Genomic DNA, 57671 nt, shown 5'->3' on the forward strand with positions numbered 1-57671 from the left:
GTTTGATAGCCGAGGTTGGACGTTAAAAAGAAGACCACATTTTTACAGTCAATCACCCGGCCTTCCCCGTCGGCCAACTCACCTTTATCGAATGCCTGATAGAACAGGTTCAGGACATCAGGATGGGCTTTTTCCACTTCATCAAGCAGGACGACGGAATAAGGTTTCTGGCGAATAGCTTCGGTGAGTACCCCCCCTTCCCCATAGCCAACATAGCCGGGAGGGGAACCCATCAGGCGGGAAACCGTGTGTTTTTCCTGAAACTCCGACATGTTGATCGTGGTCAGATATTGACGTCCGCCAAACATCAATTCGGCAATCTGTAAAACGGTTTCGGTTTTACCGACGCCACTGGGTCCTACCAGCAAGAAGGCGCCCAATGGACGACCGGGACGGCGCAGGTCAGCTCTGGCGGTCAACAAATGCTGATGCAGGCATTGAATAGCCAGATCCTGCCCCTTGATGCTTTGTCCCAGGTGCGTGGGCAGTTCAGTCACCACGGAAAGTTCACTTTGTGACAGACGATTAAGGGGCACGCCAGTCCATTCAGCGATAACCGTTGCAATCTGGTTTTTATCCACGTGAGGAGAAACGAGCGTTTGTGGTTGCTGTAATTGTTCCAACTGTTCATTGCGTTCAGCCAATTGTGCAATCAACTCGTCAGTTGTCATTTCGGCCGATGTTTCGCTCTGTTTTGTTTCGTTAGTTAATTCTGTTTCGTCGGTTAATAGCTGACGGCGTAGTTCAATAATTTGCTGAACTAATTGCTGTTGTTGCTGCCAACTGGCTTCCAGTGCAGCCAATTTCTCCGTGGTTTCCTGCTGTTGTTGCCGCAGTTCATCCAGTCGATCCGTGTGCGGGTTGAGTCCCATGCGCTGTTCCCTCGCCAGCACGTCTGATTCCATTTGTTGCTGATGCAGTTGGTTTTTCAGGGCAGAAATTTGGCGCGGCGGTGACGTCAAGTTGATGGCCACGCGGGCGCAGGCGGTATCCAGCACATCAATGGCTTTGTCTGGCAACTGGCGTCCAGAGAGGTAACGGTCGCTTAATACCGCAGAGGCTTTTAGCGCTTCATCATCGATTAATACGCCATGAGAGTGTTCATAGATTGCCCGCAGGCCACGCATAATAATGATGGCTTCTTCCGCGGTCGGTTCGGCCACTTTAACGAGTTGAAAACGGCGGGAGAGGGCCGCATCTTTTTCGAAATATTTTTTGTATTCTCCCCAAGTGGTCGCAGCAATTGTTTTCAATTCACCCCGTGCCAGAGCGGGTTTTAGCAGGTTGGAGATATCCAGTCCGCCTTGTTGATTACCGGCGCCAATCAGGGTATGAGCTTCATCGATGAACAGAATAATCGGTACGGATGACTGATTTATTTCATTCATCATGCCTTTGAAACGTTTTTCAAATTCACCTTTTACCGCCGCGCCTGCTTGTAGCGCTCCCAGATCCAGTGTCATCAATTCACTGTTACGCAGTTTTTCCGGTACTCGGTTGTCGATAATGCGCAGAGCCAACCCTTCAATGAGCGCACTTTTACCGACGCCCGCTTCACCCACCACAATCGGGTTGTTTTTACGGCGACGGCAGAGAATATCGATCATTAGGTCGATTTCTCTGTCACGGCATAGAACAGGATCGAGTTTTCCCTGACGAGCTTGTTCTGTCATATTTTGAGTAAAACGGGCGAGCAAGCTATCGCTGCTGGCGGTAGCTTTGTTTTGTCCGTTTTTATCGTTTTCCACAACCGGTTGTTCGGCAGAACCCGCGGTCCATTGGGTAAAATTCTGGCGTAACAATTCGCGGTTTATGCCCGATAAAAGACGTGCGGATTGGGGTGTCAGGTAACGTAGCGGGCTGAACAGCAAGGTCATCAGCATGATACCGCTGCGTAATTCCTGATGCTGCATCTCAGTCGATGCTAACAGCCAGCTATCTTGTAACCACTCCACCAGCATTGGAGAAAAGTTAGGATAAGCCTGAACCATTGCTTGATGGTGAGGGATTATCTGATCAAGTTGCTCTTTCAGCAGATCACTGTCTACTTCGGCGTGATTGAAGATCGCTCTGACATCATTAAGAGGCGTGTTGATCATTTGCAGCAGTAGCTGAGCAACCGTGATCTCAGGTTGCTGTTGGCTGACACACTGCGCTGCTGCCGCTTCCAGAGCGTGCCGAGTCATCGGATTTAAGCGATTAACTAATGTAGGTAGATCAATCTGAATCATCGGTTCTTTCCTAGCTCAGTAAGTTATTTAGCTGTTGTAAGATGTTCTGGGTTTGGTTGTGCAGACGGATAGCGTAGAAGCCATAAACGATAGCGAGCAGCGTAATACCGCTCCAGAACAGATGTTTAATAGTCAGACGCTTACTCAAGCGATAGCGATCATTACGCTCATTGGCGTTACTGTGGAGAATGATGGGTGGAGCTTCGCCCCGCAGCGCGTGCAGTTGTTGGTGTAATCGACGGAATAAGCGTTCAAAGTCATCACTTTTCTGCGAAGCAACTTTATAGCGACCACGGTAACCGAGGCAGAAGCAAAGATAGATAAACTCCAGCAGATGTTGATAGCGCTGAGGTTCTCCCATCAAACGATCTAGTAACTGAAAGACTTTTTCACCACCCCACGTTTCGTTATGGAATCGAACCAGTAGTGATTGTTGTAACCACTCATTCTTGCTGTTCCAACCATGACCCAATGCGGTTTCATCAATGAAGGTACAGAGCGTATAGCGAAAAGAGATAATTGCGCCCGGCTCATAGCCTTTGGTTTGTAGAAGTTGTTCGATTGCCTGAATATCAGTGACGACCTGTTGATAAAGCTGGTCCGGCAGCGGTTGTTCGCCCATGTCTTTTAGACGCATGACCATGCCGAGCAGCGGTGTAGCGGCATCGATCATCGGGTTTAGGCTTTCTCCGCGTAGCGGTAACTGATACTGAAGATGCACAGTATTATCAGTGACTCCCTGCGTCGGAATAGGATTATCATTTATGGTTTCAGTTTTCATTAATCAATCCCGTTACTGACTGCCCAGAGCTGCATATCCAATCCAGGGAATTCTCCTGAAACGTGGAAAGCGATGGAGTTGCCTTTCAAAATCTCTTGCCATGCCGGACCTTGTTGATCAAAACGGAAGTAGGTGTAACCGACGTGATAAGGTAATTGGCGTGGGGCGGCGGAAAGCGCCTCCATAGCGACTCCGGGTAATTGGACGCTGACCATTTCGCGGATTTTTTCCTGCGACGCAACTTTGATCTGCTGAACGAACTGTCGGCGTAACTGCTCTTGTGGAATCTGTGCGCGAACGGCCAAGATGAGAGCTGCTTTGTGCAATAGATCGGGATCATGGATGGTTGCTACCCGGAAACCATTCCCCTGAATCTGTAGAGGTAGGGCGACTGCTCGTGGCATCAGAACGACATTCATTTCGCGGCGCATGTGACGCATGAGGTTCAGGAATGTGTCAGTCAGATTGTTATGATCATAATTTAGTATATTGCCGACCAAACGGGATTTATCCGTAAATGTTTTCAATTCAGCCCAAGTTTGGAGAACTTGGGTGAAGAAGTCCTGAGGGTGAAGAAGAGCTTGCTTAGAATAATGGGTAAACCACGGATGGACTCGGTTAAGTAACTGGAGCATCATAAATTCAGACACATCAGCAACGCCTTGCTGACCAGGTGAACCAATCTGCTTCGCAAGAGTTTGAGCTCGTTCCGTTAGTGAGTTTTCTATTTCACCCATATAGCGTTGCAGTTTTTCGGATACTTTGACAGCAGTACAAGTTGGGATGAAATCCTCATCAAGAGCGAGGGCTGCACCTTTAGCTCCCTCTTTTATCCGGCATAGTGGCAGCAAGGAAAAAGCACTGAGGTCTTCTGATCCCTGTTTCAGAATCGGTGTCAGTTGTGCCAGAGTGACGGGGCTGACATCACCATCATCCGTATGCAAGTCACGGATATTATTTATATGTTCACGGTAACGTACAGCCCCAGCATGCCTGGATTCAGGATGGGATATTTCATTAAAGGTATCGTTAGTTATGGGGAGCGCCAGGTAGATATTTTTGCTGCCAGGCCCGTTAATATCGGTCACATTAAGCGGTTGGAGAATGGCATCCTGATGGGGAATCGAGAATATGGTGCCATCCGGCATAATACCGCTGGCTTCGGTAATACTGATACGCCCAAGAGCAAGAAGATCTTTGTCGATAGTCAGGGAACTGAAACCGTAATAGTGTTCGATAAAGGTTGTCAGGCGGCTATGAGCCAGATAGTCATTATGTTTTTGTTGTTGCTGAAAGTGTTGTGGCTTGATGAATAATCCTTCGCGCCAAATCACCCGATTTTTACCTGACATAGTTATTGCTCCTCTTTTCTAAGTTCAACTTCGTTCGCTCTGATATGCACCAGAATGTCGTATTGCTGTCCTGTGTCTTTCACACGGATGACCTTTTTCCATTCGGATTGATTAATATCGGCATAGCGAACGATAACGCCGATGTAACGGCTATTTTTTTCCAGCGGGATGACTGGCAGTGGTTTGTACTGCCCCGGCAATAAGGTGTAATCCTGATGGTCGATATAATTTTTCCCCAGTGCTTTATCCAGTTTGTCACTCGCCAGTTGGTCATAATCAGCGGCAAGTAGACGGGAATCTTCACTGAGATAGAGCAGATGCATTTCAACCGGAGTGGCTTCTCCATTTTTATTGGGGTTAATATCAGGTTCTGCCAGCAAAGTGATCGCGACGGTGGAAGGTAAATTCGCGGGTTGACCAACTGGAGTTGATGGGTCCCAGACTACCTGCCCGACTTTCTTCGTTGCTTGCCATGCACTGCTACAGCCGCTTAATATCAGCGCTGCCAGCAATACAAACCATACGGTATAACTACCGGACCATGAGGTATTACCGCCGGAGCGCTTCATTACTGGCTATCCTCTAAACCTTGACGCAGAGCGCGGTCATAAGCTTGCTCATAGACTTCACCAAACAGTTTTTCGAACCCTTGTTGGCGGCTGGAAGCCAGTTCGCGGTAGTAATTGGTGTACATTTCCCATGCCCAGGTTGCATCTTTTTCCTGTGTCTCATTACTGCGGCGGTACTGAGCAAAACGATTCAGTAGGTGTTCCGGTGAGAAAGCATCCAACATGGTGTTCAAGGCGGCAGCGATCGCAATCCGGTTAGCCTGATAATGCAATTGCAGGTTATGTAAGCTTTCAGCGACCGCAGAGGGGGCAGAGAGATGTACCGGGCTTTTTTGATCCGCAAACATCACCTGCATAGTGGTGTTGTAATCCATGTTCAGCCGTAATGGGTTATCTTCAATAGGGCGCAATTGTTTATCACGCAGTCCATGCTGTGTACGCTGTAGTACCAGTAAACCTTCAATGGCCGCTTTCATGGTTTTGCCCATTTCTTCCAGAAAGTCGTTAGCCTGTTGGCTGTTATGTAAAGGCAATTGTGTGTTCAGACCTCTCATCAGGGGGGTGATAGCAACATGCTGCTGTTCCATGTCCTGATACTGTTCACTTAAAGGTGAAGAGATATTCGGTAAATCAATAAAATCCCGATCCATAGCATTGCCTCTGTTATCTGAGAGGGGAGAGAAGAATAATGGAGCTTGGTAATGGCCCTGCTGTAGGCTTTGGGTGATGCCGTCACTCTCTAAGGTCTGGTCCAGTGTGGTTAGATTTTCACTATCGAGAACCTTAAGCGGATCATGGCTGAAATCGTGCTTAATCGTGGGTGCCAAAGAACCATGATCGGTGAACTCAGTATCCTGGACTGGTTTTTTTTCCATCATTGCGTCCAGTGGATTGCTATAGCTGGAGACCAGTGATTCCGGTGATACCGTCATGGGATCAATACGATCTGCGTCGGAAAAACTGATATAGCTTTTGATCACCAGTTTACCAATGGTAATTTCATCCGCTTGTTGCAGGCGGATGAAACCGGTGCCAGAAGTCAAGGGGGACTGATTCACAAACAGGGGACCAGCGATCATTTGCAGACAAAATGCGCCATCACGCCACTGGATAGTAAATTGTGAAGGATTGATATTGCCTTGCAGATCCTGAATGGACCAAAGATGGCTCTCACTGCTGCCGACAGTGCCACCTTGAGTGGAGAATAGGCAACTGGCAGGTTTACCGCTTTCCAATTGGTCACTATTGAGTACTCGTAATGAAAGGGTTGGCTGTTGTTTTTCCATCGTCTTTATCCACTCACTGAAATGGTGATAAAAGGTTTCTTTTCCGGCTCGCCGAGAAAGCTGGTCCACCCCAGGTTATTGTTTAATTTCGTGCCAAGCACCATGCCGCCTGCTTGGTTTTCAGCTAAGCCAAGACGCAGATCCCAGGCCAATTGGTCACGCAGGACAAAACAGATAAACATCACCAGTGGTAGGAAATTTTTGCCGTCGGGAAGAAATGACAGGAAACGTTCACGGGATAGATCGTTGATGCATAACATAAACTTACTATTGTAGTTTTTTATCCATGATCCGATGGTGAAGTTTTCACCTAATACGGACATTTCCGTATTTTTATCACCATCTATTGTCAGCTTTTCACCCAACCGGTTTTGTTGTGATGAGGGAATGGCGACTTTCCGTAATTGCCAGCCATGAACAGTAACATCTGGCAAATCAAAGCAGTGAGAAACCAAGCTGCATATCACTTCTGGTGATCGGCCCGGGTTGGCTAACAGGCCAGCATAGGCTAGCATTTTGCTATGGTTGATCTTCAAATGAGTACGGTTCACACGGCTGCCAAGCCCTACCAAAGAGAACATGCGCTGAGAAAAATCATCCTGTCCATCCTTGTCGAAACAGATGTAATAGCGATATTTCCGCCAGATCTGATGGAGCATAACGATTGAACGGTGATTGAAAACATTCAAAAAGTCTGTCAGTCGGTTTTCATCCTGGGCGTCTTCCCATGCTAGCGAATCAAGGTAGTAACCAGGCATGGGAGACTGGCTGCCATGTAGCCCAAGGAAAGAGACTTCTACATGAAAACGACCTTGTTTGGTACGTTTCACAGAAACAATATCTCTAGTTGGAAAAGCCAGGCTGGCACTGGATGTAAAACAGATTGCTTCACGGTCAGGACGATTAGTTTGCCCCGTTTTTTCCCACGCTACCGCCAATTGGTTGAGTAATTCGACCAATTGATAAAAATCGTATTTTGATACATCCAACGAGCGTTTTGCTGACGAGTTGTTATCTGTTACATCAACGGATGTTGACCTATTTGTACCGGCCATTGATAGCATTCCTGATTATCTAGATTGATCACCTTCAACATGTGGAAGGAGTTAATGCTGGCATATAACGCAAGGAAGCGTGACAGTATGGTGCCGAACATATAGAGCTCTCCTTCAGAACAGAAAGCCTGTTGCCGGATATACAATGTTGATTCCGAACCACGAACTGGGAGACCTTTAAATAGCCGGTCTATTTGCCTCGTTTCGATCCGTTCAATTGCATCTAGACGTTTTTGGGATGATCGTGAGGATTGTCGGTTATATCGGCTGGGGAGATCGTAAGTACTTAGTACCTCCTTTAATGCGTCTTTGTTCAATAGTGTCATATAGTTCAGCGACATATTGGAAATAAGCTCCCAGTGATACTTGCCGCTCAGCAGTGGATAGAGTGGAACGGATGGGCGGGTTATGTTGCGAAATGGTGCAAATGAAGGGTTTCCCTCTAAAGCGTAATTAATATCACCTACCCGGAGTTGCAGTGGTAATTCGCGATTGGTGCAAGTTAGTCGGATAGAGATACTTTCACTACGCTCCAATTCCAGCAGCAATGATGCATCGCCACGCACGAAAGAGATATAGTGTTCAAGCCCGTTACGAAAGGGTGATTCTTTAACCCTAATACGGAAATAGCGAGTGTTGAGTTCGCTTTCGTGTTCGATTTGGTGATGAAAGCTTTCAAATGGCACATAGATCCGTTCAGCCCCTCTGCTGCGGTCGAGTGTACCGTCATTATTGGTCAGATAGCTTTCCACTTTATCCACGGAGAAAATATCGTAGCGATTAGGATGGCTATAGCTCGCTCTCAATGGATATTCGTCCCGGCTACCATCCAATCGAATAACTTCACCATCCATCGGAAAGAGATTGATTGCCGGAACACAATGCAACCGAAAAGTATCCTGACGGATTTTGATTTCTGGCGGCAGAGCTTCTGAGAAATAGAGATTTAGCGTGAAATCTGTGGCTTGAAGATCTGCCGGTAATTTAGGGATGCCAGTGACATCGAAAAACAGAAAACCTTCGGAAAAACAGAAGTACTCTTGTAAGACGCGATAACCCATATAGGCATTTTTCGGGTAAGGCAATAGGGCGTCCTCCCGATTAAAACCCACTGGAACGAAGTCAAAATCCGGTAATGAAATCGTGGTATCGCCTACAACAAGTTTTGCATCTTCAAGGTAGTAACTAAGCCAGAAATAGAGTTGTGTACTGCTGTAATCATCGCCGCTTAGATAAAAACGCAGTTTATCAAGTTGCAGCTCCTGTAAGTTAAGTTCTGTTTTTGAGGTGAAATTCAGACCGATGACACCCTGCTCATTACTATTATTGACCGAGATGTCTCGGATAGACATCGGAAACAGCCAAACATCACGGCATAAAGTGAAAGTACAGCGATGATTGTCTTGGCCTGTTTTTTGAGTATTGGTATTGCTTAAGTAATTATCTTCATCCTCATCATTTTCGTTATCATCTGCCAGTGGGCGGCTTTTGATTTGAGTTCCGCGTTGGATTTTCGTAGCTTGTTTGATGGCACTATCATCAGGTGTATATTGGATAATGGTCATGCTAGGCGTTGGCCGCAGGTAATTTGGCCATAGCATGTGTAACAATCCATGAGTCAGCTCAGGGAATTGATCATCAATTTTTGCCCGCAAATTACCCGCAAGAAAGGCAAATCCTTCGAGTAAACGCTCAACATCCGGGTCAGAGCCTTGTTCAGACAAAAATGAGGCGAGGTGAGGATGTTCAATTGCGGCTTGTCGCCCCAATTGCCTAAGGTAATCCAATTCCTCTCTAAAATATTTTTCAAGTGACATTTTATTGAGTCCTCTCTAGGCAATAACGCCGGTTGTTATCCAGTTGAATGTTAAATTCAACAGCGTCATGAATATCATCCAGGGATACCTGGGCGCTGATGTGAAAACGTAACAACAGCGGATCACTATCATCGTGGATTGCATTGACAGTGACTGACGATATTCTTGGTTCATAATTTGTGATGCAATGCTCTATTGCTTGCTCAATACTCTGTTTAAAGTCAGTTGCCGTGGTTGTGGCGTCATTGAGATCAATGACGCCAAGATCAGCCGCACTCTGACAAGCACCCGGATGAGTATTAAGAACATGATTCAGGTGTCGTTTTATGGAGTTGAGCAGTTCACGCATTCTTGATTGGCGGGAAGAACCGGAGTTCTTCCCCTGAATACGCTCGAACAAGCTGGCAGAGCCTTCTCTATTCCAACTGTACAGCGCAGCCATGACTCATTACTCCTTATCCAGACGGCCTACTAGTGACAACTCAAAGCTGGCTCCCATATATTTAAAATGAGGGCGAACTTGCATTGCCACTTGATACCAACCTGGATCGCCTTCCACATCCAAAACCTGAATTTGGGCAGAACGCAGAGGGCGACGGCTACGGACATCCGTTGGTGGATTTTCCTGATCGGCGATGTACTGTTTCAGCCAGGTGTTCAGTTCACGCTCCAAATCTTGACGCTCTTTCCAGGAACCAATCTGCTCGCGCTGTAACACTTTGATGTAGTGTGCAAGGCGGTTGATGATGAACATATAGGGCAGTTGAGTACCCAGTTTGTAGTTGGTTTCAGCCATTTTCCCTTCGCGAGTATTTGGGAAAACTTTTGGCTTCTGGACTGAGTTGGCAGAGAAGAATGCAGCGTTGTCACTGCCTTTACGCATCGTCAGAGTGATAAAGCCCTCTTCCGCCAATTCGAATTCACGACGATCGGTAACCAAAACTTCTGTCGGGATCTTGGCCTGGATCTGTCCCATTGCTTCGAACAGGTGAACCGGTAGATCGCTAACAGTACCCCCGCTTTGTGGGCCGATAATGTTCGGACACCAGCGATATTTGGCGAAGCTGTCAGTTAAACAAGTTGCCAGCAGATAAGCGGTATTACCCCACAGGAAATGTTCGTGATCTTTGCTGACATCTTCCTGATAGTTAAAGTTTTTAATGGGGTTTTCGACGGTTGAATAAGGTAGACGTAACAAGAAGCGCGGTGTTGTCAGACCGAGATAACGTGAATCTTCCGATTCGCGCAGCGCACGCCATTTGGTGTGTGCCGGGCCTTCGAAGACAGATTTCAGATCTTTAATCGCCGGCAATTCGGTAAAGCTACTGATACCAAAGAAATCAGGCGCAACGGAAGAGAGGAATGGCGCGTGAGCCATTGCACCAACCGCGCTGACATATTGCATCAGTTTGATATCGGGTGAGCTATTGCTAAACGCATAGTTACCGATGACCGCCGCAACTGGTTCACCACCAAACTGGCCATAACCTGTTGAGTAAACATGTTTGTATAAACCTGATTGGATGATTTCTGGTGAAAATTCGAAATCTTCCAGCAACTCTTCTTTGGTTGCATGGATGATATTGATTTTGATGTTTTCACGGAAATCTGTGCGATCGACTAATAATTTCAGTGAACGCCATGATGATTCCAGCTCTTGGAACGCTTTGGCGTGCATAATTTCATCGACTTGAGTGCTGAGTGTCTTATCAAGCTCAACAATCATTCTATCAACGACAAGCTTGTTGATAGGTTCTTCGCTAGTACCGGTATCCAAAATGCTGCTGATAAAAGCGGCAACACCCTGTTTCGCGATATGGTAACCATCATTTTCCGGTGTCATTCTTGCCTGAGACATAATCTCGTCAAGCAAAGAAGTCGTGGACCCTGGGGTTAATGTTGTACTGCTCTCTTCATGCAAGGACATGTTAAAAACTCCTTTTTAGTCAATTACTTTTGATTGACGATTTCAAGCTCTTTTAGAAGTTGTTTGCGGACTTTCTCATCACCCAATAACTCCTGTAAGCGGGTGCGGAATGCCGGAATATTTCCTAATGGCCCTTTTAGTGCGACAAGTGCCTCACGCAGCTCTAAAAGTTTATTTAATTCAGGCACTTTCTTCGCTACGTTATCGGGTGAGAAATCATTGAGTGATTTTATTTCCAGGTTAATTGGCAGGTCATCTCCGCTATTATCTTTGAGGCGATTGGGGACACTAAAAGTGAGATTGATATTGGCTTCATTCATCACGGCATTAAAGTTATTTTTGTGCACAGAAACAGCTTGCCGTTCTTCAATTGGCGTATCTTCTTTTGTTCCTTTGAGGTCACCAACGATAAGTAGGTTAAGGGGTAATTCAATCTCGGCGACTTGATCACCGGTATTCGGAACGTATTTGATATTAATCCTTTCTTTTGGCGCTACGCTACCTGAACTATTTTTACTCATATTAAAATCCTTTGGGTAATACACAATTAGGCAATTAGGAATTATCTGATAACAATATTGATGAGAGAGTTGCCCTTGATACCTACCTATATGTGATGGAGAACATAAAATTTCCCCGGATTAAAAAACGGGAGATTCACTACATTAAATTGGATAGTAAGCTGACTTTTATGAGCATATAGATAAATACGACATTCAGAATGTTCTTATTCATCGAACAATAGCATCAATATAGAGCGATCTGCAAAGCAGAGTGTCGCATTTTGTTTTTTTATTGTAAAGATAAAATATATGTAGATATACCCCTCTATTTAGCCTTTTGATGATTTTATTTGATTTGGCAATAAGTTACAACTTGATGCTTTCTTAATCCACTTCTTGATTAAAGTACTCCATAAAAGGTATTTTAATGATTTTTTGTTTCATTTTGTAACAAAGTATTTCTAGATGTATTTTTGTTTACATATTAGAGTTAATTTCATATTGGAAATATTATTTCCGTTATTAACCAAGTGGAGGTGTTTAATTTTTTGATCCAGTTGTCAATTTTTAATTGACCAAAATATAATTTAGGTTGTAATTGTTAAAGTTGTTATATTTCATATGGATATGTCATACCATCGCTAAATTAAATGAGTGTTAATAGTTAATTATTCTGTAAATATGGTTAATTTCAAAGTTATATTTTTTAAATGTCATTAATTATAATATTTTTATTTATTGGTGATGGGTAAACAATTTTGCAATTTAGATTTTATTTTGAAACGAGCGGGTTGGTATTTATTATTCATTTTAGCGTTCAATGTATTCGCAAGTGATTTTTTCCAAGATGAAATAATCACTATTGAAATTAATATGAGCGTTACCTTAATGTTGACACAATCTCTATAAAGGATATTTTTATGCCAACTCCATGTTATATTTCCATCACCGGAAAAACACAGGGTAATATTACTGCGGGTTCATTCACTGCTGAATCAGTGGGTAATATTTACGTTCAGGGCCACGAAGATGAAATGCTAGTTCAAGCATTTGATCATGTCGTCACCGTACCCACTGATCCTCAATCAGGTCAGCCTTCAGGTCAGCGTGCTCATAAACCATTCCGTTTTACAGTTGCATTAAATAAATCTGTTCCATTGCTTTATAACGCGTTGGCTTCGGGTGAAATGCTGACGAGTGTAGTATTGAAATGGTATCGCACTTCTGTTGAAGGGAAACAAGAGCATTTCTTCACGACGCAGTTGGAAGATGCCACTATTATCGACATTGATTGCCAAATGCCTCATTGCCAGGACCCAACAAAATCTGAATTTACTCAGCTGGTTCGTGTTTCTCTGTCTTATCGTAAGATTAATTGGGAGCATACAACCGCAGGGACTTCCGGCGCAGATGATTGGCGCGCACCGATTGTTGCCTGATAGGTAATATAATCATTCAGCCAATGAAATATCTCTTCATTGGCTGAAAAGCTTAATTTTTCTTTATTTTAAGTTGAAGATTTTTAATAACTGTCTTCAACTTCTTACAGCTTTTTTGATTTTTTTTTCTTTTTCTCTCTTTAATTTTTTACACGTACTATTTAACGATATTACTTAATATTCTCGATAACATTCAGTCATTTTTTCTGGCTTTTCTTTTGATTATTTTTCCATATAGCGAGTGTTAACATTTTTCAATCTCTGTTCCTGATTGGTGATTTCGTGAGCATCAACATAAGATCTTGTATATTTAATTGTTCGTTTAATGTCTTGTTTTTTTAATTGCATAATTCTTGTTGTTTGTAATTACGTAAATACTACTTATGATTTTCAGTGAAAATGCAGATAACATTACTCATTAAATATTACATTAGGTCCGGGCAGAATTTTTCACTTATCCTAAATTTTAATTAATATGACTAAAGGGATCGCTATACCCTATGGATTTCAAGATGGATCGCGACGGCAAGGGAGTGAATCCCCGGGAGCATAGGTAACTATGTGACCGGGGTGAGCGAGTGCAGCCAACAAAGAGGCAACTTGAAGGATAACGGGTATAGGAGTAAAGGTGAGGAGTCTGACATTTTTGTCGCTAATAGGGCTATAATAGGGCCTGACTATCTGTCCCATCTACTGGGATGGGTTTTTAGTTGTCAGGTACTCCATCTGGCAATCAACCTATTCTCTGCTCTGGGGTCTGAAATTAATGCTAAGTTATCGTCACAGTTTTCATGCTGGTAATCATGCTGATGTACTGAAACACACTGTACAAAGCTTGATCATTGAATCTCTTAAAGAAAAAGAGAAACCTTTTCTCTATCTGGATACGCATGCTGGTGCGGGCCGTTATCAACTCAGTAGTGAACATGCTGAACGTACCGGTGAATATCTGGAAGGGATTGCCCGCGTCTGGCAGCGTGAAGATTTACCTCCGGAGTTGAACGCTTATATGAGTGCAGTAGCTGCACTGAATCAGAGTGGCAACTTACGTTACTATCCAGGATCGCCTTTAATCGCCCGCCATTTGTTACGACAGGATGATAAGTTCAATCTGACAGAACTGCATCCGAGTGACTTTCCTTTATTACGTAATGAATTCTCCCGCGATAACCGCGCCAGAGTTTTGCGTGAAGATGGTTATCAGCAATTAAAATCACAATTGCCACCATTGAGTCGCCGTGGGTTCATTCTGATTGATCCTCCTTATGAACTGAAATCGGATTATCAGGCAGTTGTACAGGCTATTCAGGAAGGCTATAAACGTTTTGCAACCGGTGTTTATGCATTGTGGTATCCAGTGGTGTTACGCCAGCAAATCAAACGACTGGTTAAAGAATTGGAAGCAACGGGCATTCGCCGTATTCTACAAATTGAGTTGGCTGTCCGCCCTGATAGCGATCAACGAGGCATGACCGCCTCTGGCATGATCGTGATTAACCCACCTTGGAAACTGGAGCAGCAGATGAAATCGGTGTTGCCGTGGTTACATCAGGTTCTGGTGCCGGAAGGAACGGGTCACACCTTGGTTAAATGGGTGGTGCCAGAATAGCTTTTAACAATGGCAGCGAGAGCCAAAGCCATCGCGACTGCTTGATATTTTTTGCCATAATAGGCTTTGGGTATTAACTCTCTAGAATTGATTAGATGGAAACAATCCTGATGAGCAAACATTACGACTATATAGCGATTGGTGGTGGCAGTGGTGGCATAGCATCAATTAACCGTGCGGCTATGTATGGGCAGAAATGTGCCCTAATTGAAGCTAAGGCATTGGGTGGAACGTGTGTCAATGTGGGCTGTGTTCCGAAGAAAGTGATGTGGCATGCGGCGCAAATTGCTGAATCTATCCATCAATATGGGCCAGATTATGGTTTTGATACGACAATCAACCGCTTTAACTGGAAGACACTCATTGCCAGTCGCACTGCTTATATCGATCGTATCCACCAGTCTTATGAACGTGGCTTGGGTAACAATAAAGTTGATGTGATCCAGGGGGTTGCCCGTTTTGTTGATGCACATACTGTTGAAGTGAATGGTGAAAAAATCACCGCAGATCATATTTTGATTGCGACAGGTGGCCGTCCTGTGCGGCCTGATATACCAGGATCAGAATATGGTATTGATTCTGATGGTTTTTTTGCATTGGAAGCGATGCCAAAGCGGGTTGCGGTTGTTGGCGCAGGCTATATTGCCGTAGAAATTGCGGGTGTATTGCATGCTCTTGGTAGTGAAACCCATCTATTTGTGCGTCAACATGCACCGTTGCGTTCTTTTGATCCGATGATTGTTGAAACACTCTTGGAAGTTATCAATACCGAAGGACCTACTTTGCATACAGAAGCGGTGCCAAAATCAGTAAGTAAAAATGCGGATGGTAGCCTGACCTTGCAACTGCAAAATGGTAAAGAACAAACCGTTGATACCCTAATCTGGGCTATTGGCCGAGAGCCTGCAACGGATAATCTAAACCTGTCTGTAACCGGTGTTGAGTTGAATGAAAAAGGCTACATCAGAGTTGATGAATACCAGAACACGAATGTGAAAGGGATTTATGCAGTAGGTGATAACACCGGTGCAGTAGAATTAACTCCCGTTGCGGTTGCCGCAGGTCGTCGTCTGTCTGAGCGCTTGTTTAACAATAAACCAGAAGAACATCTGGATTACACCAATATTCCAACCGTTGTATTCAGTCATCCGCCTATTGGTACTGTGGGGCTGACTGAACCTCAGGCAAAAGCGCAATTTGGTGAAGAGCAGGTGAAAATTTATCAATCTTCTTTTACTGCGATGTATACCGCTGTCACTCAACATCGCCAGCCGTGCCGGATGAAATTGGTATGTGTCGGGCCGGAAGAGAAGATTGTTGGCATTCATGGTATCGGCTTCGGGATGGATGAAATGCTGCAAGGTTTCGCTGTTGCATTGAAGATGGGGGCCACTAAGAAAGACTTTGATAACACGGTTGCGATTCATCCCACTGCGGCGGAAGAGTTTGTAACGATGCGGTGATATTGTTGAACCCTATCTATGATATTTTTTTAAAGGCCGATTTCATTCGGCCTTTTTCTTATCAATCTCTCTTATCAGAAAGTGACTTAACACTCCATATTCAGCCATTCGACAATAAAATCAGCTACCTGTTCAGGTTGATTGATATTCAATTGTGGCAAAATAGTCTCCAATTTTTCATCACTGGCAACAGCAATCACATGTTGATCAAGAAGATCGCTTAATCGGTGGTTAAGAGTGTTGCGGTATAGAACGATCTTGTTGATGGGCTCATCTTTAAAACCTTCCACTAGAATCAGATCCAGTGAATTTAGATCAAAACGACTGGCAAGATAGTTCAAATCTAATTCCTGCAAATCTGGCGTTTCTGTCATTAATGCCCAGCGTTGTTGGTTGGCAACCAAAGTTTGCTCTGCACCAGCTTTGCGCAGTTCATAACTGTCTTTGCCCGGTTTATCTACGTCCATATCATGATGGGTGTGTTTTATCAGACCAACCCGGATTTGCCGTTGACGTAATAGTGGGATCATTTGTTTGAGAAGTGTAGTTTTTCCTGTTCCGCTATAGGCTGTAATACCGAGTAGCGGAAGCGGTTTGGTACTCATTTTTTGATCTCCTGTATATGTTCCCAATGTTGGCAATCTTCCGGTGTGTTCAGATTAGTAAAGGCAGTAGGATTATCATCAAACTGAACGGCTATCGCTCTGATCTTATGCATAAACAGTATCAGCTTGCGATCACCGTTAGCCAGATAATTTTCTAATTGAGAAAAAAGACTGCGGTGTAGTAAAGCGATGGTAGGGTGAGCTCGGTTGCCATCATTTACATAGGCTGCCAATGCTTGCTGTTTTCCCTGCCATAAGCGAATGACTAAATCAGTAGGGAGATTTGGTACATCACAAGGAACAAATATAACCCAATCGTAACTAGCTGACTTTAGGGCTGTCAGCATGCCTGAAAGGGGGCCAGAGAAGTCTGGTGTTAAATCTGGAACAATGTGATAACCACTTTGTCGGTAAATATCCAGATTGCGGTTCGCGTTGATGATTAATTCATCCACTTGTGGAAATAGCTTATCCGCAATATGTTGGTACAGTGGTTTTTTATTTAAAAAAATTAACCCCTTATCATTGCCACCCATACGGGTGGCGCGACCTCCCGCAAGGATCACACCGCTTATTTTTGGTTGCATAATGTTCGAGTTATCAACTGAGGCAGTTATTAACGCTAATATAACTTCTTTTAGCTTGATTATTTGGGTTTAACTGAGCATTTTTAAAATAAGCTCACCAGATAACTTGCTGATAAAAGGGTCATCTTTACGCTTATTGACAGAGCAATCCTTTCTCTATGTGGTCATCCCTGTTAATTTGTATAGGCTTTATTTATCTGCGTTGACTAATAGCTGAAAAAGGATCACTAAGTGGATTTTCAAACTGCTATTGCATGCCGTGGTGTTATTACAGATTAATCAAGAGAATAGAATGTGCTAACAAACCAGTCTGCTTTTAATTTCCGGGAATTAACGCCGGATTTGATTATGGATGCATTGGTGCAGACCGGGCTGTGTATCGATTCCGGGCTGACAGAGTTAAATAGTTATGAGAACCGTGTTTATCAGTTTATAGATGAAGATCGTAAACGTTATGTTGTGAAATTTTACCGGCCACTACGTTGGGATCAGCAGCAGATTCAGGAAGAGCACGATTTTGCCTTGGCGTTACAACAGGTTGATTTACCTGTTGCGGCACCTTTGGTATTTAATAAGCAAACTTTACTGACTTTTAAAGATTTCTTTTTTGCCGTTTTTCCAAGCATCGGGGGGCGTCAGTATGAATCCGATAATCTCTTTCAATTAGAAGATGTAGGGCGTTTACTAGGGAGAATTCATCAGATTGGCCGCCAGCAGAAATTCACTTCTCGCCCAACTATCGGGTTAAATGAGTATCTGCATCAACCACGACAGGATTTGGCTGCATGTGAGTTGATTCCTGCGGGGCAGAGAAGGCAATTTTTGGCAGTATTGGATGATTTGATAAATGCCGTAGCATCAAATTGGCGCGATGATTGGCAAATATTGAGGCTTCATGGTGACTGTCATCCGGGTAATATCTTGTGGCGTGACGAAGCTTGGTTTGTTGACCTTGATGATGCGCGTAACGGTCCGGCAATTCAGGATTTATGGATGCTGCTTCATGGCTCTCGTCAGGAACAGCTATTGCAGTTAGATACACTGCTGGAAGCTTATAGTGAATTTGCAGATTTTGATCCGAAGGAGTTGTCATTGATAGAACCATTGCGTGCTATGCGGATGATCTATTATTTGGCATGGGTTGCCCGACGTTGGCAGGATCCTGCTTTTCCCAAGGCGTTTCCTTGGATGACAGATACCGATTTTTGGTTAAAACAGACGTCACTTTTTTCTGAACAGATTAAGCTGTTACAGGGATCACCTTTGCAGCTTAACTCGATGTATTAATGTTTATCATGGAGATAGTTATGAAGAAGTTGTGGTTAGCTTTAGTCGGAGTGGTGATGGCATTTAGCGCATCTGCTGCCAATTTTACCGAAGGAAAACAGTATACTGAATTGAAGTCGCCGGTGGCGGATCAACCACCGGTGCTAGAATTCTTCTCTTTCTATTGTCCCCACTGTTATCAGTTTGAAGAGATTTTTAAAGTTCCTCAGACGGTAAAACAGAATTTACCGGAAGGGACAAAACTTGTCCGTTATCATGTGGATTTTTTAGGGCCACTGGGTAAAGAATTGACTACTGCTTGGGCTGCGGCAATGGCAATGGGTGTTGAAGACAAAGTGACTCCGGTGCTGTTTGAGGGTATTCAGAAAACACTGGCTATTAAGACTCCGAATGATATTCGCAATGCCTTTATCAAAGCCGGGGTGACGGCTGAGGATTATGATGCTGCCATGAGCAGTTTTGTGGTGAAATCCTTAGTTGTTAAGCAGCAAAAAGCCGCTCAGGATTTGCACCTGCGAGGTGTACCGGCAATGTTTGTTAATGGCAAATATATGGTGAAAAATGACGGTATTGATGCCACTTCTGCTGATAACTATGCGAAATCCTATTCAGACGTTGTTAACTTCCTGTTAAATCAGAAGTAATACTTTGACATCCTCCCCCACCTTCGTACTTCGTGACTCAGGAGGGGGATTCTTCTTAGTAGGCGACAGTCTGATTGCTCAGGTACCGGATTTCTGCTTTTGCCGGTTTTTGTCACAAAATACAGGCGGAAAATATTCAGTGAAGTGATTTGGAGTCACTCATTGAGTAACATTCGGCTAATGATAGCTTTGAATGTATTCCCCTCCCTATTATCAATCAATTCAATATCTGGGTATGCTTTGATTGCACGTTTAATACCACTTCCCAAGCCTCTGTATGGCAATACCTTAGAAGCAAATGAAGCCAAGATTGGGTTACGAATATTTGAGTTCCCCATTTTGATGTTCTCAATGGTTAAATTATTGGGCAAGTGGCCGGGGCTAATAATTTCAATTCGATCTGCAAAAACCAGCACTTTAACGGGGGCTGACACAAAGTAATCGCGATGAATAAGCGCATTGGAAATCAGTTCTTCTAAAACAATCCTCGGGATTTCAGGCTCGCCAAGTGAGTTAAAGCTTTGCTTATTTTGAATATGTCGTATATTTGCCAATACAAACCCCAGCACCTTTTGGAACACATCCGACAGCTTGCCATTGATATCCTGACTATCAATATAGTGCTCATCTTCAATATCCACGCCGGGGAAGGCAACAGCCTTTACGATAAAAATAGGAAGGCGAATCTGAGGCCGCGATGCAAACAACAAAGTACCACAAATATTCAACTGACCATTTTTAGCCAAATTCATATTCTCTAAAAGCTGAGAGCGAGATACACCGTGCTCCTCAACCCTCTCTCCGTATTCTCCCTCAAAAAACGAATCAAAGAACTCCTGATCGATGTCGGCTACTGACGTACCACTTACTGGCGTCTCATCTGCATGAATCAGTGCCGCCTCCTGAAACATTCGTTGCAATTCTTCGCGAGCGGTCACCCTTCGCTTATCAGAACCATTTTTCACCCAAACATAGCCCTGAGTATCCATATAAGGCTTACTGATGCCTTGCTCTATATGTACAGCAATGACCAGGCCATCGGGGAGTTGAATGTTTTCAGTAACAGGATTTATTGGGGGGCGAACATTATTTGTAGCAGCATTCGCTATGACTTGATTAATTCGACTGATATCTTCTCTCGTCAATCCAGATCGAGACCCATCGCCATTGTTAACACCAATGAGAATCAAGCCTCCAGTACCATTGGAAAATGCTACCATTTCGGCACCCAACGAAGATGCATTGTTGACGTCTGCTTTAAATTGATAACGGCTATCTTCATCACGTGCAATTATTGCTAAGAGCTCTTGGGTTTCCATGCTTCATATACCTGTTTACGTTTCTCGAAGGCTTCTGCACCACCTTCCATAATACCGACTATACGCTGCTGAACATCCGCGCAGTCAATGCTGCCACTGACAATATTAATATGATCATCCTGATATTCACAGGCGATGACTTGCTCAGCATCGCCTAACACTGGAATGTTGGCGTTATGAGTGGCAAAGACGAACTGCGTTTTTGGCTTTAACTCACGAATGAGCTTGATAACATCGTCATAGATCGTCTGGTTATCCAAGTCGTCTTCTGGCTGATCGATGATCACAACATCATTTTCTTGTTGGCTTAGAACAAACAGTATTAATGCAGATGCGCGCTGTCCTAATGAATGATGAGCCAGAGCCTTACCGTGGTATTCAATGGTGAAAACATTCGGCACCTGCCAAGTCAGCAAAGCGTCTAGATTATCTTCAAAATACTGACAGAAGGTATCAAATGAACCACCAAGCAGCGTTTTCAACTTATCCTTTTCTCGCCATGCCGCACCAAAATCGCTGAACTCGTCCACCACTGTTTTCAATGTAACTTCTTGAATACGGCTGCCGCGGTATAAATCCTGAATATGCTTGAGCATGGCCGCTTTGTTATCTTTAAATTTCGGCACAATTTTTAACGGCGAATCCACTCGATTGATTTTATTCAGCACTTGCTCAATAGCGCAGTATTCTTCAAACCAAAGACTATTCAGTTGAACTAATTCCCGTTCAACTCCTTGATTCAAATCCGTATATTGCTGCTCACTCTTGGCTAATACAGCCAGCATTTGCTCAGCCTGATCGAGCTGACTTTTAAGCTGCTTAAACTCTTGCGGACTGATTGCTTGTGCACCCGCTTGTTGAAACTCACTGGCTAACTTGCGCTCGATTTCCGCAAATTCTTCTTTCAACGCTTGTTTTTGTTGTTGAAAGCCCGCTAACTTTTGTTGCAATTGCTGAACTGTCGCTTGGTCACTTCCAGCCACTTGCTTAATTTCATCAAAGCCAGTGAGCAACTGTTGATAGACCGCAAAAAAGCCATTGAAAAAAGGCTGATTTTGTGCTGACTTATACAGAATCTGGTTTTTCAGTTCATCTTCAAAGCTGGCAATAAAGCTATTTAGCTCGGTCAGATAATGCTGCGCCCCTTGGATCATCTGCTGCGCTTTGCGCTCATCCCGATCAAAATCAATCTGCTTTTGCAGTTTGGCTTCTACGCCGTGTTGCTGGTAAAACCTTAACTTAAACTCAACATCCTGCTTTTTTTGCAGCCACTCTTGTTTCTGCAAGGCATCACGGGTTAAACGTTTAATCTGATCAATAGCATCCACTACGCGCTGACGGCCTTGCTCTATCTTTTGGCGAACAGGAATTAAAGCTTCCCCAACCAGCTTTTCAATGAGGTCTTTTTCAAATCCAGCGCCAGTGCTCGACAAGTCTTTTTGACCAAAGTAAATGGGTTGATGTAGGACGGTTTCTCGAATCGACACCCCCGGCTGTAATTGCCCGTTAACATATACATCAGGGCGTTCACCTAATATACGACGTATTTGGTAAGGTTGGCCTCGTCGGTCAATCGCGTCGATAGTGATCTTCCCGCCACTGCATAGCAAATGCTTTACTAAACCTTCTTTATATTCAACGTCAGAGGACTTATCGCCAAACGGGATATTCAGGGCATAGCGAATGCCTTCCAATACGGAAGATTTGCCACTGCCACGAATACCAATCAGAGTATTCAGTTCCGGTGATAGATAGATTTCAGTGCCACCCAAGGTGCCCACACCTTCAAAACTGATTTTACGAATAAACGAATGGCGATAGATAGGTGGCTCAGCTTGTACACGGGATCTCTTATCCCGCAAGGCAAATTTTACAGCTTCAAAGCTGAACGCACCGAGTTTGAGATAACTGCTTTCCTTTCTGGCCGACATATCGGCAAAGTTCTTAGCGTCGCAACCTTCCATTTCAGCAGGATATAAGTCACCCAGTGCTTGCTGGATCTTAGTGCGCTCATTTCGGGAGCGAACCTTTTGGAATGCCAAAGCTCTGCATCGAACAGAAGCATTGTCGAAAAGTTCTTTTATCCGACCCGGCGATAAACCACCCCATAAACCGTTGGGTGCTTCCACATGAGCAAAAACTAAAAAGTAGTCTTTGTGATAACCATCCAAAATTTTAATGGTTTCGAGAATATCGTGATTCGAACGCGCATTTTCCTGCTCAAAATTAGCTTGCTTGGCAAAGGTCACATTGAGAAAGTCCTGGATATAATTTTTTTGCTCCTTGTTGCTTATCCACTCATCGGAAAACACTACTAGGGTATGCACACCCGCGTTCCCATCTTTTACCGAGAGCTCAATACCGGGCAGCAGACCAATGCCGGATTTTTGAGCCTTTTTGCGCAGATTCTGAAATTCGAGCATATTGAACTTGTTATGGTTGGTAATCACACCAAGGCCAATACCGGCATCTGTTAGCGAATGTACGTATTGATTCATGTAGTCGTTATCTGCACCCGTGTATTTGAACTCTTTATCCGCGCGGGTATGGAGGTGAAAATCCGTCTTGAACCACCGGCTGCCATATTCAAAAGTGTCGTCACTCATTAATACCCCCTTCCAAAAATATTTACCTACACCTTCACAAAACTCCCTCTCTGTAATGTGTTTTAATTCGTCGGCATGCTTGAGCATTTGCAAATGTAACTCAACCGTAAATTGGTTTCTTGGCGCTTTGTCAAGAGCAAGCTTTATGCGTCTGTAAATCTCGTTTTCACTCATATTTAACACTACTCACGTGCCTATATAAAGGACATAAAAAAGCAAGAATTGACATTGAAATCGAACAACTTCTGGTAAGGCAAAAGTAAGTTACATCACAAACGGCCTACCCACCAACTTGAGAATCTTTGGCACAATGCATGTCAGGAAGACTTTTTTGTAAGACAAACTCTGGTTATATCCACAACTCTGTGATCTATAAGACAATATGACAGTTTAATGACCAAGATTATAAGTCATTGATTTTTACCTGAGGTTGATAAATTTTTTTTATCAACGATCAATAGCTAAATAAAACTTGTAATATCTATACACAAAGTTATCCACAGAATTTATAGTAGGGTGTGAGTATCTGAATCGTGTTCCAGTAAAGAAAATTCACATAAAGTTCGTTTCCTACTTCTTGCTGTGGCATCCTATTTCCTTATCACACCCGTAATAAATACAGATAATGAAGAAGATTTATGGCTCAGATAGCAGACAATCCCCTGATTTTGGTTGATGGCTCCTCATACCTTTATCGTGCTTATCATGCTTTCCCTCCGCTGACGAATAGCGCAGGGGAACCGACCGGAGCCATGTATGGTGTATTGAATATGCTCCGCAGCTTGATAATGCAGTACAAACCAAGCCATGTAGCGGTGGTATTTGATGCTAAAGGCAAAACTTTTCGTGATGAATTGTTCGCTGAGTATAAATCTCATCGTCCTCCTATGCCGGATGATCTGCGTACTCAGATAGAACCGCTACATCAGATGGTTGAAGCGATGGGATTACCATTGCTGGTGGTGCCAGGAGTAGAAGCTGATGATGTGATCGGGACTTTGGCGTTACAGGCAGAAAAAGAGGGGCGTGCGGTACTTATCAGCACTGGCGATAAAGATATGGCGCAACTGGTCACGCCGAATATCACGCTTATCAATACCATGAATAACACCATTTTGGGGCCGGAAGACGTCGTTGAAAAGTATGGTGTGCCGCCAGAGCTGATTATCGATTTTCTGGCATTAATGGGAGACTCTTCTGACAATATTCCTGGCGTACCTGGCGTAGGAGAAAAAACCGCACTGGGATTACTGCAAGGGATTGGTGGTATGGATGATATCTTTGCCAATCTGGATAAAATTGCCGGGCTCAGTTTCCGTGGGGCGAAAACGCTGGCGGATAAGATGGTGCAGCATAAAGATGTCGCTTATCTCTCCTATCAACTGGCAACTATCAAAACCGATGTTGAGTTGGATAAAACTTGCGTTGCTTTGTCAGTCAAAGAGCTTGATACGGAGAAACTGCATCAGTTGTTTTCTCGTTATGAATTCAAACGCTGGTTAAGTGATGTGGCAAACGGCGATTGGCTGGCAGAGAAAGGCAAAAAACCGGTATCCACTGGCAATGATGAATCATCTCCGACGGAGGATAAATCTGCTGCGGCCACACTCTCTTCTGATAATTATCAGACTATTCTTGATCAGCAAAGCTTTGATGAGTGGATTGAGAAACTGAAAAAAGCGCCGGTTTTTGCTTTTGATACCGAAACTGACAGTCTTGATACTTTGACGGCTAATTTGGTTGGGGTGTCATTCGCAATTTCTGCCGGTGATGCGGCTTATCTACCTCTAGGCCATGACTATCTGGGGGCACCTGAACAACTTGACAGAGAAGTTGTGTTGGCTGCATTAAAACCGCTACTTGAAGATAGTAAACTGCTGAAAATTGGTCAGAATATTAAGTTTGATCGTGGCGTGTTGGCGCGTTACGGCATTGAACTGCAAGGCATTGCTTACGATACCATGCTGGAATCTTACGTACTTAATAGCGTTGCAGGTATGGGTCGGCATGATATGGATAGCTTGGCTGAACGTCATTTGAATCATAAGACCACGACGTTTGAAGAGATTGCTGGTAAAGGTAAAAATCAGCTCACTTTTAATCAGGTCGCGGTGGAACAGGCCGCAATGTACGCCGCAGAAGATGCAGATGTCACTTTATTGCTGCATCAGGCTATGTGGCCGCAATTGGAGAAAGCACCGACGCTAGAAAAGGTATTCCTGAATACAGAAATGCCACTGGTCATGGTGCTTTCCCGTATGGAACGTACAGGCGTACTCATTGATGCAAATATTTTGGTTGAGCATTCAAAAGAGATCACTGCTCGTCTGGATGAGTTGGAAAAAGAAGCGCACGAATTAGCAGGTGAAGTTTTCAATCTGGCTTCGCCAAAACAATTACAGACGATATTGTTTGAAAAATTGCAATTGCCGGTGGTAAAGAAAACGCCAAATGGTGCGCCATCCACGAATGAAGAAGTACTGGAAGAGTTGGCAGATACCCATGCATTGCCGAAAGTGATCTTAGAGCATCGTGGGTTGGCAAAATTGAAATCCACTTACACCGATAAATTACCGCAGATGGTCCATCCGCTGACCAAACGGGTGCATACTTCCTATCACCAAGCGGTAACGGCAACTGGGCGTCTCTCTTCACGTGATCCTAATTTGCAAAATATTCCTGTCCGTAATGACGAGGGCCGCCGCATTCGTCAGGCGTTTGTGGCACCTGAAAGTTACCGGATTATGGCTGCTGACTATTCTCAGGTTGAGTTGCGGATTATGGCCCATTTATCTCAAGATCAAGGGTTGTTAAAGGCTTTTGCTGAGGGACAAGACATTCACCGGGCAACGGCGGCGGAAGTCTTTGGTTTGCCACTGGAACAGGTAACCAGTGAGCAACGCCGTAGTGCCAAAGCGATTAACTTTGGTTTGATCTATGGTATGAGCGCATTTGGTCTTTCCCGTCAGTTAGGTATTCCTCGTGGTGAAGCTCAACGCTATATGGATCTCTATTTTGAGCGCTATCCGGGGGTATTGGCGTATATGGAGCGTACTCGTAAACAAGCGGAAGGGCAGGGTTACGTTGAAACGCTAGATGGTCGTCGTCTTTATCTGTCAGATATCAAATCTCGCAATGCCATGCGCCGTAAGGCAGCAGAGCGTGAAGCTATTAACGCGCCAATGCAGGGAACTGCGGCGGATATCATCAAAAAAGCCATGATTGCGGTGGATGACTGGATTATCAGTGAAGCGCCGAAAGTTCGTATGATTATGCAGGTTCACGATGAGCTGGTATTTGAGGTTCATGAATCAGAACTTGAATATGCAGAACAGAAAATTCGTGAATTGATGGAGAAGAGTATGGTGCTTGATGTTCCGTTGAAAGTGGATGTGGGTATCGGTGACAATTGGGATCAGGCGCACTGATATTTTGAATTAACAGTGATGGCTGAGCTGTGTATTTGGCTCAGCCTTTTTTGAACTGTTCACCATAAACAGCAATGTTTAATAGCTCTGCTAATCATAGTCACCATGTGCTCTGGTGTCACCGCCTCCCCAAGCCACTCTCTTGCCATTTTCCCGTATAGCCATAATGATCATTATTACTGTAATTACTATATCTTGCAGATTTACAGTATTGTGTAATAAAACTATCGTCAGTATTTATATCTGGTGAGAAATTATTGGGTTGGTTCATATTACTCTCCTGATAAGGTCGTATCGGATTTATTTTTACCCACAAGGCGTTTATACGAAAAACCATGCCCAATTGGGAGAAAGTGTAACAGTTATTTTATTTACACTAAGTAATATTATTAGTTAAATAAATTTTTTGTATTCACTTGTACCGATTTGTTGTCCATGTAATGCATATTTAGATCTAGATCGCATAAATATGTAATTAAACTACATTCAATGGCGTCAAAATGAGCAGAATTCCCGGCTGAATCGAGATAATTTCTGAAAATAAATTACAAAAAGGCTTTTTCTAATAAATAAAATAGGGTAGAGTTATTGGCGTAGGGTACAGAGGTAAGATGTTCTATCTTTCAGACCTTTTACTTCACGTAATCGGATTTAGCTGAATATTAGCTGCCCCAGTCAATTTTGACTGGGGCATTTTTTCAACTGAATTTAACACGTAAAAGTATAAAGAGAGGATGGATTAACGATGGTTTTCAACTTGAACGGCTTTCTGGCTGAACCATATATCCAGTTTCTGATGTAGTTTATCGATACCGATTTTTTTCGGGACTGAGAAATATTCTACTTGAATATCCCCATTAAGCGCGAGCAAAGCGTCACGCACCTTATTCAGTTGACTTTTACGGGCACCAGATGCCAGTTTGTCGGCTTTAGTCAACAACACCATAACCGGTACCTGCATTGCGACTGCCCATTGGATCATCTGCTGATCAAGATCTTTCAATGGGTGACGGATATCCATTAGTACAACCAGTCCGATCAGGTATTCACGTTTTTGCAGATATTCACCCAATGCTTTTTGCCATTTGCGTTTCATCTCTTCCGGCACTTCGGCATAGCCATAACCGGGTAAGTCAACCAGGCGAATACCTTCTTCTACTTCGAATAAATTGATGAGTTGAGTTCGACCAGGCGTTTTACTGGTGCGGGCGAGACTTTTCTGTTTCGTCAGAGCATTCAGAGCGCTAGATTTACCTGCATTTGAGCGACCGGCAAATGCGACTTCAATGCCCATATCTTGAGGCAGATGGCGAATATCAGGTGCGCTCGTGATAAAACGGGTCATATGATAGTTGTGGTTTTTGATGGTCAAAATGATTATCTCCCTGAGAAATGCGCTGAATATATGGCTAAGGCGATTATACCGATAGCCACTGTTGGTTGACAGGATTAAAAATAATGACATATTTCTGATGGGTTGAACCAAGCTTGCTATTTTGTTACTGATGATGCTCCGGTTTATGAAATAAAATCTAACTTGTTATTGAAAGGATACATTTTTCTTCAAAGCACCAGCCGATTGATAGCGTAAATGTAGGTAAATATTAAGCACGATGTTGAAGAGATTATTAGAATTGATTCAGTTTGTGTTGTTGACCTTAATAATATAGGAACCCAGAATGTTTAAACGTATTTTAGTAGCACTTGTAACTGCATGCTCTCTGAGCGCAATGGCGCCTCTGGCTTTGGCGGTGGGAGAAACTCACGTGAAGCTGACAACAACGGAGGGTAATATTGAACTGGAATTAAATAACCAGAAAGCGCCAATTACAACGAAAAATTTTATTGAATACGTCAATGAGGGTTATTACAACAATACAATTTTCCATCGGGTAATCCCTGGATTTATGGTGCAGGGTGGCGGTTTTACCAAAGATTTGCAGCAAAAAGCGACTAAAGCTGCTATTAAAAATGAGGCAGATAATGGATTGCGTAATTTACGCGGTACTATCTCTATGGCACGTACCGCTGATAAAGACAGCGCTACCAGCCAATTTTTTATTAATGTAGCGGATAATGCTTTCCTTGATCACGGTCAGCGTGACTTTGGCTATGCAGTATTTGGTAAAGTCGTAAAAGGTATGGATATTGTGGATAAAATTTCTCAAGTCAAAACGGAAAACGTTGGTCCATATCAGAATGTACCGGTTAAACCTGTTGCTATTCTGTCTGCGGAGATTATTCCTTAATTTTTTCCTATGACTTTGGCTGTGGCAGTTTCTGGTCTTCCGGTTAACTCTCATCAGATTAACAAACTGGCCTGCATTAAATAGAGGCCAGTTTCGCCGTTACTTAAAGTGTAAGAGGAAAAATCGACATCTTTTCCATCACCAAACTCTTTTTTCAGGTGTTTTACCGCTTTTTTACCTAAATATCTTTCGGTTAATTTTAGCGATAGCCCTTGTTGATCAGAGCAATATTTTCCTTTTTTATCACAAACCACCCCTTTTCCCGGAAAGAAAATGTTGGCGGCTTTGGTAACAGCCAGCGTGGGGAAGGACAGTAAAAAAAGAGATGCTATAATCAGTTTTGTCTTCATAACAATTACCTTTACTTATTGAATATCAAAATAGAGCGTATGTTTTTTTGTAGGGTATGAGAGTAAGTTTTTTGAAGAAAAAACAGCCATTAATTTTGTTGTACTATGCTACAAATGTTGATGTGCTATGATAGCCGCCCCGTTGTTGCGAGGCCGTTTTACCTGGAGCCAGTTGTGCAGGATAAACAAATTGCAGGAGTGGCAGGGCAACAAAATACAGCGATAAAAATGAGTAGGATAGACTCCTATGTTACTAATAATAGATAACTATGATTCTTTTACATATAACTTATATCAATATTTTTGTGAATTGGGTACAGATGTTTTAGTTAAGCGCAATGATGAATTGCAGCTTGAAGATATTGAGAGATTGACGCCTACCCATTTGGTTATTTCCCCAGGCCCTTGTACCCCAAATGAAGCCGGCATTTCTCTGTCTGCGATTTCTCATTTTTCGGATAAGTTGCCGATTCTTGGTGTTTGTCTTGGGCATCAGGCAATTGGTCAGGCGTTTGGTGCCAGCGTGGTAAAAGCCAGGGAAGTGATGCACGGAAAAACTTCGGCTATTCATCATAATCAGCAAGGTGTGTTCAAAGGGCTTAACCGGCCATTGACCGCGACTCGTTATCATTCATTGGTGATTGCCGCAGAGACATTACCGGCCGCATTTGAAGTCACCGCATGGAGCCAGCATAACGGCAACGTCGATGAAATTATGGGCATTCGTCATCGCACTCTACCACTGGAAGGTGTGCAGTTCCATCCTGAAAGTATTCTCAGTGAGCAAGGTCACCAGTTACTGAGCAACTTTCTGAGATATTAACAGATACCGATAATTTCTTCATTTATCCATCTTTTTCATTTGCCCATCTTTGATTTTTTATGCATATTTGGTGATTATGTTTTCACTTCTGAATGGCGTATATATAAAAAACGGGTGGGAAAATGAAGGAGCATACCGCAGTAGATAGAAATACATATGATCAAGTTATGTTGCCAATTTATTCACCAGCGCAGTTTATACCGGTGAGAGGGCAAGCTAGTCGTGTGTGGGATCAGCATGGGAAAGAGTATATTGATTTTGCAGGAGGTATTGCTGTTGTGGCTTTGGGCCATTGTCATCCTGCGTTAGTGGATGTTTTGAAGCAGCAAGGGGAGAAACTTTGGCATATCAGTAATATTTTCACCAATGAACCGGCTTTGATTCTGGCGCAGAAACTGATTGATGCGACTTTCGCTGAGCGGGTGTTTTTTGCCAACTCAGGAGCGGAAGCGAATGAAGCGGCATTTAAGCTGGCTCGTCACTATGCCATTACGCGTCACAATCCCTATAAAACCAAAATTATCGCATTTCATCAGGGTTTTCATGGTCGTACCTTATTTACTGTCTCCGTGGGTGGTCAACCAAAATATGCTGATGGTTTTGGGCCAAAACCCGCGGATATTATTCATGTGCCTTTTAATGATTTAGATGCAGTGAAGGCCGTCATAGATGACCATACTTGTGCTGTTGTATTAGAACCGGTTCAGGGCGAAGGGGGAGTCACGCCGGCAGCACCGGCATTTATTCGTGGGTTGCGTGAGCTTTGCGATAAGCATCAGGTGTTGTTGGTGTTTGATGAAGTGCAAAGTGGGATGGGACGTACTGGCAAGCTATTTTCTTATATGCATTATGATGTTACGCCAGACATCATTACCACGGCAAAAGCATTGGGAAATGGTTTCCCTATCAGCGCTATGCTGACAACGGAGAATATTGCTTCAGCGATGGCACCGGGAACTCACGGTACAACTTATGGTGGTAATCCGTTGGCTTGTGCAGTTGCAAATGCTGCTTTTGATATTATTAATACACCCACGGTTCTGGCGGGAGTTGAAAAACGCCATAATTTAATGGTGAATTTTCTGAATGATATCAATCAGAAATATTCGATATTTGGTGAAATCCGCGGAAAGGGTCTGCTGATTGGTGCGGAACTTAAAGCGCCACATCAGGGAAAAGCTAAAGATATTCTGCAACTGGCGGCTGAAAATGGCTTAATGTTGTTGAGTGCGGGGGGCGATGTACTGCGTTTCACGCCTTCGTTGATTATTAGTGAAGAAGAGATTGCTCAAGGAATGGAGCGGTTAGAACAGGCAATTAACCAGTTGTGTAATTAAATACAAGAGAAATCAGCGCAGGATTATGCGCTGATTACTCGGGCGTTAACGTGTACCGTAAACAACAATAGTTTTACCGTGTGCGGAGATCAAGTTTTGATCTTCTAGCATTTTCAGAATACGACCAACTGTTTCGCGGGAACAGCCAACAATCTGGCCAATTTCCTGACGCGTGATTTTGATTTGCATTCCATCCGGGTGGGTCATTGCATCTGGTTGTTTCGCCAGATTCAATAAAGTTTGGGCAATCCGGCCGGTAACATCCAGGAAAGCCAGATTACCGACTTTCTCAGAAGTTGTTTGCAAACGGTTTGCCATTTGAGCAGATAAACGCATCAAAATATCCGGGTTTACCTGAATCAGCTGACGGAATTTTTTATAGGAGATTTCAGCCACTTCACAGGCGCTTTTGGCCCGTACCCAAGCTGTACGCTCTTGCCCCTCTTCAAATAATCCAAGTTCACCAATGAAATCCCCCTGATTTAGATAGGAAAGGATCATCTCTTTGCCTTCTTCATCTTTAATCAAAACCGCAACAGAACCTTTTACGATATAGTAAAGCGTCTCTGCTTTTTCGCCTTGATGAATAAGCGTACTTTTAGATGGATATTTATGAATATGGCAGTGTGACAAAAACCATTCAAGAGTGGGGTCTGTTTGTGGCTTGCCGAGAACCATTCGTTTCATCCTCTGTTGTTATCGCTGCCTAAATAACACGAGAATCTAAAAGTTTCTCGTCAGGCTGGCTTATAAAGACACTAGCTTAACATATTAGTTTGTTGAAAAACCGACAGATAAGGGTTTTATATAGGTTATCTGAAATTTGAACCTTAAGTATTGATCATAACCTGCCTATACTTAGCCCACTTCTGTTTTTAACACAGGAAAGGGTTTCTGTCTTGTCTTGTCTTGTTTCAGCATAATAAACCGCTCACTAGATTGCCAGTTTAATACTGAAAGAGTAGGCTTGGATGCAAAGAACGACTTAAGAGGTATTTATGCAAGCGCGGGTAAAATGGGTTGAAGGATTATCTCTTTTGGGGGAGTCATCTTCCGGTCATCAGATCATGATGGATGGTAATGCCGGTGATAAGGCACCGAGCCCAATGGAAATGGTATTAATGGCAGCCGGTGGTTGCAGTACGATTGATGTAGTTTCTATTTTGCATAAAGGCAGGTATGACATCAGAGATTGTGAAGTAAAATTAACTTCCCGCCGTCGTGAAGAGCCGCCACGCTTGTTTACTCATATTAATCTGCATTTTATTGTTACGGGTAAAGATTTAATAGATAAAGCGGTTGAACGTGCCGTCATGCTTTCAGCAGAAAAATATTGCTCTGTTGCATTGATGTTGGGGAAATCAGTTGAAATTACCCACAGTTTTGAAGTTAAAGATATAGATTAAGATATTATTTCGTGATCAAAAATAACATCAGGTAACTAATATTTCAGTTACCTGTTTTTTTAACTGAATAATATAAGATGCAAATTTTAAGTGCCGGATTTGCTAAATTGACCTCAGGCGCTGATTAACAAATCTTTTCCCCTTCCAGTAATCGCTGTACCAATGGCGTCATAATTAATTCCATTGCTAATCCCATTTTTCCACCGGGGACCACGATGGTATTAATGCTTGAAACGAATGAGCCTTGTAACATTGCTAACAAGTATGGGAAATCAATTTGAGTCAGATCACGGAAGCGGATGACAATAAAACTTTCATCCAGTGATGGAATGGTTTTGGCTGAGAATGGATTGGATGTATCAACGGTAGGGACACGTTGGAAGTTGATATGTGTTCGCGAGAATTGTGGCGTAATGTAATTAATATAATCATCCATAGAACGCACGACGGAATCCATCACAGCTTCCTGCGAGTGTCCTCGTTCTCCGGTATCGCGGACAAGTTTCTGAATCCATTCAAGGTTGACAATCGGCACGACGCCCACGAGCAGATCGACATGACTGGCAACATTATGTTGTGGTGTGACAACACCACCGTGCAGACCTTCATAAAACAGCACATCGGTCTGCTTGGGTAAAGATTCCCACGGCGTAAATGTACCGGGAAGCTGGTTGTAAGGGACGGCATCGTCATAGGTATGAAGATATTTCCGACGGCGGCCTTCACCGGTTTCACCATAATCAATCATGGTTTTTTCCAACATACCAAAATCATTGGCTTCTGGCCCAAAATAACTGATATGCCTGCCTTGCTCTTTGGCTTTACGGATTGCGGCATCCATTTCAGGGCGGGTGTAGCGGTGGAAACTATCTCCTTCTATCTGCGCTGCACTGATGTTAAGTTGCTGGAAAATCTTACGGAAAGCTAAACTGGTGGTGGTGGTTCCGGCACCGCTGGAGCCGGTAATTGCAATAATCGGATGTTTGACAGACATTCAGTAAACTCCATAATGTTAAGAATGGAACATTTCTTTTGGCACAATATTGACGCTCTCATGCAGTTCAGACCACACCAGCATAACATCCCCCCGTTCCAACTGATGGCGTATATTAGCGACTTTCTGCTCCAGCGATTTTTCATCTTCGCCATAGTCAGTGCCTTCCCGCAAGACAAAGCTCTCTATCAAATTTAGCAGAGTTTCGGGTTCCAATTGTTGCCACGGAATAATCATTGTGCTTGCTCCAGATAAGATGACAGCCAATTTGGGATGCGTTGTTCCAGCCACATTTGTGGCTTCTTCAATGAACCACTGACAAAGCCGACATGTCCACCATATTCTGTCATTTGGTATTCAATATTTTTGGGTAACATTTTGAGATCAGGGATGACTTCTGGTGCCATAAAAGGATCGTCTTTAGCATGAATAATCAGCAGTGGCACAGTAATATCAGGCAGACGAGGCAGAGCACTGCACTGGTGGTAATAGTCCGCTGCATTTTTAAAGCCGTGGATTTTCGCGGTCACAATTTCATCAAATTCCCGAATATGTTTCAATCCTTTTACTTGAGACAGATTGATGGGGAGTGAACCGGGGTAGCGCAACAATTTGCGGGTGGCATTACGTTTCAGGCTATTGAGTAAATAGCGTTCATAAACATGAGAAAATCCTTTCTCTATCCGCAGGGAGCAGGCTGCCAGCATCAGAGGCGCGGAAACAATAACGGCAGCATTGATCTGAGCATCTATTTTTTCTTCTGCCAGATAGCAGGCCAGCATATTACCGCCGACTGAATAACCTACGGCTGAGGTGGGGACATCACCGTAAGTCTGTTTTAACCAGCTTAGAAAATAACGGGCATCGCTTGTTTCGCCAGAATGATAGAGACGTTTTTGGCGGTTTGGTTCACCACTGCATCCGCGGAAATGCATGACAACACCAAGCCAACCTTTCTTCTGACAGATATGAAGCAAACCGTGGGCATAAGGGCTGTGAAAACTGCCTTCCAGACCATGAAATAGGATCAATCGTGGCTTGTGTGCTGCGGTGGCGGGATCTTCACTCCACGCCAGATCAACAAAATCGTTATCTGGTAAATCAAGTCGTTGCCAATAGGGTTGCAGTTCAGGATACCGCCGCACCAGACGCGGGAGGAGTGTCTGCAAATGCGGATTACTGGCTCCGGTTAGAGGACGAAAGATATCGGTCATAATGGTTTCGAGTTAAATTGATTAGTTATCTTGTATGGTGAATAACATACTGATATTTTCTGTGAAAGGGAAACGGCATCATTCAGGATGAAAGGTAACTCTTCATGACAGCAAGCCTAATTTTTTCATTAACAACTTTTTTGTTTATTTCTTCCATTACGCCGGGTCCAAACAACATGTTGTTGACTTCGTCAGGCGCTAACTTCGGCTTTATCCGCTCTTTGGGGTTACTCTTTGGCGTTGTTCTGGGCATGCAGACGATTTTATATCTGGCTGCTTTTGGCGTCGCTGCATTGTTGTTGGTCTATCCTGCTATTTACACGGTGATGAAAATTGCAGGTAGCCTCTATTTGCTGTGGTTGGCATGGAAAACAGCAACAGCCAGCTACCGACGTCTGGATATCAAAGATAGCGCTGTTATCAAGCCGGTGCGGTGGTATCAAGGTTGGTTATTGCAGTTTTTGAATCCGAAAGCCTGGCTGATGGGGTTGGGGGCGGTTGGCAGCTATAGTATTGCCGGTGATCATTACCTCTATTCCATCATCGTGATCAGTATCGTGGTGATGTTTATTAATTTCTTGTGCGGCATGGTGTGGGCGGGTTTTGGTTCATTGATAGGGACGTTACTCCGTAGTCGCAATGCTTGGTTTATTTTCAATATCATGATGGGCGTATTAACGGCAACTTGTGTGCCATTAATCTGGCTTGGGTAATTCATCAGTAAATTGTATTTTGGTTATAAAGAATATTTATTCATTCTTTTTGGCTTTGGACATCGGCTTTAAGCACCTCTATTTTTTTACTCCCGAAGATCAGAGTCAGTACAAAACCGCTGATATAAGCCACCACTAGCCCGGCGGCGTACACTGCCATTCCGACAAAAATGCCATTGTTTGAGGTCATCAGTGGCAGTGCTACTAATCCAGATGGACCAAAAACCGTATTCAACCCAACAGGTAATCCTAAATAAGCGATTAAACCGATAAAGAAACCACCGGCGGCACCGCCTAAACAGGCGGTGATAAAGGGTTTAATCCGTGGAAGTGTGACTCCGTAAATCAACGGTTCACCGATGCCGAGCAAGCCTGGAATAATCGCGCCTTTTATCTGCGTGCGCAGCAGCGAGTCTTTTTTCGCTTTGACATACAGTGCCAGCGCTGCACCAACTTGCCCGCCGCCTGCCATTGCAAGAATTGGGAACAGAGAATTAAAACCTTGAGCCTCCATGAGTGCGAAATAGACGGGAACAAACCCTTGATGAATACCAAACATAACAGCGAGTAAAAATAGCCCAGCCAATATCGCCGTGCCAAAAGGATTGCCGTTAAGGTGAAGGAATAACCATGACATGCCGCTAAACAGATAACTTCCCAGCGGCATGATAAAGATAAAGGCAATGGCTCCCATGATTAGCAGAGTAATAGCCGAAGTGAGGATCATATCCAGATTGTCTGGAATGATCTTACGAACTTGTCGTTCTACCCATGCTCCCAGAATAGCGGCAATAAGAACGCCGATAATATTGCCGCGTGGATCGATGCTATAACCAAAGAAAGTAGAAATACCGGAATAAAAACCGCTGGTGGCATCCGGGTTATAACTGAGTACAAACAGCGAAGCAATAATGGCACCATTTATTCCCGAACCACCAAATGCTTTTTGCGCGTTATAACCGATCAGAATACTCAGAAAGCTGAACATACCTTTACTGAAAACTTTCATATAGCCGATGATTTTAACCAAAATGGTATTAGGGCGTTCAACGCCCTGAATGACTGCCTGTTCAAGTAAAGTCGCAAAGCCGAGAAGCAGACCAACGGCAATAAAACCGGGGATCAGTGGGGTAAAAATGGTAGCGAATTTGGTCAGGAATTTGTGTACCGCACTGACTTGTTTCTCTTTAAGTTGCTTTTTATTAGCAGAAGCAATATTGGCTAAATGGGTGTCGCTTGGTTTCGATTGTGCTGTATGAGTAGAGGAATTGAGCAATTCATTCATTATCTCAGCCGCCGTTTGGGCTTTTCCCGGCCCAAGCACAATTTGAAACTGATTGTCGCTTTCAATAATACCTAACACATTGGGGATCTGTTTTAACGCCACTTTATCCACCTGCGTACTGTCACGCAGTGTTAGTCGTAGACGGGTCATACAGTTGCCACATTGCGCCACATTATTTGCATTGCCGATAGCTTTAAGGATCTGGGCAATGACTGACTGATTAATTTTAGCCATTTTCTTACTCCTGCTCAGCAGAGGAAGTCATTACCGAACGGCTGAGATCGTCGGTCGAATCAAACCGTGATGTTTTTCCAGTAAAGCCTTTGCTTGTTGAGCATTGATGCCAGCCAGAATCATCACAATGGCGGTTTTACAATGTCCATCACATTCAGCCAGTGCCTGCTCTGCTTGTTCACGGTTACATTCGGTGGCGGCGATAACGATATTTTTCTGCCTTTCAACCAGCTTGGCATTTGTCGCTTCTACGTCCACCATCAGGTTGCCATAAACTTTACCTGAACGGATCATGGCACCGGTGGTCAGCATATTCAGAATGAGCTTTTGTGCTGTACCGGCTTTCATACGTGATGAACCTGTGACAATTTCCGGCCCAACTATCGGCGTAATAGCGATATCGGCGGCTTGTGTCATCGGGCTTTCCGGGTTGCAGCTAATGCAGGCGACCGTTGCACCGATGGATTTGGCATACGCCATGGCACCCAAGACATAAGGTGTACGGCCGCTGGCGGCAATGCCAACCAATACATCTTTTGCATTAAAGTTTAGTGCTTGAAGATCATTTACGCCCAGTTGTTGGTTATCTTCTGCATTCTCAACAGCGCTTAGGATGGCCTGATGCCCGCCGGCAATTAATCCAACCACTTGTTCCGGTTTGGTGCCATAAGTAGGCGGACATTCACTGGCATCCAAAATCCCTAATCGGCCCGATGTCCCGGCACCGATATAAATTAAACGACCGCCGTGATGAAATGCCTCGGCAATTTTGTCTACCGTTTCAGCGATTTTTGGCAAAGTTTGTTCTACAGCCAATGCGACTTTTTTATCTTCGTCATTAATTAGTTTTAACATTTCAAGGGTTGGCAAAGTATCAATGTTGGCACTGGCTGGATTACGACTTTCGGTAACCATATTGTTGAGATTGATTTTCATATTGCTTTCCTGATGGAATATTCTTGAAATGATAAATAGTTATTTACTCTTCTTTGTCATAAAGAGCAATTTGGTCAGTGTTTCGATAAAAACGATAGCTTTGTGAATGAGTTTTATGGGTTGTAGAGCAAGAGGCTATAAAAACGGGGAGTATGAATTGATTTAAGAAAATTCTGGTTTTTAGCAAAAAACGCCGTAAACCCTCATTCAATGTGGACGGGATATCAGGCGAAAAATTCGAAGGTGGCGACCGCCTAAACGGCCACATTTAAAATGAAATGGTGATTACATAAAATCGTAAACAAGGTCGTTAGAACAGCTAGATGCATATGCTTAACCTAAAGTTACCGTGCCGTATCTCGATTCTATCCTTTTTCCAAGGGAACTTGATCACACAAACGGTTAATATGGACTTAATTTATTGTTGTGTTAATGATTATTGTTTGTTACGTAAGTGGATTGTGTAATAAAAGTTTTTTATTTGTTTATTTTTAGCATTAATTCCATGAGTAAACAACTTTATATTTTGTATAATTAAAATAAAAAGAATAAAAAACTATATTTGATTAATTAAGCAAAATTTAACACGAAAATGATTTTCATTTAAATTTTTTCCTAAGTTTTCTGTATTGCCTGTAACTAATTAATTTGTTAATTTTTTTTATGTATTCTAACTTATGTGGAATGCATTCATCTTAATTTTTTAACGCAAGGAGCGAGTCATGGACAAGAAAGTGAACAATACTTCTAGTACCCCTACCAAGCAGAAAGCTAAGGTTATTATCAAACCGAAAAGTGATCGTCCGATTCTGATGGCGGCTCACCTGTAATCCCCCTAAACGGTCAGCCAGCAGGCTGGCTGTTTTTATTTCTGGTAGAGAATACTATGGAAAATAACTATGTTATATCCGGCCATTTGGAAAAAAATGGCCGTGGTTTCGTGTTCAGTGATAAACACATAGCCTTTGACGTTGAAAATCTTTCCGGAAACATCAGTGACTGGAATGCGGTACTCGATGCCTGCGATGGGAATACTCCACTAAAAAACATCTTGGAAAAGCACCCGGAAATTCACAGTGAAGAGGCAACCGAGTTTCTGGACGCTCTTGTAAACAACAAGATTGGTTATGTTAATAACTCTGGTAAAGAATTTGTATCCGGTGATGAAGCAATACTAATTCTTGAAGATCTCCAGGCAAACCTGCTTTATTCTATGCTTTATAAGAATAAGTTCTGGCAGGCAATGCAATCCCCGCAGGATGTACCAGAAAAAGTTTATTATGGTATGGCAATTGAAAACTACCACTTTCTGTTCCGTGAAAGCTGGTTTGATTCTCCGGTTCTGAGTTACCTGCCTTCAACGAAGGCTAGACTCATTATGAATGAGTTTTACGGAGAGGAATACGGACATGATGAACTTATTCTGAATGCGTTAAATCATCTAGATATTGAAAGGGAAGACATGGCGGAAACCCTGCCGCTTCCTGAGACTTTGGCTCTCTGTAATGCCCTAGCTTACTGGTCAGCTAACGATCCTCTGTTTTTCTTCAGCACTATGGGTATCCTAGAAGGAAAAGATATTAAGGTAGACAGCTATATTCTGGCTATGGAAAGTAGCGGAAAAATTTCGCCTGACTTTATTAAGCCAATTAAGGCTCACGCAAATATTAACATTGAAGCTGAACATGGAATTCTTACCCGTGAACTCTTCCATGAAATTCCAGTTGTCCGTTACGACCAGATGAAAAGTATGATTGCGAATACTCGACTCTTCGTTGAGCTTTACGATAATTTTCACAGTGCTGTCTGGGATTATTACTCAGAAGATAACAAACCTCTACTTCGCCGCCTGTCAGATATTTAATTTAACGGAGCCCGTCATGCAGACTTCGCCTCAACGTTTCATTACTCCACGTTTTCGAGATGGAGTGCAATATACCCGTCACGGAGAAGAGCATCATATTGACTACCGTCAGCAGGGCGTAGTGCTTTCTCTTGATGAGAAAGGTAATTCGCTCAGTAATTTTCTCTCTGATTTGAAGGCAGGAGGGAAAACTCAGGCCGAACTAAAAACCGCTTATCCAGCATTATCTGACGAAATAGAAAATATTATTGTACAGCTCGACAACCATTATCTTTTGACAGAAAGCCATTATCCAGACATTAGTGGTACCCTGTCGGGCGAACAATTTGCCAATCAGCTTAAACGATATTCACGTGCATGGCATGCGAGGCTGGGCACTTCGGTACTTTATGCTGCTATGCGTGAAGGGCGTGCTACCCGTTCCCAGCTCATTGGTTTTGCTGTCGAATATTATCATATCGTCAAAGCCGCGCCGTCTGTCATTGCCCCGGCTATGTCTCATAAATGCCCTAATCCCGTTTTTCAGGGAATAAAACGGCTTTTTCTCGAAGAACATGATCATGAAACTCTGTTGCTGAAAGCGCTCTCCGCAGTGGGGATCCCGGAAGAGCAGGTTAAGGGAACAACTCCTCTTTCCAGCACGTTCTCCGTTTTCTGCACGCTTGGCACGTTCGCGCGTCAGCACCTTTTGAGTTTCATCTCTGCGCTATTTTTATTTGAAGAGCCTTATCCAGAATTTAACGATGTCTTCGTGGCTACTTGCCAGTCACTTGATTTTCCTGAAGGATTTTGGAAACCGATCATCGGGCATTCAGCTGTCAATGAGGAAGGTAGTCATCATCTCATCACCGATGAGCTGTTGGGTCATATTTCAGCCATCTCCGCTGAAGAAGCTCGCGTCACATTGGTTCATATCATGACACTGCTGGAAACCATGAAGATATGGGATGCTCAGATCTGCAGTACCTATGAATCCAACCTGAATCTACGTATTTTTGTGTGAGTACCTGTCATGGAACAATGGAGTTTAAATCATTATGTCAAACCGGTGCTCCATGCCCCAATTCTTGCAAAAAATGCACAGGGTGTGATCGAGATCGGTGAGGATTATCCTGAACTAGAAATCACAAGTAGCGAACCGGACAAATTGTTGGAACTACTCAAATCGCTGCGGGAGGGATGTCCGGTTGGTTGGTCAACTATCGGTCATGCGTGCGAGGAGAGTGACGAGCAGCAGATTCTGAGCGTTTTGCATGAATACGGGTTTATCCGGGAGACATCACCAGAACATACTCTGGCAAAAAAGCAGGTCATCATCGATAAAGTAATCAGGGAAGCTACTGACGTTCTTATCCCTTGGCAACATTCCCTAGACGAACATGCCACGGAACTCTTAACGTTTATCGACGGCTTGGAAACAGCGGATATAATAAACATTCTTGAGCATGAAAATAATGCATTCCTCGTTTATGGCAAAACGGCACTCCTGGCATGGAAACAGTTGTGCCCACCTGCTGTTATCGTCACGAGGCAGCTATTGTCACGATTGAGCGGCTGCGACAGCACTGAGCTGAACATTGACTTTACTGCTTTCTGGGTTGGTGAGGTGCGAAAGTGCCTATCGGTGATAGTCTGGTCACTGGTCAGAAGCTTGGATGCGGATGCGGCCCGTAAAAAATTTCCTACCCTACCGATCGATGCGCCGGATTCCGGAACAAACCTAGCCCTTAGGCTTGAACGATGGGCAAAAGATTGTCTTGAAGGCTTCGGGCCAGCCAGATTTGCTGCCGCGCTAAGAAACAATGAACATGGTTCCCAGCAGACCCTTATTCAGGCAGTGTATGCACAGGAATATTACATTACAGAGCGGTTCATCGACTTGGTGTCTAACGCCATGGCACTACGCCTTCCTAGGCCGCTAAAAAAACTCCTTCGCCGCTACTACAGTGAAGAAATGGGGCATGAATCCTACGAATTTCGGACCTGTCTCGCTTTAGGTTTGGATGAAAATGATCTCCACAGTTCACTTCCGGTTCCGTTTGCTCAGTTGCTTTGTGATACCTATACCTGGCTTGCCGGCAATCACATTATTGCATATGCCGCAGCAGCAACCATCACGGAAGGGCTACCAGGTCAGCCCAATATCATCAACGAGGTGGTGGCAAATTCCGGAATTTTTTCGGAGGAGGTGAATGAAAGCTCTCGAAAACATGAGGTACTTAACGAAAAGCTTTTTCATCCTTATATTTCACGTTTGTTGCTAGCTGAATGTGGTGAACAGAGTGTGCAGACTCAGCGGATTGCACGCGACTGTTATGGCCTGTTGCTGGAAATGACCTGGCGTACTTGGGAGGAACTGGAGAAGTTACATGTTCAGATGAAACGTCCAGCCCTGAACTTCAGTATGAAGGATTTTCTACACCTATGACCACATTGCTGAGTGACTACTCACGTTTTGTAAACCAGGGATGGGCTGAGATGCTCAATGCGCTCGGTGCTTCCCCAGTTTTTCTGAGGGCTGAAGGTGATCGCCTGTACGACAGTGACGATAATGTTTGGTTCGATTTCATCGGCCACTACGGGGCAACGTTGTTTGGCCATGGTTTTGAGCCGCTAAAAACGGCATTGAAACGCTCATTAGATGAGCAGATACCGGCGGGTGCTCCCTTGGGGATCACGGCACTAGCCCCCCGTCTGGCAAAGATGCTCATTGAGCGCCTAGAGCTGCGGGGTAACTGGAACAATTGGACCCTTTCAACCGGGGCGGAAGCCGTGGAAGCTGCACTGAAAATAGCTGTATCCTCCACGGGCCGTCGTAAAGTTCTGGCACGTCGTGGAGCTTTTCACGGTCTGACCACCTTCACTTTGCAACTCACTGATCATACGTTATGGCGTCAGGGCTATGAAATACTAACGGAAAGCGACATTGTGGATTTTTTTGACGATGCCGAAGAGGGCGTCCAACAGATTGCGTCCGCGCAGTATGCTGCACTGCTCGTTGAACCGGTGCAGGCCATTGCGGGGGGGCGTATCCTGTCAGCTTTTGAAGCGAGTGCGTTGCGTGAAGCCTGTACGTACAGCGGTACGCTGTTCATCACGGACGAAGTGTTCAGTGGGATGGGGCGCTGCGGTGCATATAGCGCGATGCAGGCATTAGGATGGCAGACTGAGCCTGATATGATTCTCCTGTCCAAAACGCTCACTGGAGGCTTGGTCCCTTCAGCACAGTTGGTTGTCCGGCAGACGTTGTTCAGTGAATTCACTCTCCGTCCGGGTTGTTCACGATTGCTTGCGTCTACCTTTGCGGGAAATCCGCTTGGTCAGACAGTGGCGCTTGAGGTTCTGACTATCTTGGATCGTGTGCTTTTAGATCCTGCTTTCGGGCAACAGCAGGCATGTTTCGCTGCACAGTTGGGTGAGCTTGCGAGAGCACACCCTTCTTATCTGGTGAATGTTGTATCATTGACGAACTTGCATTTCCTGCGCTTCGCGTCCACTGGTTTAGCATGGAAGGTCTGGCGCTACCTGCATGCCAACCGGATCTTGACGACTATCTGTAGCCATCGGCCTGACACACTAAAGCTTATTTGCGCGTTGAATCAAACTACGGAGTCACAGAATGCTCTCTGTGACGTCATTCAGTATGTATGTGAAGAGGTTGGAGGTGTCTGATAAAAAACATATGCTCCTATTGGGCCCAACGGATGACTATCTAAAAAAAGCCCTCAGTTGTGACATGGAAATTACAATACTTACAGAACCATGGCGGGCCTCTGCCTTTCAGCATGAACATGCCCGAAAGGTATTGTTGACCTGTTTTGATGATTTTCCTGCTCTGCTGTTGGCTGCTGGAGATGAACATCTCCTTAATGCGTTCGATTTTGTCGTCTCATTCACGGAATACGGCATGGAACCCGCGGCGGTCATCGCCGCCATCCTGCAGATCCCTGGACCATCCTTGCGCTGTTCACTGATCTGCCGGGATAAGCTTCGCACCCGTCAGGCAGTAGAGTCCACACTGGCCGGCAACGTCCTTTTCATTAAAGCGGAAAGCCCCGCTGTGGTGGAAACCTTTATTCTTGCCCATCACTTACCTGTGGTACTCAAGCCTCGCTTCGCGACAGGAAGTCAGCAGGTCACTATTCTGCGTCAGCCCGGCGAACGGTTACCAGAACTAGGTGAAGGATGGATGGTGGAAAGTTTTGCTCCTGGTCAGGAGTACAGCTGCGAAACGTTCACGATTGAAGGTCAGCATCATCTAGTTGCAGTCACAGAGAAACTGCTGGGTGGAGTATCCGGTGTGGTAGAGGTAGGACACAGAGTGCATGCCGGTATGACTAAAGATAACGCGCTTCGGGCTTGGATCTTTACTGTGCTGGATAGTATCGGTATGACCAGTGGTGTCGGTCATATTGAAGTGAAAAGAGAAGGTGACACGTTTCGCTTGATAGAGTGTCATAATCGTCCAGGAGGCGATCGGATATGGCAGTTGGCTGAGTTGGCGACGGGATTTGACATGATTACAGCCTGTATACATCTCTTTGCCGGTAGTACCGTGCAGATCCCCATAGACAATGGCCGTTGCGCGGCCATCACTTATTTCCAGTTTCCGGAAGGTGAGGTCAATACGTTCTGGCATCCGTTTGGCTCCCCGCCGGAATGGGTTCGCTGGCATGAATGGAGACTGAGTGAAGGAATGTCCATTCCTCCGTTGACTGATTCCTTTCACCGGCATGGTGGATTCATCGTTGATGCAGATACGCTTCAGGAACTCAATCAGCGCATATCACATGTGTTGTCTCTTACGGGAGTGTCATAAATGTCCGTTCTGAATGAAATCCGGCAGTTCTCACCCGATACGCGAAAAGTCCTTTTTGTACAGTGGCTGACATCGGTTGGCTATTTTTCTGTTATCCCGTTTCTGGTGGTTTATCTGGTACTCCATCTGCACTTTTCTGCCGAATTCGCCACCCTTCAGCTCTCGCTTTTTCTGGCAGGTCAGTATGGTGCAACGTTTCTCGGAGGTATCATGACGGACAGAATTAGCCCTAACTTCACCATGAAGTGCGGGCTGATCCTCCAGATTGCCAGCTATCTGATATTTTTGGAGGCCGCGTCGGTTCACTGGATTATCTGCTGTTTGAGTGCCAGCATTGGTATCAGTAAGGGGCTATTCACCCCTGCGGCTAAGGCCCTTGTCGCGAGGGTATCAGAAGGGAGTAATAAAGTGCTGCTGTTTTCGTTTCGCAGCACAGTGAACAACATCGGTGTTGCCATCGGCAGTAGTATTGGTGGGTTCTTTATGGACTCCGATAGTGCGAGTTTCTTCCTTACAGCAGCCGGTAGTCAGCTTATCGCCCTCGGGGTGCTATATACCTTGAGTACTTCAGCTCTAGCCACCGTGAAGGTAACCGCAGCAGGGAACGCCGAACTTGGTACTAGAAAACATGTCTTCCGCTATCTCAGCAAAAACCCTCCCTTTCTGATTACCTGTGTCTTGTATGCCGCATTCAACTTTATCTATATGCAGCTTGAAAGTGCTTTTCCTCTTTTTGCTTCCCGGTATTGGGGGCCTATGGCTGTGTCAGCTCTTTTTATCACCAATGCGGCTGTGGTGATACTGTTGCAAATTATTGTGAATGTATGGTTGAACAAATGGCTCTCTCACTGGCTGGCTATGGGGGTAGGTTTTCTTGCTTTTGCCCTCTGCTTCAGTGGCATGAGTATGGCAGTTGAAATGTGGATCTTTATCATCCTGATTGCCTTCTACACTCTAGGAGAAATTACCATCGATCCGACAATTGATGCTGTCACAAGTGAAAATGTTTATAGCGGACTGCTGGGAACAGCTTATGGTGTTCTCGGAATCGCGGGGTTGGTCGGTGGAGTGACAGGAAACTTTGCAGCGGGTCATTTTTTGGATGTCAATGCTGGCAGCCCACAGGGATTGTGGATAATCTGCGGGGCAATAGCGGCAATAGCACTTGTTCTGACGCTACTTTTCTCCCTGCGGAAGCAATCAACACTTCAGTCTGAAGTTGGTTAATTTTCCGGAGTGGAAAAAATATGGAAGAGATTCATACTTGGCACTATCAGCAATACCACATTACTACGGACTTGATGCTGCTGGATATCGATGCTATTCACCAGTATCTCACTCATTCTACCTGGGCTGAAGGGATTGATATTGATACTGTAAGGAAATCAGTCTGCAATAGTCTCTGCTTTGGGCTTTTTAACGGAGATAAGCAAATTGGATTTGCCCGTATAATTACAGATGGGATTACGTTCGGTTACCTCTGCGATGTCTATGTTCTGGAAGAATGGCAGCAGCAGAAACTTGGCCGCTGGCTTATGGAATGTTGTCAATCACATCCTGTTATGAAGCGTCTACGGCGGATTATGCTTGTCACATCTACAGCCCCTTGGTTGTACGAGAAAATGGGATATAGCCCTGTGAACCGCGAAAATTTTGTCTGGCAAATCTCCAGGCCAGATATTTATCGACAGTCTCATTAGTAACAGATTCTCAACATGGTCGGAACGCATGAAACACTAATCTGAATCAGATTAGCAGATTGTTGATAGACTTCATTATCTTGAATGGGGTTTATCAGCGGCTTGAACATGTATATTTATATATACCTGTCATCTTTCAAGTTGCCTCTTTGTTGGCTGCATTCTCTCACCCCGGTCACATCGTTATCTATGTTCCCGGGGATTCGCTCCCTTGCCGTCGCGATGCATCTTGAAATCCATAAGGTATATACTTAACTCAGTTTATTTTTAATAAACTCTATCATCCCATATACTATAGGCAGATGTGCCGGCGGTTATGTGATTCCAGGATATGGATCTATATTTTAGAAAGACTTTTTCGTACGGCATCATTTCATTATCATTTATTGAATGCGGGTAGACGCAAGAAATGTCAACAACACTCGCTTCTGTTAATTTGACCTCATAGAAAAGTTCTAACTGCCCAGCGAAATTTGTTCTGTAAAAGAAGAAAATCGCATTCACTAGTTCATTTGAAGATATTGCGGATGCTAACAGCGGCGATGATTTATCGATTGGCTTGATAAATTGTACCGGGTGATGATCGACATTCTTTTGGCGAGTTATCGTGTGATTCAAATGCAATACCTGTATTTGATCTTCGTGCCCCTGTTGGTATCGGTTTCCTATTGAGTCTAGCGTTGAACAACCGGCAGAAATTAAACCTTGTTTCTTACCATCTAAAGATAAATAAATTATATGTGACATAAGTAATTACCAGACAAACTCTTTATTTAAATTACCTAAGACTGTATGTCTAGGCGGTGAAAGTATGACCTTAACACCAAAATATAAAAAAATTAACAGTTCAATATTGAATTTCTTTCTTAAAGGATAGAAACAGTATTTAATAGAGTTTGGAATTTTTTGCTCAATAATGTATTTATTACTTTTATCCTTAAACATCAGGCGTTATTTTGTATTACTATACAGTAAGTTAACTGTAGGCGTTCTGAGTTTGTTTAATATTTTGCTATTATATAGTCGACATGACTATTTTTTATGTAATATAGTGCTATCTTCGAATTCTTAATTGCTAATGGGGTTAGCCGTATGAACGATAGAGATAGGCAACAGTTATTACAACAGCTCACTGACGTATTAGTGAATAGCCCGTTAATTCCAGAAGAAAAATTGGCAATGATGATGATGCAGTGTTTTGAGCTATTGTTGTCAACTCAAGCTAGTGCGATCGACATGAAGATTTCAGATGGCCGTGTTCTTTCTCTCAAATTGGAAACTCCGGCGGTTAGACACTAATGTGATAATTATTGGTTTTAAGAAATGTGGAAAGGGTTTCACGATGACATATAAAAAATACAACCCCTCGCTGGAGGGCTATATGGGGGATTTCCTGAGAGGTCATGTTGGGGCTAACCAATTAAAACCTCAGCATGAATTCTTTGATGCCATTGGTCTCGAAAAGCAGTTAAGAGAGAATACAACCTATATTGCGCTGCTATCGTTAGATGAAGCGAAAGATGTGCTAGAAGATATTGATTCGCGAAAACCCAAAAGTCCATTTATAAAGAAAATATTTGAGATTACCGATCCCATATCACCCTATGCAGGTAACATACATGATTCTCTTGATCTTTTTAATGTTATAGGGGAGTTTAAGAAATTAGGAATTAAAGCCACAGAGTATATGGGTAAAGACGGAAACAGATACATTAAAATATCAGGTTATGCGGGAGTTAGAAAGATCATCACGGCTTCAAGATATAAAGCTGCTAATATGAAGATGATATCTATGGGGATTGGGCAGCAAGGACTGAATAGTGGCATAGTTAAGGGAATGAAGTTCAGTATATTCTTTTCCGCGGCTTATCGAACGGTTGAGCTTATATTTAAGGATGAATACACTCTGGCTGATTTTCTAGGTAATATTGCGGTAGATCTGGCTAAAACAGTAGTAACAGCCTTTGTTTCTTGGGCTATTGGGTCTTTGATGTTAGCTATATCTGTTTCCGGTGCTAGCGTAATTGTCGTGGCTGGTATTGTGTTTGGTATCGGTGTTTTAACGGTGTATCTACTTGATAATATTGATAAAAAATTTAAGATTAGTGAAGCGGTCATTAATTTAATCAAGAGAGAAATGGAAAGAAAACCACGAACTCCAGAAGCCAATTTCAATCAATTTCTTCATAATTGGGGGCAGTATGGGAAATAGAAAAAAGATTGTGTATATTATTGGTGCTCTTGCTATTTTTATTTTGACGTCATTTGGTTTCTTTTTGACAGGAGAGAATTTAATCTCTTTAGTTAAAATGGATGAGAAAATAACATTTTCAAGTAGTGTTATTATTATATTCTTTTTTTCTCCTTTGATTTTTTATTCTTTATTTTTTATTATTTTTGTCAGTATAACTGGTCATTATCCTAAGCATTATGATAGTTTTAATAAATATTTTGGTTCGATAGCCATTATTTCACTTTTTTTAAGTTTTCCTACATCTTTGTATGTGAATTATCACTTAAAAAGTGATGGCTATTTAGTATGTCCAAGAATATCTTGGATGTCTCCGAATACTTATGTGAAAGATATGAAGCTATGTGATTGATATTGTTATGTTTGATTTCAATCGATTCCTTAATAACTGGGGGAATTATGGGAAATAAAAGAAAGATTATACATGTCATCGCTGCTCTTGCTATTTTTCTTTTAGCTTTATTTGCTTTTTTTTCAACCGGAGAAAATTTGGTTTCTTTAGTTAGAATGAGTGAGAAAATAACATTCTCGGGTGGTGTTGTTATAATATTTTTTTCTTTTCCTTTGGTTTCTTATGCTATATTTTTTATGGTTTTTGTTACTATAAGTGGTCATTATCCAAAGCATCATGATGGTTTTGTTAACTGTTTTGGGACGATAGCTATTATTTCATTTTTTTAGGTTTCCCTGCATCTTTGTATGTGCATTATAAATTAAAAAGTGATGACTATTTGGTATGTCCAAGAATATCTTGGATGTCTCCGAATACTTATGTGAAAGATATGAAGCTATGTGATTGATATTGTTGTTTTTGACTTCAATCAATTCCTTAAGAACTGGGGGAATTATGGGAGATAAAAAAAAGATTATATATATCATTGGCGCTCTTGCTATTTTTATTTTGATGTCATTCGCTTTCTTTTTGACAGGAGAAAATTTAGTCTCTTTAGTTAAAATGGATGAGAAAATAACATTCTCAAGTAGTGTTATTATTATATTCTTCTTTTCTCCTTTGGTTTTTTATTCTTTATTTTTTATTATTTTTGTCAGTATAACTGGTCATTATCCTAAGTATCATGATAGTTTTAATAAATATTTTGGTTCGATAGCCATTATTTCACTTTTTTTAAGTTTCCCTACATCTTTGTATGTGAATTATAAATTAAAGAGTGATAACTATTTGGTATGTCCAAGAATCTCTTGGAAGTCTCCTAATACCTATGTAAAAGATATGAAGCTATGTGATTGATATTGTTGTTTTTGACTTCAATCAATTCCTTAATAACTGGGGGAATTATGGGAAATAAAAGAAAGGTTATAAATATCACCTGCGCTCTTTTTGTTTTTATTCTGACGTTATTCACTTCTTTTTTGACAGGGGGGAATTTAAATTCATTAATTAAAATGGATGAAAAAATAATATTCTCAGGTGGTGTTTTTATGATATTTTTTTCTTCTCCTTTGGTTTTTTATTATGTTATTTTTATTATTTTTGTTAATATAACTGGCCGTTATCCAAAACATCATGATAGCTTTAATAAGTATCTTTGTTTGATAGCTCTTGTTTCAATTGTTTTAAGTTTCCCCATATCTTTCTATGTGCATTATAAGTTAAAAAGTGATGGCTATTTAGTATGTCCAAGAATATCCTGGTCGTCGCCGAATACCTATGTGAAAGATATTAAGTTATGCGATTGATATGAGTGATATGGTTGTGGATAAGAAAAGAAGAATAATTCATATTATTTTGGCGATTTTTGTATTGTCTCTGGTATCTTTGGGTATGTTTGCTTCTGTTGATAGTCTATTTTCAGTAATTACAATGGCTGAGGCAATCTCTTTTTCCAATGAGGTAATAGTTGCGTTTTTTTTCTTCCCATTGGTTTTTTATTTCTTGATTTATTCTATTTATTTAAATTTAACAACGCGTATTCCAAGGTATCATGATGTTTATGTTAAATATCTTGCTATGATAGCTATTGTTGCATTTTTTTTGAGTTTTCCTATATCTTTTTATGTGAATTATAAACTGAGGAGTGAGAATTACTTGATATGCCAAAAGATGTCTTGGATGTCACCGAATAAATATGTAAAAGATATTAAACTGTGTGATTGATATTAGTCTTATTGGTGGGTGGAGGCGAGATTTTATTTAAAAAGGAGGATTAATAGTTATATTTTCAGAATGATGCTTACCTGCTATATTTCGCTATCCTATATAGTAGGAAATACATGTCATTAGGTGTATAGGAATTACTATAGGGAAAACAGCTAAAAATCGGGAAATTTCTTATCTTCTAACGAATTTAATTTAAGTGAATTACTTACCCATTTATCTTAGAGGGTAAGAAGGAATTATGGTATTAATAAAATCTATATTTATATTGACAACATTTTTATAATAAATTAATTGATCATCTTATAATTGTTGTTTAATCTCTATTTAATTAATTTCAGTTAAGTCTAAATAATTTAGTTCATTATTGAAATAATAACGTAAGAAAGTATGAAAGATAAACCTGAATGGTGGAGATATGGATATACGTAATCTCAAAGCTTTTATCGTGTTAGCTGAAACACTTAATTATCATAAGGCTTCTCAAATACTACATATTTCTCAACCTGCACTGACTAAGAAAGTTAATGCACTGGAAGCGGAATTTGGGGCTCTTTTGTTTTCCAGAGGACCAGGTGGTACCAGATTGACTGATTTTGGACAAAAAACTTTTGAGAATGCTCAGAAATTACTGGGTCATTTTGAGCAATTTCAAATTCAGGTTAATCATGATTTGCAAGATGATGCGCCACATTACCTTTATGTTAGCTCTTGTTTTCCTATTTATGATTCTGGAAAAATGGAAGAGAGAATTTTTCTAGGTAGGAAGGAAAAAGCCGTGCTGGTGCTAATTACTGGTCTGACATTTGAGCAGCAAATGAATCTATTAAACTCTGGTTTATTACATATCGCCATTGTTCCTCTACCATTGACTTCATCACTTATGCCTAGAAAAATTTTTACTGAAAAACTCGTTTACCTTTTTAAAAAAGGCAGTGATTGGTTTCGGCATTTTACAGAATTAAGTGCTGAAATGGCATCGTTGTATCAGCTTATTGACATGGATGAGAATGATATACCAATTGATTTTATTGATGGTATTAACGCATTTTCTATTTATGATAATAGTATGAATTTAATGTTAAAAACGAATGATATTATGGTGATGATTGAATTAATAATTAAACGTAATGGTTTTTCCTTAATTCCAGAAAAAATTATTCGATCAATTCCATCACAATATTTTGATTTATTAGAAGTGTTAAAAACCGATATGGAGATTGATTTTGGTATCTTATGGAGTCCATTTATCAATTATGAATTGATAAATGAAGCGGAGTTATTCTCTTCACTGATTGATAATGTGTAAAAGAGGCAGATTGAAAGATAACGGGTATATTGTAATGTAGAAGAGGGGAATGTTTTTATTAATTATCTAACCTCTGGTTAAATAATAATGATTTTGTTGTGTCTGATAAATCTATACCCTATATCATTATTATGAGGGTAAATCAGGTGAATATGAGATTGATGATGCCCTGGGTAAATCCAAGGCATCAGGGTGTCAAAATAGTTTATTTTTACTGGGGTTTAATCCCTTTCAGGTGATAGACCAAGACCGTAAACGGGGTTACCCCTTTCGGCATCGGTAAGTTGCCATACACGACCTTAGCTAAAGCATAGGCATCAACTTCGGCCTCTTCACCCAACAATGGAAGCGCCTCACGCACTACGGCGGGTATATCATCGTCAGCGGTAAGTGTCAGTGTCGGAATAGTGCTTAAAGTGGCACCATCAACAATCTGCTCAGACAAAGCTAGCGAAACCGGTGCATCCTGATCCTTAATAGGGTGACCTTTCTTGACCACAAAGTACACCAAGCCATTGACTTTCTTTGCTGGCTTGCGTCCGGCAGTTTTCTTCGCAATCAGTGCTTCTCCCATCTTAACCTTGGCGTTTACCTGTTTTTGTAATTGCTCCGCAAAGGTCAGGTAATATTTATCCATATCACTGCGTTTAAGCTGCATACGATTGCGTAATCCATCAGTTAATCCGGCAGTCACTCGAACAGGATCCAGAGATAACCCACTTTCTGCATAACTCGCCAGTGTCTCTTTTAGCCCCGAGGCCATCGCTTGGCCCACGACATAGTCACGCTTACGGTTATCGCTATCGAGCGGTACACTCACGGATTTACTGGCTTTTACCGCTCGATCATTGGCTTGCACTAGTTGATAACGAGTAGAAACCAATGCCGTCTCTAACTGCTTTCGAGCAATGTCAGTTTCTCTGAACTGTTTACGCACGGCCTCTAACTGCGTTTGTGCTTCTTTGAACTGATGCTGCGTAGCTGTCAGTAGGGTCTGATGGTCACTTAACTGTTTTTGTAATGTATCCTTTTGCTTCTGCACTTCTATCCTGACTGATTGGTGGTCAGATAGCTGCTTACGGCTCTTCTCTAGTTCAGTCTGGGAAGATTTCAACTCGGCGATACTATCGGTCAGTTGTCTCTTAAGCTTACGATTCTCTGCACGCAATACTTTACGGGCTGCTGCTTCGCTACTACCGGACGAGGCCCCCATACCAACAAGAATGGATGTTCCAACTGTATGTTTTGATGCACTTCTGTTTGAAGATGACTCACCAGATTTGGACTGTTGCGCCATTAGGGTACTCAGACCATAATCAGAATTACTGGCGCTTTCCATCAAGCTATCCACCGAGGGCGTACCGCCAGGAGGTGTATAGTTTCCACTTTCTGCCGCACTTACAATATCAACCGTTCCCAAAAAACCAATTAATAACCAGGCACAGCGATGAAGATGCATTCGTATACAGCTCATTGTGCATCTACCTGATTAATTAATGCCAATGATAAGTCGTTTTTTATACGATAACACAAACTGGTAAGAGCATACTGATACTTAGGACGTACTAAGTCATTGATATCTTCACTGATCCCGTTAGCCACCGCCAAATATTGACTACCCGTACGGGCGATGCGATCAAATTCGGCTTTGTAGCGTGTGTATTTAGTGCCGCTGAACTGCTTCAATGCCTCCAACTCGCGAGTACATTGTGCCAATTTACCGGAATTGCTGTCAGCCGAGGGCTGCACATTTCCGGTAAAACGACAATCACCACTTCCAGATTCAGGGGGTAATGAAGAATGAACCAATGTCTTAGAGGTTGACGATACTTTTATTTTACTTGATGTCGGCACTCTCTTTGGTGTGAGCTCTTGAGCACATCCTGTTAAAAGAAATGCGATTGCTAATAGTAGGTAAAAATAACAACCATAAGATACAATGCAGTGCCCTGTTATTTTCCGAACCTGCAACATCACACATATATGTTTAAGAACAAACAAGTTATTCACCTTATTACTCCCCAGCATCATTGGCATCAAAACTAATTAAACGTCATAATCACAATAACATCTCCCGAATAGGCACCTGCACTAACTTTACCCAATGATTGAAGTCTGGATGAAAAAGAAAATGAATAGAGATTATTTCCACTTACCGTTATTGGAACACCATTCCAAGCATTTGAACCATTGATATCCACATCGGAGTAAAGTGTTTTTTCAGGATTTAAATAAATAAACTTTTCACCCGTTGAGGATTTTGTATATAAAGTCAGGTTAGCTGGCAATGTGCACTGCACATTTCCTGTTATCGTTTTCTTATTCCCATTGAGATTTTCCACCCCCAAATTGCCATGATCAATGACAGATGGCAAAGAAAGACTGCAAGATTGCTTGACTGATGGCACCTTGCCACAAACACTACCAGGCCACTGCTGTGCATCTGAATCACCTATAGTAGGTTGGTGCCGAATATAAAACAATCCTACACAATCTGCTTCAGGGGATCGCAAAAGGAAATCTGATCGATATGGCAACGGAAATTTTTTTTTGTACTCCTCGGCTACCCTCTTCTTAGTCTCATATCGAGAGATTTCAAGACAATGATCCTCCATCTTACAGCTACCATACATCCCCGGGTTTACAGGGGCAGTGCGATATTTCACATCTGGACCAACATAACAAAGCATAGAGTTGTAACATGGGTTTTGGTCTGTATCATTTTCCGTCCAGTCAACTATTTGTAGAACTACACGTGTGTCTCGACCACCAGCATTGACTTGGTACATGTCAATTGGCGTAACAAAGGCTTCTGCATTTACCTCTATAAATGGAACACCAGCCAATGTCATGAAAAAAACAAGATAGAAAAAGCCCCTCATATTCCCTCCATTTCACTCATAGTCCAACATAAACGTCGAAATAGCCGAGAACTTACCAAATACTATTGAGTGATTTTTGATAGCAGAAGGCTCCCCTTGCACATAGGCTTTAAAGTCCAGCGTGGCATTGCCATTATTTAAACGGTATTTTTTAACAGTCTTGTTTATCGAAATAGGTTCTCCAGCCAGAGATTCTATTCCAACCGCTGCCCCTGATGCTTGACTTCCCGGTTGAAAAGCCAAAAACCCAGGAAGCTCATTATTTTCCTTACCTAGAAATTTTATATTCACCTCCCGAGCTCTTGTCACATCACAGTTTATGAGGTGAATTGAAAACGTTTTACTATGACTACGTTCATTTTGATAAAGGTGTTTTCCGGACACTGTATCGAAGTCCACGGTAATTGCATCATCTCCAGGCTGGATACCGCAAGCTTCTCTAAGTACATTAACTTTTATACGAACAATGGATTCAAATTTATCCTTCGCATTACACACTGAGCTTATCGAAAGCAAGAGCAACAACGCCTCAAGAACATGTAATCGGTTACGCCGACACAAGGACGGTATCAGTCCATCTCGATCTGGCTTTAGGATGGTGTTCATGCATGCCTCCTTTACTGAGTTATCCCAATTTCAGCAAACATCTCAACCGGGTTTACTACTTTTCACGGTACAAGTGCCACCACTACAACCAAACACTAATTTTGGCCGACCACCGAAATCATTGATGAAAATCAGTACAGGATTGTTACCCATTGCTGACGCACTGCCACCCAACACAGCACTGCCTTTTGGTGGGATCATCATCGGATTAAAACCGGATACCGCTGCTCCATTTAGGCTGGACGATGCTGATGCGATGGTCACGTAGTATGGCGTCGGATTGTTCACTACATAGCGATCCCCTTGTCGAGTCATCGTCAACTTCTCCTGATAAGGATTTTCGTAGTCCGTGCGGCCAACAGTAATAGCCTTTGGCCGATAAAACAGTTTGATACGTGTTTGCAGCGCAATCTGCAATGTGTTGGGTTTGTTGGACTTTGGCGGAATTTCCCGGAGGTTGAAATAGAACAGCGTCTCTTTATCCTGAGACAACATGTTGATGCCCTGAGTGACTTGCAACTTCACTTGGCTTTTGGCTCCCGGCTCTACTCTCTGAAGTGGCGGTAGCGCAGTCAGTGGAGTGTTAATCTTGTTGCCATGTTCGTCCTCAATCCAAGCCTGCGCAAGATAGGGCAACTCTTTATTCTGGTTACTGATACTAAGGCTCATTGATCTATCTTCCCCATTAAACACCGCGCGGGTGCGATCGAGGGCAATAGCTGCATTAGCCTGCTGAACAGCCAGAATACCGGCCAACATGACAGCAGAAGCCGCCGTGTTTTTTTTCATTGTCATACTCATGCGGTTGTACTTATCTTTAGGCAACATTTCCATTCATCCACCCCACACTTTTATTAATCTTCTGGAAAGAACCACCACCCTTGGCTGGAATCGAGTGCGAATGCGCAAATATGGTTGATATCACTGCTATACCCGTCATCTTTCAAGTTGCCTCTTTGTTGGCGGCACTCACTCACCCCGGTCACAGAGTTATCTATACCCGTCATCTTTCAAGTTGCTTCTTTGTTGGCTGCACTCACTCACCCCGGTCACATAGTTATCTATGCTCCCGGGGATTCGCTCCCTTGCCGCCGCGATGCATCTTGAAATCCATAAGGTATATGCTCCCGGGGATTCGCTCCCTTGCCGTCGCGATGCATCTTGAAATCCATAGGGTATAAATCTAATCTCGCAGCACATACTTACGCGGCTTACGGTTCTCCACACCTGATTCTCCACACCTGAATTACCCATCCAGTTTGTCTTAACTCACCTGCCATTTTCGCCGCCGATCCTCGCTATGTTACCTGTGTTGGCTGGTGTAACAACTGTCTCTACAGTGTCATCACCATCATTCCCTTTAACACGCCGACAAGGTAACAACAGATTATTCATCAAGTTGGCTAGAAGAGATTGCGGTAATGTGATGAGACACTGTATACGACCATCCCAATGCACACTCATGTTCTCGCCTGGATTAATGCCGGTTAACCACACACTTCCTTCATCATTCACGATGCCAGTTTGCATTTCACGTTCGTTCATCACGATAGCGCCGAATGGAGGAGCCGTACCGTCTGTCAACTTAATAATGGCCATCGCCTTCTCGCCGGCGATCATCCCAAACTTGCGATAACCAATAGCGCCTTCCGTTAGCGTGCCTTGTACCACCGAGCGAGTTGCATCCACGTTATCCGCCAGTTGGTTCACGTCCACATTAACGCTGCTGCGGTAGTAACTGTTGATATCACTCACCACCGCTTTACCAAAAATGTTGGTATGGGTCACACTGCCATAACCGCGTATTGGTACACCACCAATCCCATCAGCGTCGATCATCATGCGTGTTCCCCCTATCATGTTGATACGGTGTAGCGCAGCGCCATCTGCCGTTGCCGTCATTCCCCCCTGAAGTGACAGCCCCATAGCGCTATATTCACTTCCACGGAAATTGGCATTCGCTGTCAACTTAGCTATATCCCCCTCATGGGTGAAGTAACCACTGCCAATACTACGCCCACCCTGACCGTTACCGACATTAATCCGATATGCATTGTTGTCATCGATACGGTCAT

At 43.1% G+C, this 57671-nt stretch carries 58 protein-coding genes and 2 pseudogenes (1 of these 60 running past the window's edge); 28 read left to right on the forward strand and 32 right to left on the reverse strand.

Annotation, left to right across the window (positions count from 1 at the left end; translation table 11 throughout):
- The 10 genes from tssH to tssB all read right to left on the reverse strand — a co-directional run.
- A partial coding sequence (gene tssH, locus SLS51_RS15215; protein WP_323839536.1) for a type VI secretion system ATPase TssH occupies positions 1-2231 on the reverse strand: 2231 nt, incomplete at its 3' end.
- Between the two features lie 10 nt (positions 2232-2241).
- On the reverse strand, positions 2242-3012 hold the full coding sequence (icmH, locus tag SLS51_RS15220) for a type IVB secretion system protein IcmH/DotU (protein ID WP_323839537.1): 771 nt from the start codon (positions 3010-3012) through the stop codon (positions 2242-2244).
- The gene (gene tssK / locus SLS51_RS15225) at positions 3012-4364 is read right to left on the reverse strand and encodes a type VI secretion system baseplate subunit TssK (RefSeq protein WP_323839538.1); all 1353 of its coding nucleotides are present in this window, start codon (positions 4362-4364) and stop codon (positions 3012-3014) included. The genes icmH and tssK overlap by 1 nt, the downstream gene beginning before the upstream one ends.
- Before the next feature lie 2 nt (positions 4365-4366).
- Entirely contained in the window at positions 4367-4933 is a 567-nt protein-coding gene (tssJ, locus tag SLS51_RS15230; protein ID WP_244868943.1) for a type VI secretion system lipoprotein TssJ, read from the reverse strand.
- Complete coding sequence (gene tagH, locus SLS51_RS15235) at positions 4933-6219, reverse strand: type VI secretion system-associated FHA domain protein TagH (protein ID WP_323839539.1); 1287 nt, start codon at positions 6217-6219, stop codon at positions 4933-4935. Before tagH ends, tssJ begins: the two co-directional genes overlap by 1 nt.
- Positions 6220-6224: 5 nt before the next feature.
- A complete protein-coding gene (gene tssG / locus SLS51_RS15240) occupies positions 6225-7274 on the reverse strand; it encodes a type VI secretion system baseplate subunit TssG (RefSeq protein ID WP_323839540.1) in 1050 nt (349 codons plus the stop codon).
- On the reverse strand, positions 7238-9091 hold the full coding sequence (gene tssF / locus SLS51_RS15245; RefSeq protein WP_323839541.1) for a type VI secretion system baseplate subunit TssF: 1854 nt from the start codon (positions 9089-9091) through the stop codon (positions 7238-7240). The genes tssG and tssF overlap by 37 nt, the downstream gene beginning before the upstream one ends.
- Position 9092: 1 nt before the next feature.
- Positions 9093-9533 (reverse strand): type VI secretion system baseplate subunit TssE, encoded by a 441-nt coding sequence (gene tssE / locus SLS51_RS15250; RefSeq protein ID WP_323839542.1) that lies wholly within the window; start codon positions 9531-9533, stop codon positions 9093-9095.
- 6 nt (positions 9534-9539) lie between these two features.
- On the reverse strand, positions 9540-11018 hold the full coding sequence (gene tssC, locus SLS51_RS15255) for a type VI secretion system contractile sheath large subunit (protein ID WP_323839543.1): 1479 nt from the start codon (positions 11016-11018) through the stop codon (positions 9540-9542).
- A 23-nt stretch (positions 11019-11041) separates the two neighbouring features.
- On the reverse strand, positions 11042-11539 hold the full coding sequence (gene tssB / locus SLS51_RS15260) for a type VI secretion system contractile sheath small subunit (protein ID WP_323839544.1): 498 nt from the start codon (positions 11537-11539) through the stop codon (positions 11042-11044).
- 902 nt (positions 11540-12441) lie between these two features.
- On the opposite strand from tssB, the gene SLS51_RS15265 reads away from it, so the two are divergent.
- From SLS51_RS15265 to gorA, 4 genes are all read left to right on the forward strand, one after another.
- Positions 12442-12960, forward strand: coding sequence for an Hcp family type VI secretion system effector (locus SLS51_RS15265; protein WP_112878150.1), 519 nt, complete (start codon positions 12442-12444; stop codon positions 12958-12960).
- A 561-nt stretch (positions 12961-13521) separates the two neighbouring features.
- A complete protein-coding gene (locus SLS51_RS15270) occupies positions 13522-13761 on the forward strand; it encodes a hypothetical protein (RefSeq protein ID WP_323839545.1) in 240 nt (79 codons plus the stop codon).
- Complete coding sequence (locus SLS51_RS15275) at positions 13727-14569, forward strand: 23S rRNA (adenine(2030)-N(6))-methyltransferase RlmJ (protein ID WP_323839546.1); 843 nt, start codon at positions 13727-13729, stop codon at positions 14567-14569. Before SLS51_RS15270 ends, SLS51_RS15275 begins: the two co-directional genes overlap by 35 nt.
- Before the next feature lie 110 nt (positions 14570-14679).
- Positions 14680-16032 (forward strand): glutathione-disulfide reductase, encoded by a 1353-nt coding sequence (gorA, locus tag SLS51_RS15280; RefSeq protein ID WP_323839547.1) that lies wholly within the window; start codon positions 14680-14682, stop codon positions 16030-16032.
- Positions 16033-16118: 86 nt separating this feature from the next.
- Here the strand turns inward: gorA and mobB are convergent, their stop codons facing one another.
- Positions 16119-16637, reverse strand: coding sequence for a molybdopterin-guanine dinucleotide biosynthesis protein MobB (mobB, locus tag SLS51_RS15285; RefSeq protein ID WP_323839548.1), 519 nt, complete (start codon positions 16635-16637; stop codon positions 16119-16121).
- Positions 16634-17224 (reverse strand): molybdenum cofactor guanylyltransferase MobA, encoded by a 591-nt coding sequence (gene mobA, locus SLS51_RS15290; RefSeq protein WP_323839549.1) that lies wholly within the window; start codon positions 17222-17224, stop codon positions 16634-16636. The genes mobB and mobA overlap by 4 nt, the downstream gene beginning before the upstream one ends.
- Positions 17225-17518: 294 nt before the next feature.
- Here mobA and SLS51_RS15295 point away from each other — a divergent pair, with 294 nt between their 5' ends.
- A complete protein-coding gene (locus SLS51_RS15295; protein ID WP_323839550.1) occupies positions 17519-18511 on the forward strand; it encodes a serine/threonine protein kinase in 993 nt (330 codons plus the stop codon).
- Between the two features lie 20 nt (positions 18512-18531).
- Entirely contained in the window at positions 18532-19155 is a 624-nt protein-coding gene (gene dsbA / locus SLS51_RS15300; RefSeq protein ID WP_323839551.1) for a thiol:disulfide interchange protein DsbA, read from the forward strand.
- 155 nt (positions 19156-19310) lie between these two features.
- On the opposite strand, the gene SLS51_RS15305 is transcribed toward dsbA, so the two are convergent.
- The 3 genes and pseudogenes from SLS51_RS15305 to SLS51_RS15315 form a co-directional block, all read right to left on the reverse strand.
- Positions 19311-20474, reverse strand: a complete 1164-nt coding sequence (locus SLS51_RS15305; protein WP_323839552.1) for an RNA/DNA-binding domain-containing protein — start codon at positions 20472-20474, stop codon at positions 19311-19313.
- On the reverse strand, positions 20453-23080 hold the full coding sequence (locus tag SLS51_RS15310) for a TrlF family AAA-like ATPase (RefSeq protein ID WP_323839592.1): 2628 nt from the start codon (positions 23078-23080) through the stop codon (positions 20453-20455). Before SLS51_RS15310 ends, SLS51_RS15305 begins: the two co-directional genes overlap by 22 nt.
- A 24-nt stretch (positions 23081-23104) precedes the next feature.
- Positions 23105-23254 (reverse strand): annotated as a pseudogene (locus tag SLS51_RS15315) (HTH-like domain-containing protein); the annotation flags it as partial.
- A 464-nt stretch (positions 23255-23718) separates the two neighbouring features.
- Between SLS51_RS15315 and polA the strand changes: the two are divergent.
- Complete coding sequence (gene polA / locus SLS51_RS15320; protein ID WP_323839553.1) at positions 23719-26508, forward strand: DNA polymerase I; 2790 nt, start codon at positions 23719-23721, stop codon at positions 26506-26508.
- Between the two features lie 118 nt (positions 26509-26626).
- Here the strand turns inward: polA and SLS51_RS15325 are convergent, their stop codons facing one another.
- Positions 26627-26779 (reverse strand): hypothetical protein, encoded by a 153-nt coding sequence (locus SLS51_RS15325; protein ID WP_323839554.1) that lies wholly within the window; start codon positions 26777-26779, stop codon positions 26627-26629.
- A 340-nt stretch (positions 26780-27119) separates the two neighbouring features.
- Between SLS51_RS15325 and spfP the strand changes: the two genes are divergently transcribed.
- Positions 27120-27167, forward strand: coding sequence for a small protein SpfP (gene spfP / locus SLS51_RS24690; RefSeq protein ID WP_438361642.1), 48 nt, complete (start codon positions 27120-27122; stop codon positions 27165-27167).
- An 80-nt stretch (positions 27168-27247) separates the two neighbouring features.
- Here the strand turns inward: spfP and yihA are convergent, their stop codons facing one another.
- Complete coding sequence (yihA, locus tag SLS51_RS15330) at positions 27248-27880, reverse strand: ribosome biogenesis GTP-binding protein YihA/YsxC (protein ID WP_323839555.1); 633 nt, start codon at positions 27878-27880, stop codon at positions 27248-27250.
- A 307-nt stretch (positions 27881-28187) separates the two neighbouring features.
- On the opposite strand from yihA, the gene ppiA reads away from it, so the two are divergent.
- A complete protein-coding gene (gene ppiA, locus SLS51_RS15335) occupies positions 28188-28757 on the forward strand; it encodes a peptidylprolyl isomerase A (protein WP_323839556.1) in 570 nt (189 codons plus the stop codon).
- A 53-nt stretch (positions 28758-28810) separates the two neighbouring features.
- On the opposite strand, the gene SLS51_RS15340 is transcribed toward ppiA, so the two are convergent.
- Positions 28811-29107 carry a YcgJ family protein gene (locus tag SLS51_RS15340; protein WP_323839557.1) on the reverse strand — a complete coding sequence of 99 codons (297 nt, stop codon included), beginning with the start codon at positions 29105-29107 and terminating at the stop codon, positions 28811-28813.
- 247 nt (positions 29108-29354) lie between these two features.
- Here SLS51_RS15340 and SLS51_RS15345 point away from each other — a divergent pair, with 247 nt between their 5' ends.
- Both SLS51_RS15345 and argD read left to right on the forward strand, forming a co-directional pair.
- Entirely contained in the window at positions 29355-29930 is a 576-nt protein-coding gene (locus SLS51_RS15345; RefSeq protein ID WP_323839558.1) for an aminodeoxychorismate synthase component II, read from the forward strand.
- Between the two features lie 122 nt (positions 29931-30052).
- A complete protein-coding gene (argD, locus tag SLS51_RS15350) occupies positions 30053-31267 on the forward strand; it encodes a bifunctional acetylornithine/succinyldiaminopimelate transaminase (RefSeq protein ID WP_323839559.1) in 1215 nt (404 codons plus the stop codon).
- A 45-nt stretch (positions 31268-31312) separates the two neighbouring features.
- Here argD and crp read toward each other — a convergent pair whose 3' ends face one another.
- Positions 31313-31945 carry a cAMP-activated global transcriptional regulator CRP gene (gene crp / locus SLS51_RS15355; RefSeq protein ID WP_010848517.1) on the reverse strand — a complete coding sequence of 211 codons (633 nt, stop codon included), beginning with the start codon at positions 31943-31945 and terminating at the stop codon, positions 31313-31315.
- 320 nt (positions 31946-32265) lie between these two features.
- Here crp and SLS51_RS15360 point away from each other — a divergent pair, with 320 nt between their 5' ends.
- Complete coding sequence (locus tag SLS51_RS15360; protein WP_011144782.1) at positions 32266-32673, forward strand: OsmC family protein; 408 nt, start codon at positions 32266-32268, stop codon at positions 32671-32673.
- Between the two features lie 124 nt (positions 32674-32797).
- Here SLS51_RS15360 and SLS51_RS15365 read toward each other — a convergent pair whose 3' ends face one another.
- Genes SLS51_RS15365 through SLS51_RS15375 form a run of 3 tightly spaced genes read right to left on the reverse strand, consistent with a single transcriptional unit; the run spans position 32798 to position 34881 of the window.
- Complete coding sequence (locus tag SLS51_RS15365) at positions 32798-33667, reverse strand: phosphoribulokinase (protein ID WP_011144783.1); 870 nt, start codon at positions 33665-33667, stop codon at positions 32798-32800.
- An 18-nt stretch (positions 33668-33685) separates the two neighbouring features.
- Positions 33686-33904, reverse strand: coding sequence for a YheU family protein (locus SLS51_RS15370; protein ID WP_011144784.1), 219 nt, complete (start codon positions 33902-33904; stop codon positions 33686-33688).
- Entirely contained in the window at positions 33901-34881 is a 981-nt protein-coding gene (locus tag SLS51_RS15375; protein ID WP_323839560.1) for a hydrolase, read from the reverse strand. Before SLS51_RS15375 ends, SLS51_RS15370 begins: the two co-directional genes overlap by 4 nt.
- Before the next feature lie 104 nt (positions 34882-34985).
- On the opposite strand from SLS51_RS15375, the gene SLS51_RS15380 reads away from it, so the two are divergent.
- On the forward strand, positions 34986-35594 hold the full coding sequence (locus SLS51_RS15380) for a LysE family translocator (RefSeq protein ID WP_323839561.1): 609 nt from the start codon (positions 34986-34988) through the stop codon (positions 35592-35594).
- Between the two features lie 40 nt (positions 35595-35634).
- Here SLS51_RS15380 and murP read toward each other — a convergent pair whose 3' ends face one another.
- Together murP and murQ are read right to left on the reverse strand one after the other, a co-directional pair.
- Positions 35635-37113, reverse strand: a complete 1479-nt coding sequence (gene murP / locus SLS51_RS15385) for a PTS N-acetylmuramic acid transporter subunit IIBC (RefSeq protein ID WP_323839562.1) — start codon at positions 37111-37113, stop codon at positions 35635-35637.
- A 30-nt stretch (positions 37114-37143) separates the two neighbouring features.
- Positions 37144-38049 carry an N-acetylmuramic acid 6-phosphate etherase gene (gene murQ, locus SLS51_RS15390; RefSeq protein WP_323839563.1) on the reverse strand — a complete coding sequence of 302 codons (906 nt, stop codon included), beginning with the start codon at positions 38047-38049 and terminating at the stop codon, positions 37144-37146.
- A gap of 886 nt (positions 38050-38935) precedes the next feature.
- Between murQ and SLS51_RS15395 the strand changes: the two genes are divergently transcribed.
- From SLS51_RS15395 to SLS51_RS15425, 7 genes are read left to right on the forward strand one after another with little or no spacing between them, the layout of a single operon-like run.
- Complete coding sequence (locus SLS51_RS15395; RefSeq protein WP_323839564.1) at positions 38936-39913, forward strand: iron-containing redox enzyme family protein; 978 nt, start codon at positions 38936-38938, stop codon at positions 39911-39913.
- 16 nt (positions 39914-39929) lie between these two features.
- Positions 39930-40916, forward strand: coding sequence for a thiaminase II/PqqC family protein (locus tag SLS51_RS15400; protein WP_323839565.1), 987 nt, complete (start codon positions 39930-39932; stop codon positions 40914-40916).
- A gap of 9 nt (positions 40917-40925) precedes the next feature.
- The gene (locus SLS51_RS15405) at positions 40926-42341 is read left to right on the forward strand and encodes a heme oxygenase-like domain-containing protein (protein WP_323839566.1); all 1416 of its coding nucleotides are present in this window, start codon (positions 40926-40928) and stop codon (positions 42339-42341) included.
- Positions 42338-43585: an aminotransferase class III-fold pyridoxal phosphate-dependent enzyme gene (locus tag SLS51_RS15410; protein ID WP_323839567.1), complete on the forward strand. Its 1248-nt coding sequence runs from the start codon at positions 42338-42340 to the stop codon at positions 43583-43585. Before SLS51_RS15405 ends, SLS51_RS15410 begins: the two co-directional genes overlap by 4 nt.
- A 10-nt stretch (positions 43586-43595) precedes the next feature.
- Positions 43596-44732, forward strand: a complete 1137-nt coding sequence (locus SLS51_RS15415; RefSeq protein ID WP_323839568.1) for an ATP-grasp domain-containing protein — start codon at positions 43596-43598, stop codon at positions 44730-44732.
- A complete protein-coding gene (locus tag SLS51_RS15420) occupies positions 44733-45959 on the forward strand; it encodes an MFS transporter (RefSeq protein WP_323839569.1) in 1227 nt (408 codons plus the stop codon).
- Positions 45960-45979: 20 nt separating this feature from the next.
- Complete coding sequence (locus tag SLS51_RS15425; protein WP_323839570.1) at positions 45980-46432, forward strand: GNAT family N-acetyltransferase; 453 nt, start codon at positions 45980-45982, stop codon at positions 46430-46432.
- 267 nt (positions 46433-46699) lie between these two features.
- Here the strand turns inward: SLS51_RS15425 and SLS51_RS15430 are convergent, their stop codons facing one another.
- Positions 46700-47179, reverse strand: a complete 480-nt coding sequence (locus SLS51_RS15430) for an Hcp family type VI secretion system effector (protein WP_323839571.1) — start codon at positions 47177-47179, stop codon at positions 46700-46702.
- 345 nt (positions 47180-47524) lie between these two features.
- Here SLS51_RS15430 and SLS51_RS15435 point away from each other — a divergent pair, with 345 nt between their 5' ends.
- The 8 genes and pseudogenes from SLS51_RS15435 to SLS51_RS15470 all read left to right on the forward strand — a co-directional run bounded on the left by SLS51_RS15435 (position 47525) and on the right by SLS51_RS15470 (position 52108).
- Positions 47525-47731, forward strand: coding sequence for a hypothetical protein (locus tag SLS51_RS15435; protein WP_011144791.1), 207 nt, complete (start codon positions 47525-47527; stop codon positions 47729-47731).
- A gap of 43 nt (positions 47732-47774) precedes the next feature.
- Complete coding sequence (locus tag SLS51_RS15440) at positions 47775-48644, forward strand: hypothetical protein (RefSeq protein ID WP_323839572.1); 870 nt, start codon at positions 47775-47777, stop codon at positions 48642-48644.
- Complete coding sequence (locus tag SLS51_RS15445) at positions 48634-49035, forward strand: DUF1240 domain-containing protein (RefSeq protein ID WP_323839573.1); 402 nt, start codon at positions 48634-48636, stop codon at positions 49033-49035. The genes SLS51_RS15440 and SLS51_RS15445 overlap by 11 nt, the downstream gene beginning before the upstream one ends.
- 47 nt (positions 49036-49082) lie before the next feature.
- Positions 49083-49483: pseudogene (locus SLS51_RS15450) on the forward strand (DUF1240 domain-containing protein).
- Between the two features lie 47 nt (positions 49484-49530).
- The gene (locus SLS51_RS15455; protein WP_323839574.1) at positions 49531-49932 is read left to right on the forward strand and encodes a DUF1240 domain-containing protein; all 402 of its coding nucleotides are present in this window, start codon (positions 49531-49533) and stop codon (positions 49930-49932) included.
- Between the two features lie 47 nt (positions 49933-49979).
- On the forward strand, positions 49980-50381 hold the full coding sequence (locus SLS51_RS15460) for a DUF1240 domain-containing protein (protein ID WP_323839575.1): 402 nt from the start codon (positions 49980-49982) through the stop codon (positions 50379-50381).
- Between the two features lies 1 nt (position 50382).
- Positions 50383-50799 (forward strand): DUF1240 domain-containing protein, encoded by a 417-nt coding sequence (locus tag SLS51_RS15465; RefSeq protein WP_323839576.1) that lies wholly within the window; start codon positions 50383-50385, stop codon positions 50797-50799.
- A 418-nt stretch (positions 50800-51217) separates the two neighbouring features.
- Complete coding sequence (locus tag SLS51_RS15470) at positions 51218-52108, forward strand: LysR family transcriptional regulator (RefSeq protein WP_323839577.1); 891 nt, start codon at positions 51218-51220, stop codon at positions 52106-52108.
- 211 nt (positions 52109-52319) lie between these two features.
- Here SLS51_RS15470 and SLS51_RS15475 read toward each other — a convergent pair whose 3' ends face one another.
- The 7 genes from SLS51_RS15475 to SLS51_RS15505 all read right to left on the reverse strand — a co-directional run.
- Complete coding sequence (locus SLS51_RS15475) at positions 52320-53582, reverse strand: FKBP-type peptidyl-prolyl cis-trans isomerase N-terminal domain-containing protein (RefSeq protein ID WP_323839578.1); 1263 nt, start codon at positions 53580-53582, stop codon at positions 52320-52322.
- Complete coding sequence (locus SLS51_RS15480; protein ID WP_323839579.1) at positions 53579-54118, reverse strand: YuaE family lipoprotein; 540 nt, start codon at positions 54116-54118, stop codon at positions 53579-53581. The genes SLS51_RS15475 and SLS51_RS15480 overlap by 4 nt, the downstream gene beginning before the upstream one ends.
- 32 nt (positions 54119-54150) lie before the next feature.
- Entirely contained in the window at positions 54151-54990 is an 840-nt protein-coding gene (locus SLS51_RS15485) for an MrpH family fimbial adhesin (RefSeq protein ID WP_323839580.1), read from the reverse strand.
- A 12-nt stretch (positions 54991-55002) separates the two neighbouring features.
- Positions 55003-55596 carry a fimbrial protein gene (locus tag SLS51_RS15490; protein WP_323839581.1) on the reverse strand — a complete coding sequence of 198 codons (594 nt, stop codon included), beginning with the start codon at positions 55594-55596 and terminating at the stop codon, positions 55003-55005.
- Between the two features lie 42 nt (positions 55597-55638).
- A complete protein-coding gene (locus tag SLS51_RS15495; RefSeq protein WP_323839593.1) occupies positions 55639-56385 on the reverse strand; it encodes a fimbria/pilus periplasmic chaperone in 747 nt (248 codons plus the stop codon).
- Between the two features lie 65 nt (positions 56386-56450).
- On the reverse strand, positions 56451-56603 hold the full coding sequence (locus SLS51_RS15500) for a hypothetical protein (protein ID WP_323839582.1): 153 nt from the start codon (positions 56601-56603) through the stop codon (positions 56451-56453).
- A gap of 262 nt (positions 56604-56865) precedes the next feature.
- On the reverse strand, positions 56866-57671 hold the final stretch of the coding sequence (locus SLS51_RS15505) for an outer membrane usher protein (protein WP_323839583.1). 1798 nt of this gene lie beyond the right edge of the window; the window shows 806 of its 2604 coding nt (coding positions 1799-2604); its start codon lies off the right edge, out of view — the gene reads right to left on this strand; it ends in the stop codon at positions 56866-56868.

This window comes from Photorhabdus africana, from assembly GCF_035181445.1.
GTDB lineage: Bacteria > Pseudomonadota > Gammaproteobacteria > Enterobacterales > Enterobacteriaceae > Photorhabdus > Photorhabdus laumondii.

Bases quoted from the DNA above. Each gene is read 5' to 3' on its own strand.
- SLS51_RS15445 (WP_323839573.1), top strand. From the start codon at position 48,634: ATGGGAAATAGAAAAAAGATTGTGTATATTATTGGTGCTCTTGCTATT.
- SLS51_RS15325 (WP_323839554.1), bottom strand. From the start codon at position 26,779: ATGAACCAACCCAATAATTTCTCACCAGATATAAATACTGACGATAGT.
- SLS51_RS15275 (WP_323839546.1), top strand. From the start codon at position 13,727: ATGCTAAGTTATCGTCACAGTTTTCATGCTGGTAATCATGCTGATGTA.
- SLS51_RS15470 (WP_323839577.1), top strand. From the start codon at position 51,218: ATGGATATACGTAATCTCAAAGCTTTTATCGTGTTAGCTGAAACACTT.
- tssB (WP_323839544.1), bottom strand. From the start codon at position 11,539: ATGAGTAAAAATAGTTCAGGTAGCGTAGCGCCAAAAGAAAGGATTAAT.
- SLS51_RS15490 (WP_323839581.1), bottom strand. From the start codon at position 55,596: ATGAACACCATCCTAAAGCCAGATCGAGATGGACTGATACCGTCCTTG.
- SLS51_RS15420 (WP_323839569.1), top strand. From the start codon at position 44,733: ATGTCCGTTCTGAATGAAATCCGGCAGTTCTCACCCGATACGCGAAAA.
- SLS51_RS15475 (WP_323839578.1), bottom strand. From the start codon at position 53,582: ATGAGCTGTATACGAATGCATCTTCATCGCTGTGCCTGGTTATTAATT.
- SLS51_RS15455 (WP_323839574.1), top strand. From the start codon at position 49,531: ATGGGAGATAAAAAAAAGATTATATATATCATTGGCGCTCTTGCTATT.
- SLS51_RS15410 (WP_323839567.1), top strand. From the start codon at position 42,338: ATGACCACATTGCTGAGTGACTACTCACGTTTTGTAAACCAGGGATGG.
- SLS51_RS15380 (WP_323839561.1), top strand. From the start codon at position 34,986: ATGACAGCAAGCCTAATTTTTTCATTAACAACTTTTTTGTTTATTTCT.
- SLS51_RS15265 (WP_112878150.1), top strand. From the start codon at position 12,442: ATGCCAACTCCATGTTATATTTCCATCACCGGAAAAACACAGGGTAAT.
- SLS51_RS15310 (WP_323839592.1), bottom strand. From the start codon at position 23,080: ATGAGTGACGACACTTTTGAATATGGCAGCCGGTGGTTCAAGACGGAT.
- SLS51_RS15500 (WP_323839582.1), bottom strand. From the start codon at position 56,603: ATGACGGGTATAGATAACTCTGTGACCGGGGTGAGTGAGTGCCGCCAA.
- SLS51_RS15395 (WP_323839564.1), top strand. From the start codon at position 38,936: ATGGAAAATAACTATGTTATATCCGGCCATTTGGAAAAAAATGGCCGT.
- SLS51_RS15425 (WP_323839570.1), top strand. From the start codon at position 45,980: ATGGAAGAGATTCATACTTGGCACTATCAGCAATACCACATTACTACG.
- tssK (WP_323839538.1), bottom strand. From the start codon at position 4,364: ATGTCAGGTAAAAATCGGGTGATTTGGCGCGAAGGATTATTCATCAAG.
- SLS51_RS15375 (WP_323839560.1), bottom strand. From the start codon at position 34,881: ATGACCGATATCTTTCGTCCTCTAACCGGAGCCAGTAATCCGCATTTG.
- SLS51_RS15440 (WP_323839572.1), top strand. From the start codon at position 47,775: ATGACATATAAAAAATACAACCCCTCGCTGGAGGGCTATATGGGGGAT.
- tagH (WP_323839539.1), bottom strand. From the start codon at position 6,219: ATGGAAAAACAACAGCCAACCCTTTCATTACGAGTACTCAATAGTGAC.
- SLS51_RS15400 (WP_323839565.1), top strand. From the start codon at position 39,930: ATGCAGACTTCGCCTCAACGTTTCATTACTCCACGTTTTCGAGATGGA.
- gorA (WP_323839547.1), top strand. From the start codon at position 14,680: ATGAGCAAACATTACGACTATATAGCGATTGGTGGTGGCAGTGGTGGC.
- tssE (WP_323839542.1), bottom strand. From the start codon at position 9,533: ATGGCTGCGCTGTACAGTTGGAATAGAGAAGGCTCTGCCAGCTTGTTC.
- SLS51_RS15415 (WP_323839568.1), top strand. From the start codon at position 43,596: ATGCTCCTATTGGGCCCAACGGATGACTATCTAAAAAAAGCCCTCAGT.
- polA (WP_323839553.1), top strand. From the start codon at position 23,719: ATGGCTCAGATAGCAGACAATCCCCTGATTTTGGTTGATGGCTCCTCA.
- SLS51_RS15360 (WP_011144782.1), top strand. From the start codon at position 32,266: ATGCAAGCGCGGGTAAAATGGGTTGAAGGATTATCTCTTTTGGGGGAG.
- mobB (WP_323839548.1), bottom strand. From the start codon at position 16,637: ATGAGTACCAAACCGCTTCCGCTACTCGGTATTACAGCCTATAGCGGA.
- SLS51_RS15465 (WP_323839576.1), top strand. From the start codon at position 50,383: ATGAGTGATATGGTTGTGGATAAGAAAAGAAGAATAATTCATATTATT.
- murP (WP_323839562.1), bottom strand. From the start codon at position 37,113: ATGGCTAAAATTAATCAGTCAGTCATTGCCCAGATCCTTAAAGCTATC.
- tssJ (WP_244868943.1), bottom strand. From the start codon at position 4,933: ATGAAGCGCTCCGGCGGTAATACCTCATGGTCCGGTAGTTATACCGTA.
- mobA (WP_323839549.1), bottom strand. From the start codon at position 17,224: ATGCAACCAAAAATAAGCGGTGTGATCCTTGCGGGAGGTCGCGCCACC.
- SLS51_RS15405 (WP_323839566.1), top strand. From the start codon at position 40,926: ATGGAACAATGGAGTTTAAATCATTATGTCAAACCGGTGCTCCATGCC.
- icmH (WP_323839537.1), bottom strand. From the start codon at position 3,012: ATGAAAACTGAAACCATAAATGATAATCCTATTCCGACGCAGGGAGTC.
- SLS51_RS15340 (WP_323839557.1), bottom strand. From the start codon at position 29,107: ATGAAGACAAAACTGATTATAGCATCTCTTTTTTTACTGTCCTTCCCC.
- tssF (WP_323839541.1), bottom strand. From the start codon at position 9,091: ATGTCACTTGAAAAATATTTTAGAGAGGAATTGGATTACCTTAGGCAA.
- SLS51_RS15345 (WP_323839558.1), top strand. From the start codon at position 29,355: ATGTTACTAATAATAGATAACTATGATTCTTTTACATATAACTTATAT.
- SLS51_RS15495 (WP_323839593.1), bottom strand. From the start codon at position 56,385: ATGAAAAAAAACACGGCGGCTTCTGCTGTCATGTTGGCCGGTATTCTG.
- crp (WP_010848517.1), bottom strand. From the start codon at position 31,945: ATGGTTCTCGGCAAGCCACAAACAGACCCCACTCTTGAATGGTTTTTG.
- tssG (WP_323839540.1), bottom strand. From the start codon at position 7,274: ATGGCCGGTACAAATAGGTCAACATCCGTTGATGTAACAGATAACAAC.
- SLS51_RS15370 (WP_011144784.1), bottom strand. From the start codon at position 33,904: ATGATTATTCCGTGGCAACAATTGGAACCCGAAACTCTGCTAAATTTG.
- SLS51_RS15485 (WP_323839580.1), bottom strand. From the start codon at position 54,990: ATGAGGGGCTTTTTCTATCTTGTTTTTTTCATGACATTGGCTGGTGTT.
- SLS51_RS15305 (WP_323839552.1), bottom strand. From the start codon at position 20,474: ATGGAAACCCAAGAGCTCTTAGCAATAATTGCACGTGATGAAGATAGC.
- dsbA (WP_323839551.1), top strand. From the start codon at position 18,532: ATGAAGAAGTTGTGGTTAGCTTTAGTCGGAGTGGTGATGGCATTTAGC.
- SLS51_RS15460 (WP_323839575.1), top strand. From the start codon at position 49,980: ATGGGAAATAAAAGAAAGGTTATAAATATCACCTGCGCTCTTTTTGTT.
- SLS51_RS15365 (WP_011144783.1), bottom strand. From the start codon at position 33,667: ATGTCTGTCAAACATCCGATTATTGCAATTACCGGCTCCAGCGGTGCC.
- SLS51_RS15435 (WP_011144791.1), top strand. From the start codon at position 47,525: ATGAACGATAGAGATAGGCAACAGTTATTACAACAGCTCACTGACGTA.
- argD (WP_323839559.1), top strand. From the start codon at position 30,053: ATGAAGGAGCATACCGCAGTAGATAGAAATACATATGATCAAGTTATG.
- SLS51_RS15430 (WP_323839571.1), bottom strand. From the start codon at position 47,179: ATGTCACATATAATTTATTTATCTTTAGATGGTAAGAAACAAGGTTTA.
- tssC (WP_323839543.1), bottom strand. From the start codon at position 11,018: ATGTCCTTGCATGAAGAGAGCAGTACAACATTAACCCCAGGGTCCACG.
- ppiA (WP_323839556.1), top strand. From the start codon at position 28,188: ATGTTTAAACGTATTTTAGTAGCACTTGTAACTGCATGCTCTCTGAGC.
- murQ (WP_323839563.1), bottom strand. From the start codon at position 38,049: ATGAAAATCAATCTCAACAATATGGTTACCGAAAGTCGTAATCCAGCC.